Below are 46,626 nucleotides of genomic sequence, written 5' to 3'. Positions count from 1 at the left end.
AACTCAACGGCGTCGACCCGTACGCCTACCTCACCGACGTCATCACCCGCATCGTCGCCGGCCATCCGCAAAGCCAACTCGACGACCTGCTGCCCTGGGCCTACGCCCCCGCACCACTCAAGGCCGTGGCCTGAGAACAGCGGTTACGCGCGAAGCCTGCGGCAAAGGCGGCGAACGCACGCCCGAACGCCTCCGGGTCAAGCAATCGCAAGAGCCGTGAGAAGGTGTCGTGACTGGGTGCCTCTTCATATTCGATCAAGCGCGACAACGCTTGCTTGCGCTCTTGCGCGAACAACGAGAACTCCGTGGCGTTGGTCGCGCCACACAGGCTCGCCGCGATCATCATCACGATCAAATCACCAAGCCGATGCGTGGCGTTGCCAGCGCGCGGATCAGGTAGCGCGCCGAAATAGCTCTCTAGGCTGGAAATGGCAGTCTCTCCTCATTTCGACTGCCTCTCCAAAGAATCCCTTCTCACCACAAATTCAAGCCCCAAAAAGCCATATGCGATTCCCCTGCCCGGGGCGGGGAGCGACGACGCTAAAGTCGAACCCCGCATTAGCGGCAACTAAAGGCGGATTGGGCCGACTAAATTGACCTTTTCCATCATGGAACATATTCTGAAGTTCTTTAAGGTCCCTTCCTGAAATAATTGTCGCGTAAGCTATTTCACTTAGATCTTTTTGCTGGATACCCGGCTCAGGCCTGTGTTAATGAAATCTCCGAAAGCGGTCGCGTCTAACGCCACCTCGGTTTTGCGACTGAGCGGAAAGTGACATCTGTAGCTATGCCCGGCGTCATCGGGGTTTGCTGAAGGCTTGGGGAAGGCCCGGCAGCATATGTCTTGCGCGTACTGGCACCGGGTGTGGAACTCGCAACCGGTTGGCCGTCTCAGAATGCTCGGCACCTCGCCCTTGATTTCGATGCGGTTGAGAACGGCATCCGGGTCGGGCACGGGATTGGCCGAGAGCAAGGCCTGCGTATAAGGATGGCAGGGATGATCGAAGATGTCTTGAGTTGACCCAGTCTCGACAATGCGACCGAGATACATGATCGCCATACGATCGGCCATGTGGCGCACCACGTTGAGGTTGTGCGTGATGATCACGATGGCGATCCCGAGTTCATCCTGGAGGCGAGCAAGCAGATTAAGCACCTCACCCTGGACCGACACGTCGAGCCCAGCTGTGGGTTCGTCGGCGATGATCACGTCCGGGTTAAGTGCGAGCGCACGAGCGACGCCGACACGTCGGGCCTGTCCGCCAGAGAGCTGGTGGGGATAGCGGCGCCCAAAGTCAGCCGGTAAACCTACCGTGCGCAATAGTCGCTCAGTCTCGGCTCCGGGATCGCGATTGCCCACGCCGTGTATGCGGAATGGCTCGGTGAGGAGCGACTGCACGGTCATCCGCGGCGAGAGTGAGCCCACGGGATCCTGGAACATCATCGTCATGCGGCGAAGGTAGAACTTTCGTTCGGCCGCTTTGAGACCGATAAGTTCCTGCCCGTTGAAACGAATGCTGCCGCTAATAGGCGCCTGAAGGCCTATGATCGTGCGCGCGATGGTGGATTTGCCAGATCCGCTTTCGCCGACGAGGGCAAGCGTCTCGCCCTTTCGGATTTCAAATGAGACGCCGCATACAGCGTCAATGAAAGGGTCCGGCGTGCCCGTGGCGAGCGCCTTCAGTGACCCCATGCTGCGGAAGCGGACACGAAGGTCCTGGATGCTCAGCAGCGCACTCATGCCGCAACCATCCCAGCTTGATCGAGCAAATGGCATCGCGCGACTTGGTCGGTTCCGATACGGTATTCCCGAGGGGTGTCGTTCTCGCAGCGCTCAAACGCGTGAGGACAGCGCTGTCGGAAGATACAGCCGTTCTTAATTCCAAGTAGACTCGGTACGTCTCCGGGAATAGTCGGCAAAGTGCGGGTTGGTGTTTTGATCCGTCCTGGGTCGCATTCAAGCAGAGCCCTTGTGTAAGGGTGCCCGGGATTGTGGAAGATGTCGCGAACGGCACCCTGCTCCACCAACTCGCCCGCATACATGACGGCAACGCGGTCGCATAGTTCGGCCACCACACCGAGATGATGAGAGACAAACAGGATAGAGCAACCGATCTCCCTTTGCAGCTCCTTGAGCAAATGTATGATTTGAACCTCCAACGTTGCATCAAGCGCCGTCGTCGGCTCGTCGGCGATAAGCAGCGCCGGTCTCACCAGAAGTGCCATGGCAATGCAGATGCGCTGGCGCATGCCACCAGAGAATTGATGCGGATAATTCCCGATGCGGCTTTGCGGATCGGGAATCCCGACGCGCTTGAGCATATCGATCGCACGAGTGCGCTTTTCACCACGCGCTCGTTGTTCGTGGTGTTGGATATCGATCATCTGGCTTTCGATTGTCCGCACCGGATTGAGTGCAGTCATCGGATCCTGGAAGATCATGGAGAGGCGATCGCCCATCAGACTACGTCGCGCCTGGGCAGTCAGTGTGAGCAGGTCGCGTCGCTCAAAGACAATGCTGCCGGCAGTAACCTGAGCGTTTTCTGGAAGTAGACCCATCACAGTATAGGCAAGCGTGGACTTGCCGGATCCACTCTCCCCTACGATGCCGACAACCTGTCCGGCCGGCACGTCCAATGAAACGTTGCGCAGAGCGTGGACGCGTCCGCGTGGCGAGCCGAAGTCAAGGCTGAGGTTCCTAACCTCGAGAAGCGTCTCGTTGGATATTGGAGGTACCGAGTTCCAAAAAGTCATAAGTCTTTCCGCAGCTTAGGATCGAATATGTCACGCAATGCCTCGCCTAGAAATGTAAATCCCAGTGTCGCGATCACAATTGGAATACCGCCCGCAAAAACCAGCCAAGGGGTCTGATTAATATAGCTGTAGCCATCATTAAGGATAGCTCCCCAATCGGGCGTAGGAGGCGGCACGCCCATGCCAAGAAAGCTCAGACCCGCTTGTACGGCGATGACCGCAGGCACATCCATGCTCACAAGGATAAGAAGCGGGCCGATCACGTTTGGCAGCATGTGAACTGCCAGGATGCGCGTTGTACCGGCGCCCATGCTCCGCTCCGCGTCGATGTAATCGGAGTTGCGCAAGGCTTGCGTTTGGGTGCGCACGACTCGCGCGTAGATCGGCATCGAAGTTATTGCGATGACCAGGATCACACTGAACATGCTGGGGCCAAGAAGTGCGATGACCGCCAACGCAAAGATTATTCCAGGGAAGGAGCGGATCGTGTCGAAAAATAGTAGCAGAACGTTGTCGAGCCAGCGCGGCCCGAACCCTGCTATCAGACCGAGCACGAGGCCCACCATAATCGAGCTACCCAACGACGCAAAAGCGACGAGAAGCGGGATGCGGCCGCCCATGATGGTGCGCGAAAAGGTGTCGCGACCGAGTTGATCCGTGCCAAGAAGAAAATTTGCTGAAGGTCCTGACAAACGCGGCCCTATCAATATGCCTATGGGGTCATGGGTGATGATCAGCGGACCAAAAATCGCGGTCGCCACTACCAGCAATACAAGCACTGCCCCAAACATTCCCAGACGGTTGCTACGCATCTGCCGTAGAAAGGAACTCAAGGCACCCGGGTTGTATCTTATGGGGTTTTCTTCAGCAATCGTGTCAACGCTCGTCATAGTCAGAGCTTCTCCCGGGCTCGAGGGTCAAGTATTGCGTTGACCAAATCGGAGGCCGTTGTTGAAATGACGATAAGGAAGGTGGTGACCACGACCACACCCATAACAATTGGATAATTGCGTGTATTCACCGCTTGCACGATTAGCGCGCCAATCCCCGGTCTTGCGAACACGACCTCGACAAACACCGAAGCCGACAGCAGCCATGCGATCCCTACGCCCAAGATTGTTACCGTTGGCAAGATCGCAAGCGGCAGAGCGTAGCGGAAGACAATGCGCCATTCCGAAATCCCGAAAGAGCGAGCCATTCGGATATGGTTCTCGCCCAGCGTTTCGAGCATGGATGCCCTCACCAGTCGAGAGATGTAGCCCACCCAACCGATCCCCATTGCAAAGCTTGGAAGGACCAGATGGACAAGTCCATCTACCAAGCCTTGGCCTGGCCCGATCGCAGGCAGCCAGCGGAGGGCTACGGCGAATATTAGCAGTGCGTAGACTGCCATGACAAAGGAAGGGATAGCGATTGTTGCCACGGCGATTACCCCAACCGCTTGGTCGAGGAAGGAATTGCGCCGCATGGCAGAATAGCACCCTAGCGGCACGGCAATAGCGGCAGCCCAAAAGATGGAGACGAGGATTAGCTCAATCGTGTAGGGCAGTTGCTCAAACACGATATCGGCGACAGGTCTCTGGCTGAACACATCATACCCTAGATCGCCATGGAGCAGTCCGTTGAAGAACTTAACGATCTGCACGAGGAGCGGCTTGTCGAGCCCCATCTGTTGATGCAGGAGCGCTTTTGCCTCAGGTGTCGCCCGGGGGCCGAGCAGAGTTGCTGCGGGGTCCCCAGGTACGGCATGGATCATCAGAAAGAGAAGCGTCGCCGCGATCACGATAATCGTGACCGCGAGGACCAACCTCTTACAAAAGTAAAATAACATTCTTCAGTCCGCCGCCGCCACTCAAGCCGGGGTGAAGCCGAGATACAATGGGACACCATCCGGGCGAGTGGCAGCTTTCACTTTAGTCGTCCGGTAGATAATTGGAGTAGCTCCATGCGTTATGAAACGGTAAGCGCCCGAATCTTCCATCAGATCCTGCATCTCTTGGTAGAGCTTTGACCGTTCGGTCGGGTCTTCAACCGCTTCTGCCTTGCCATTAAGTTCGTCAAACCGATCACTGCGGAAGCGCTCCCAATTCCAGACCCCAACTTGCGCTTTAGTGAACCAGGCGGTGTAATAAAGCGGATCAGGTTGGCTGCTGAAGCTATTGATAATTAGTTGCACGTCCTTCCAGCGCTGGCCGTCTGATTCCATGCCGATCGTCCAGAACGAACCTGAGTCTTGAACATTGACCTGGACGGTAATCCCGATCTGCGCCAACTGCGCCTGAATAGTCTGGGCAATTGTTGTGTCCGGGTTTGAGTTTAGACAGACGAGAGTTAGATTCAGATCAGCACCACTGGCCTTGTCCAAGAATTCCTTGGCCTTTGCCAGATCGCCTTCTGGGGGGACGAGCGCTTTGTCGCGGTGCCCAACAATGCCTGGAGGAATGAGGCCTGTCGCGACCTCGCCCTGCCCCGCATAGGCAGTGCCCAAAATCTGCGGCACATTTATTGCCCATTGGATTGCTTTGCGGACATTGATATCTTGCAGTTTCGGATTGTCGACGTTCATGCCAACCCAAGTGTAACCGAGAGAAGGATGCTCCTCAACCTTCGTATCTGCCGGCGGATTGCTCTTAAACGTCGCCAGTGAATCAAGACTGATCGTAGTGAAATCGACATCACCGGCCTGATATGCTCGTTCCGCAGTCTTGATATCAGTGATCGGCACGATGCGGATCTCATCGAATCCGGGCTTTGGGCCAGTCCAATCGGGATTACGGGTCAACAGCGTGTATTGATTTTGCTTCCACTCTGCGAGCACGTACGGTCCGGAAAAGGCCGGAGGCTTCATGCCGAAGTTTCCACCGTCTTTGGTCGCTTTCATCACGGCTTCTTCAGAAACGATATGACCGCCCCAAGGGAACGTGATGTTCCATACCGGCACAAAGGGCGACTTGAACACGATAACGCCCGTATGATCGTCCTCGACCTCGATATGGTCGAATGAGCCCATGTTCGGTTTCACGGGTGAATCGTGCTTGATGATCCGCTCAAAGGAGAATTTCACATCCTTGGCAGTGAGTTCGCCGAAGCCGCCAGTAAACTTGATGCCTTTCTTGAGGATGAAGCGGATATGCGTCGGATCGATCTGCTCGATCTTATCCGCCGCTTCCAGTTCCCAGCCCCATTCGGAGCCTGGTTTGAAGTGCGTGAGTTTTGAATAAATGCAGCTGTTGACAGTACTCTCGGAATTATTGCCATAAAAACCGGGATCGAGGGTGGCAAGCTCGTAAGGAGCGGCAACCTTTAGTACCCGGCCTTCGGCCGCCCAGATGACCTGTGAGAGTGGCAGGCCAGAAGCCAAGACGCCACCGCCGAGCATGGCGCCGGTCTTAAGTAAGGTGCGACGGCTCACATTTGTTACGATACCAGTCATACTTTTCCCCTTTCGTTTTAGACGTCGCCCGCTAGCTGCGGGAACGATCGCCACTTTGGTTGTTCAGTTAGGGCAGGCGCGTACAACGCCGCTTTGCCGGACTAGTCCTGCTCGGTTCCTCTTCCTGAGGGCATTTGCAAGCCACTGCTAGTCATGCTTAATAAAGCGCCGCGCCAATACCTGTATTACCCGTATTCTCGATGGCAGAGCGCCGCTATTGTGACGGTTCCGAGTGCCTATCTGGCTCAAAATCGGATCCACCCGATGCCATCTTTAATGTCTATTACAGTCTGAAAAGGCGTCGAGAGCTCTTGTAAGCGTTTTAGAATGGAGTGCGCTTGCTGTGGAGCAGCTAGCCGAGGCACTCCTCGGTTGGCGAATCTTTCCGAGCGACGATGCTCGATCGGAACCAGCTGTATTTCGGCAAGCTCGTTCTGCTCAAAGCGGCTTACCGTGATGACGCTCTCGTAGTACACCGCATCGGAATACGAGCCTACGGGTCCTTCTGCCATCGGAAAGCCGTGTGACATCTCATAAGCAGTCACCTCAGCGTTTGTATCGATCCGCGGATCTTTGCCGTACACCTCATAAATGTCCGCCCCTACCGGCGCCCTGAGATCTTCACAAAGGAAATTACCCAAGCTGTAAAAAATGGGGCGCCGTTTGTAGATCTCGATGCCTCGCAGCAAATGCGGCCCGTGTACAAGGTATGCGTCCGCACCCGCATCAATCACGCTGTGAGCAAATGATTGTTCGTAATCAGGAGGCTCTTGACACCAGTTCCCCGGTTCATGACCGTGGTGGGTGGCAATGCAGAAGTCCGAGTACTGCTTGCCCTCACGAATATTCCGGAGAATATTGGCTACATCGTGCGAATTGGCTTCGAAGCTGTAGCTGGCCTTGTCGCCGGGTTTGTACAGCGTATCCCCAATTAATACGCGGCTTGAATCCCGGTCTGTTGGTTTGTCGCCTGGCAGTTCCTCACGTAACGCCGTAAGTAGTTCGAACTTCTCCCGAGGCACTATGATACTTTTAGTTAGGCGAAGGGCGTTTAGCCCTGGTCGTCCCGGAGCCCGGCCCGCGGGATCACACGCACGGGCCATTGGTGGGAATGTCGAGGCCGACGAAACCAGCGCCACGCGTCCACGACGCGTCTCTAAGAAGCGGGCAGCTCCCGCTTCTGCAAGGTTCTCGCCAGCGCCTGAGTGGACGATCCCAATGTTATCAAGTGCGCGGGTCGTCTCACGCATTCCTTCAACGCCCCAGTCGAGCGTTTGATTGTTCGCCCGGCTAACCATATTAAAGCCCATGGCTTTCAGGTCAGGGCCGACTTCGGGGTCACTGATGCAATAGGATCCGCCGTGCTCAGCCTGAGGACAACCTTTAGACGGTCTGTCTAAGATAATGGTCTCCAAATTTCCAAAAGTGACGTCGGCGCCCTCAAAGAGGCTCAGAACATCAGCCAACCCGGGGTGGTAGCCGTGAGCTACCGGACGCGCATACAGAATGTCGCCAACTGCTACCATCGTGAAGCCATCTTGAACATTCGTAGCAATCGAGCCGACTGCATCATAGTCATTTTCCCGAAGAGGATGATCACTCGGCGGCACATTTATTTCCATGCTCAGATTTCACCTATCACTCACAGGCATGCTCATTGATTAGAGTTTGCGCTTCAAAGCGAAGCTAACCTGCCCAAATTTCGGTGAATACACGCTGAAAATTCTGGCCCAGTACCTTTTCGATAACCCGGTCTGAATAACCCGCCTCCGACAGGTCCCAAGCGGCAACTTCCAACCGTCGGGGCGTATTCAGCCCCGGCACGGTGTATGGGCCAATACCGTCCAAGGGTGCGGAGACGCCGCGGTCATCGCGGCCAGCGATAAAGGCCTCTAGCGCTTTCCGATGCCCGTCATTGTACTGTATAGGCGTTATCGAATTATCGCTGCCGATACCAACGTGGTCCTCGCCGCAGACATTCAGAGCGTGCACCAGATGGCGATTGAAGAGCCTTCTAGACGCGTAAACCGGATCCTGCCCGAGATAGGGCATCATAAAAATGCCGAATACGCCACCTCCGTTGGCAACCGCCCGAAGAACTTCGTCAGGCTGGTTGCGAGGGTGGTCATATATCTCACGGCAGGCGCTGTGGGAAACGATGATGGGCGCGCTTGATGCACGCGCTGCTTCGAGGGCGGTCTGCGGATGCGAGTGGGAAAGATCGACTACTAGACGGCGGCGATTGATATGAGTGACCGCTTGACTTCCAACGGGCTTAAGGCCGGCGTCGGAGTTGGTGACTAGACAACCAGATCCTATCTTACTATCGCCATTGTAGGTCAGTTGCATGATCATGACTGACTCATCGGCAAAGAGATCAATCGACGGTAGATCGTCCTGCATGAATTCAAGTCCTTGGAAGCCAAAGATGATGCCGAGAAGCCCCTTCTCCTTCGCACGGTTGATGTCCTCGGGCCGCTGGATCAAAATGAGCGTATCGGGGTTGGCCGCAATGTCGTCCTTGACATCCTTGATCCAGCTCAGCATCTCCGCTACGCTTGTGCCGCCGGCTGCTCCACCAATGGTCAGGTTTAGTGCAGTAATACCCGAGCGCCGCACATTCTGGAGCTGTTCCACTGTGTATTGACGGCCGGCGGGAGGATAGTTGACGTTGAAAGTATTCGGCGAGGCAAGAGCATCGATGACGATGGCTTTGTCGTAAAGCTTCCTAAGCGCCACGGGCGGCCGCTCAGTTTCGGAGGTCCAGAGGTCTGCCGCTCCTAGAATGCCTTCAGCGGCGCATGTCGCGCATGATCCCGAACCGATATGCGCGGGATGATGCGCTGCAACCGCCTTGATGCCAATCGCGCTGCTATACCCATTGCTTTCAGACATAATCTACCTTTCAAAATTACTTGTGGGTTAGCAACTACATCCCAGCCCGCCGACAGGACCGCTATGAAAACTGCAGCGCGTTTTCGGCCACATCCGGGAAGGCATTGATCACTTCACGCTCCCGCCGCGATGATCGATATTGTTAGCAAGGATGATGGTCATTCGGCTAGGTCCCCACTTTCTGGCATGAACCGAAACTACCAGTTCTTGAAAGGTCAATCATGCCGAATTTGTAATTGAGGAGTCGCATTTGCGGCAGAAAGAACTTCGAAACGGAGCCCGAACAGAATAATATGTTGCCGAAATCGCTGGGCCAGCGTTAGCCTCTCCGACTGATCGTGGTCCCCAGCGTGGTGTAGCGGGCCGATCAGCGCGCAACGGCTGGGCAGGCTGAGCAGGGATCATCCTTCCAGATGGGTGGGGGTGGATGCCAGCCTTCTCCGACGGCATCGCAATGTGCCAAGTTTGTGGCGCTTAACGCCACAAAATGGAACGAGGCATCCATGGGAAAGGTTACCAAAATTGGGGTCGATCTGGCAAAGAACGTCTTTCAACTGCGTGGAGCAGACGGAACTGTCGTATCTCGCAAGACCCTGTCGCGCCTGCAGTTTTACAAGCCAGCCGGCATGTGTCGCCGCGATGGAGGCATGCGCCAGCTCCCATTATTGGGCTCGCGAGATGGTCCAGCTTGGCCATCTGCCGAAGCTGATTGCACACGCCGCCTGCGCCCACCGAGCTGCATACGACGCACTTTGAAGCTGAAGTCCGTCACCTCTCGCAGCAACACTGTTGGGGATAAGGTCCTTTCAGCCCCGCATGCGTGTTTGCGACAGATCCTCGCACCATACCCAGATAGTCGCCGTCTCAGCCGAAAATTGCGCAATGGAGCGGCCTCTCTCCTATCGACGCCTCCGAGTTGGCGGTAGGTCAGTGCATAGGCCCTCGGCCGCCTCCGCTGCCATGCCGACTGTCTCACCTAGTGTCGGGTGCGGATGGATGGTCTTGCCGATGTCGACCGCATCAGCCCCCATCTCGATCGCCAGGCAAATCTCGCCGATCATGTCGCCCGCAGCCGGGCCGACGATGGCGCCGCCGATGATGCGACGCGTTTCCTTGTCGAACACCAGCTTGGTCAAGCCGTAGTCGGCGCCGTTGGCGATGGCCCGTCCAGACGCTGCCCACGGGAACGTGCCGACCTCAACAGCACGGCCGGCCGCCTTGGCGGCATCCTCGCTGACGCCAACCCACGCAATTTCCGGATCGGTATAGGCAACCGATGGCACCACCTTGGCGTCCATGAAGCTCTTGAGCCCCGTTGCCGCTTCGGCCGCGACATGGCCCTGATGTACGGCCTTGTGCGCCAGCATCGGATTGCCAGTGACGTCGCCGACGGCGAAGATGTTCGCCGCACGCGTGCGCATCTGCGCGTCGACTTCGATGAAGCCGCGCGCATCAATTGTTACGGCAGCGGAAGACAATTGGAGCGCTTCGGCTGTGGGGCGCCGCCCGGCCGATTGCAGGATCAGGTCGTAGCGCCTGACGCCGGCGCCCTCGCCGCTGGTCGTCACGACAAGTGCATCTTCCTCGGCAACGACACTTTCGACGCGCGCGCCCAGAAGGATCGCGTCGAAGCGGTGGGCATTGCGCTTGCGCCAGACCTCGACCACGTCGCGGTCCACATCGGGCAGCAGCCTGTCGAGTTGCTCCACCACTTCGACTCGCGCGCCGAGCCCGCTGTAGACGGTGGCCATCTCAAGTCCGATGATGCCGCCGCCGATGACCAGCATACGCCGGGGAATAAAGGGCAGTTCGAGCGCGCCCGTGGAATCGACGATGCGCGGATCGTCAGGCAGGAACGGCAACTTGACCGGTACCGAGCCGGCGGCGACGATGGCCATGGCGAAAACGATGCCGCGCTTGCCGCCCTCAAATAGCTCGATGTCTACCGAGCCGCCATCAGCGAACTTTGCCGTGCCTCTGACAATCTCGACCTTCCGTAGGCGCGCCATGCCCTTTAGCCCGTCCGTGAGCTTGCTGACGACGCCGGCCTTGAAGCTCCGCAGCTTGTCGAGATCGACGGTCGCGGTGTCGAAGACAATACCGTGATCGCGAAGACGCTCGGCTTCTTCCTTGACGGCGGCGACATGCAGCAGCGCCTTGGACGGAATGCAGCCGACGTTAAGGCACACGCCGCCAAGGGTGGCGTCTCGCTCGACCAGGATCACGCGCTGGCCAAGATCGGCGGCACGAAAGGCCGCGGAATAGCCGCCAGGTCCGCCGCCGATCACCAGCACGTCGCAATCGGGCGCCGCACTCGACGCGGGAGATCGCGCTGTTGTCGCTGCCTGAGCCTCGGATGTCGCCACCGACGCTGCGGGCTTGATCGCTAGCTTGGCTTCTTTGGCGGCTGCTACCGCTTCCACGGTGGCGATCAGCGCCCCCTTTGAAACGCGCTGACCGATTGTGAGATCGACAGAAGCGATGCGCCCGGCAAATGGCGACGGCACGTCGATCGACGCCTTGTCGGATTCGAGCACGACAAGCGTCTGGTCGAGGACAACGTAGTCACCCGGCTTGATATGCAGCTCGATGACGGCGACTTCCTTGAAGTCGCCCATTTCGGACACCCTGATTTCGGTGGTGCTCATCTCGGCCTCAAACGATCGCGCGGCGGAAATCGCCCAGTAGAGCTGATATGTGGCCCAGGAACCTGGCTGCGGCGACGCCGTCGATGACGCGATGATCCCAGGACAATGAGACCGGCATGATCAGCCTCGGCTGGAAGGCCTTGCCGTCCCAGATGGCTTCCATCGCCGAGCGGCCTGCGCCGAGGATTGCCACCTCGGGCGCATTAATGATCGGCGTGAAGCCTGCTCCGCCAATGCCGCCGAGCGACGAAACCGAGAAGCAACCGCCTTGCATGTCGGCGGCCGACAGCCCACTCCCGCGCGCCTTGTCGGCGAGCGCGCGCATTTCGGTGGCGATTTCGATCACGCCCTTGCGGTCGCAATCTCGGATCACCGGCACCATCAGCCCCTTGGCCGTGTCGGCGGCAACACCGATATGGACGTAGTTCTTGAGCACCAGCTCTTCGCCGTCGAGCGAGGCGTTGAAGCGCGGATATGCCTTGAGAGCCAATGCCGACGCCTTGATCAGGAAGGCGACCATCGTCACCTTGGCGTCCTTGTTGGCCGCATTGAGCTCCTTGCGGAAATCCTCAAGGCTGGTGACGTCGGCGTTGTCGAAGTTGGTGACATGCGGAATGGTCAGCCAGTTGCGGGTGAGATTGCCTCCCGAGATCTTCTGGATGCGCGACAACGGCTGGCGTTCGACGGGTCCGAACTTCTCGTAGTCGACGGCAGGCCAGGCCGGCAGGCCGGCCCCGATGCCCGTACCCGACATCTGCACTGACGAGCCTCCTGCTAGACGCTCCTTGATATGCGCCAAAATGTCCTCGCGCAGTATCCTGCCCTTCGCGCCGGAAGGTTTCACAGTGGCGAGGGCGACGCCAAGCTCACGGGCAAAGGCACGTACCGATGGCGTGGCATGGGCGCCGGCTGACGTCTCTGACCTGACCGACGGCGTGTTGCTTGCCACCGGTGCTGCCGGTGCCACCTTCGCTGCCGGCGGTTCTGCCTCGACGGGCGCGGCCGCGGGAACGGCTTCGGCCTTTGCAGTTTCCGGCAAGGTTGCCGGCGCAGCTGCCTGGGCAGCAGTGGCATCGATCGTTAGCAACAGCGCGCCCTGGGACACACGCGTGCCGATCGACACCGCGAACTCCCTGACGGTTCCGGCGAAAGGTGCCGGGATCTCCATCGTCGCCTTGTCGGATTCCACCGTCATCAACGGGTCATCGACGGCAACGACGTCGCCTGGCTTCACCAGGAACTCGACGACCGGCACATCCTTGTAGTCGCCGATATCCGGCAACCTGACTTCCATTAGCTGGCTCATATCAACTCTTTCGGAACTGGAACTCAACCGGATCAACGCAACCAGGGCGCATCGATCGCATTGTCGAGGCCGTAGCGGGCGATGGCGTCCGCGACCGTCTGGCGCGGAACCGCTCCTTCGGCGGCGAGGGCCGCAAGGGCTGCCACCGTGACATGACGATTATCGACTTCGAAGAAATCGCGCAGCGCAGCGCGCGTATCGCTGCGGCCGAAGCCGTCGGTGCCGAGTGCCGTGAACGAAGCGTCGACATAAGACGCGACCAGTTGCGGATAGGCGCGCACATAGTCGGTGGCCGCAATGATCGGCGCCTTGCCGGGCAAGCAACTCTTGATATGGCTAACCATCGGCTCGGACAGCGGATTGAAGCGGTTGTGACGTTCCATTTCCCGCGCATCGCGCGACAGCTCGGAGAAGCTGGTCGCACTCCACACCTCCGAGGCAATACCCCAGTCGGCGGCAAGCATCTGTGCTGCCTCGATCACCTGCGGCAGGATAGTGCCGGAGCCGAGCAGGCGGACAAGGCCAGCACTCTTTTTGGGCTTATGGCTGGCGACACGGTAGAGCCCCTTGATGATATCGGCCTCGACACCCGCCGGCATCGACGGCTGGGCATAGTTCTCGTTCATCGCGGTGACGTAGTAGAACTCGTCCTTGCACTGTTCCATCATGGCGCGTGCGCCATGATCGAGAATGACCGCAAGCTCATAGGCGAATGCCGGGTCGTAGGCTCGGCAGTTCGGAACGGTCGAGGCAACGAGCAGGCTCGATCCATCCTGGTGCTGCAAGCCCTCGCCTGCTAGCGTCGTGCGCCCGGCGGTCGCCCCGATCAGGAACCCGCGCGAACGTTGGTCGGCAGCGGCCCAGATCAAGTCTCCCACACGCTGGAAGCCGAACATCGAGTAGTAGATGTAGAACGGCAGCATGGCGAGGTTGTGGACGCTGTAGGACGTCGCCGCCGCCACCCAGGACGAAATCGCACCGGCCTCGGTGATGCCCTCTTCGAGCAGCTGCCCGTTCTTGATTTCCTTGTAGTAGAGCATCGAGCCGGCATCCTCCGGCTCGTAGAGCTGGCCAATCGGAGAATAGATGCCGACCTGGCGGAACAGATTCGCCATGCCGAATGTGCGGGCTTCATCGGCCACGATTGGCACAATGCGCGGTCCCAGCTCCTTTTCCTTGATCAGGTTGCCGAGCAACCTGACCGCAGCCATGGTCGTCGACATCTCCTTGCCTTCGGCGTTAAGCGCGAAATCGGCATAGCTCTGAAGCGGTGGGATCGTAACTGGAGCGGCCGTGCGCCGGCGCGCCGGTAGATAGCCGCCCAGCGCCTCCCGGCGCGAACGGAGATAATTGAGCTCGGCGCTGTCTTGGGCGGGCCTATACAACTCGATCTTCTCGACCTGCTCGTTGCTTATTGGCAGCGAGAAACGGTCTCGGAAGGTCAGCAGGCCCTCGACATCGAGCTTCTTGGACTGGTGTGCCGTCATGCGGGATTCGCCGGCGCCGCCCATGCCAAAGCCCTTTTTGGTCTTAGCGAGGATTACCGTCGGTCGCCCTTTGGCGGCCTTGGCTGCCTCGAAAGCAGCGTATAGCTTGCGGAAGTCGTGGCCACCGCGCTTCAGCGCGTCAATATCGCGGTCCGACATGTGGGCGACCAACGCCTTGAGCTCAGGATCTTCCTCGAAGAAATGCGCCAGATTGTAAGCGCCGTCTTTAGCGCCAAGTGTTTGGTATTTGCCATCGACGGTGGCGGCGAAGCGGCGGAGCAAGGCGTGCTGGGTGTCACGGGCAAACAATGCATCCCATTCCGATCCCCACAGCACCTTGATGACGTTCCAGCCGGCACCGCGGAAGATGCTTTCCAGTTCCTGGATAATTTGGCCATTGCCGCGCACAGGACCGTCGAGGCGCTGTAGATTGCAATTGATGATGAAGGTAAGGTTGTCGAGGTTTTCGCGTGCCGCGATCGACAGGCCGGCGATCGATTCCGGCTCGTCCATCTCGCCGTCTCCGAACACGCCCCAGACGTGGCGGCCCTCGGTGTTGGTGAGCCCACGGTCGCTGAGATAGCGCATGAAGCGCGCCTGGTAGACGGCGGTGATGGGGCCTATGCCCATCGAACCCGTCGGCACCTGCCAGAAATCGGGCATCAGCCAGGGATGCGGATAAGAGCACAATCCGTTACCGCCAATCTCCTGGCGGTAATGCTTGAGATGCTCCTCCGAAAGTCGGCCCTCGAGATAGGCGCGGGCGTACACGCCCGGAGCCGAGTGCGGCTGGAAGAAGACCACGTCGCCGTCGCCCTCACCGGTGTCGGCGCGGAAGAAATGGTTGAACCCGATCTCGAAGATCTCCGCTGCCGAGGCGTAGCTCGCAATGTGGCCGCCAAGTTCGCCATAGGCCGTGTTGGCCCGAACCACCATGGCCAGCGCATTCCAGCGAATGATTGCAGTGATGCGCTCTTCCATGGCGAGATCGCCGGGAAAGGGCGCCTGCTTTTCGAGCGAAATGGTGTTGCGGTAGGGCGAGAACGGTAGCGCCTCGTGGACGATGCCGAGCTCCTTGGCCTTGCGGTCCAGCTCGCCAAGTATGAACTCAGCTCGCGTGCCCCCGGAGGCGAAGAACAGGGATTCCAGCGAGGCCAGCCAGTCGGCCGTTTCGTTTGGATCGGCGTCGTCACCGATAGGGGCGGAGGGGGTTTTAGTGAGCATGATGGCGCCTAGGCTCTAAGTTTCCACTTGCGCGATTTTATCGGCAACGCTCCGGCATTTCCTGCCGAAGATATCGCTAATTTTCCTTGTTACAGCAGATACCACCACGTTAACTTACTAATGAAGCAGGTGGTGCGGAAAATGAACCTTGATGCGATAGACAGAAATTCCTAACCAGCTCAAGGTGGCCTCGAGCCTAACCAATGTCGAATTGGCCTCCCCTTGCCTCGCCCCAGTGCGGGCGCTCGCCGAGGCCGGCGTGATCACTCGTTGCGTGACGTTTCCGAGCTCAGCGATGCTCGGCGCGTAGCTGAGTGTGTTCATCCAGGCCACGTTGGAAGCCAATCGAAACGTTCTTGAGGTATTCGAAACAGCTATGGCCCGTTTTCCCCAGGAGTGGTTTTCTGCGGGTCGTAGGACGCGACGGTTGCACTCCAGCACTTTATCGGACGACCTATCTAGGCCATGCCCACATCCCCAACATCTATTGGTACCTGACGGCAACGCCGGAGCTTTTGCAGCAAGGGTGAGATCGCTTCATTGCCGGATTGCTTTGCGCAGTTGCAGGAGAAGGTCAAATCCCGAACAGGGCAGAAGTTATCGTGGCAATCCAGGAAGCCGGGCTCGATGGCTTTTGGATTGACCGTGCGCTGAATACTGACGGGATAGAAAGCCGTCTTGTCGATCCCGCTTCGATTGCAACCTCACGTCGCCGGCGACGCGCAAACTTGAACAAACCGGATGGAAAGGCACTGGCCAGAGCGTTGCTTGCCTTAAAGCGTGGTAAACCACGTGTTTGTGCGATCGTCAACGTAACATCTCCCAACGGGCGGTGGCATCCCTTGCCATTGCACCTCAAGGCTCAGATCAACCGCGAGCTTGACCGGATTGAATTGCTGCTCGAGCTGCCTTAGCGTGCTCGGCGGCACCCTTATCGGCAAGTAATGCAGCGCATCGCCATCAGGAATTCATCCGCTTTCTCAACGCCATCGACGCCGAGGTACTGACCGGCCTCGCAACAACCCTCGAAGCGACGTCTCAAACGAGGCGTCTTTCACTCTATCATCGGCCTCTAGGCGGCAATAACCGGCCTCCTTCAAGAACACAACCAACGATCCAGACCCTTTTTGTGGGCCACCGACCCGACAAAATCATCGACGCTGTCGACACTGGCACCAAGTGTTACATCCCGTTCTATTAGGATCCGAAACGGGACTTACTGTTAATTACGAGGCTTGCGAAATCAGTTCTCGCCGACGATAGAATCGCAACTTAATTTAGCTTATGTATGCTAGCCTTGACCATTAAAAAATTTCAAGTTATAGTCGTTCTGACTAGTTATGTAATTCACAAACGGTTCCATTTTGCAATCTCGCGGATCGGATAAGCCGTCTTGTACTTAACTTGCTTCAGGGCGAAGCTTGAGCGAATGTTGGCAACTCCCTCAATCCGTGATAGACGCTCAACGATGAGTTCTTGCAGAACACCCAGATTCGGGACGATGACTCGTATCATGTAGTCCGCCTCGCCGGTCATGAGATAGCACTCCATGACCTCAGGTAAATTGGCCATTGCCGCCTCGAATAGTCCCAGTTCTCGCATCGCTTGGCGTTCCAAACGGACTTGGATAAATACGCTCATTAGTCCGCCGAGGGCGTCGGGGTCGAGAAGGGCAACGTAGTGCGATATCAATCTGCTTTCCTCAAGCGCACGAACGCGGGCGAGACACGGAGAGGGAGACAACCCGACGATCTTGGCAAGCTCGACGTTGGTAAGCTTGCCGTTGTTTTGCAGCGTGTCGAGAATTCGCAAATCAAGTGCATCAAGTTTCGGCACGTGTCGGATCCTCGGTGATAAAACGGGTGAATGTAATAGTGGCTTGGTCGACCAGCTTCTTTGGTGGTGCGTCCGTGACCATAAAGTCATGCTTGAGCGGCCATGCATAGCCCCTCAGCATAAGTTGTGGCACGGCGATTTGGGAGAGACGTGCGCGGTATATGTGGAACGTATACGGACCTCCCCCGATTGCAACGGGTCGGCTAGATCAAGATCGTCGGTCACAACTGCTGACGTATATCCGGGTTCTTGATGCGGCTCAACAACGTTGTCGGCACGCCGGGGTGAGACCTCCTTCTGTTGTTCCTTCGTTTGCCGCTTCGCCTGAAGCTGCTTTGTCCGACGGTACGCGCTCGTAGAATGTGCCGCCCGATAGCATGAGCCAATACCCTCGCATTCTGCAGGCGATCGCGACGGCCGTGACATTGGGATGCCGCCAGTGCCGCAGCTTACCTGGCCAGAGGCTTTGAGGATCCTGCTTACCGGCTGCTTTGCCGACCGCAGCGCGAGCGCCATGGACCATCAATGTGTGCAGATAGCGATCGCCGCGTTTGCTGATACCGAATAGCCGCCATGAATGGGCGCACCATCGAACCGATCGGGATCGGGAAACCAACTGTTGCCTCGCTGCTTTCAAGCACGCACATGAGATTTGATGCGCAGACCACCATAGCGGCCAGCGTCTTCGACAAGTGCCCCCTTCAAAAGACCTGACAGAAGACCGCACTCGATCAAATGTTCGGAAAGTCAGAAACTCCTTGCACAACGGACGTCAACCACAGAAGTCAACACGACAGTTGAACCTCAGGAACTTCCGCTCCTTCGGCCGCGCACGCTGCCCAGTCCCGTGAGGGCGAAGGCCGAATGGCTGAGCCACTCGACATGATCTCAGTGTCTGCTCCAAAAAGAAGTGAGTGATTTCAGCGGGTTGTGATTCTGTCGGATTGCTGAGATTCGACGGAGATCATGATGCCCTGGACCGAAACCACTCGCCCCCACTATGAACGGCGCTGCCCGCGCTACGCAAGCGACCTGACGGACGCGGAGTGGGCGCTGATCGAGCCTCTGATGCCATCGCCGAACCGCATTGGCCGGCCGCGCCAGACGAGCTTGCGCGAGGTTGTGAACGCGCTTTTGTATCTGGCTTCGGCCGGCTGCGCGTGGCGGCTTTTGCCGAAGGATTTCCCGCCGTTCTCGACGGTGCAGAAGTATTTCTGGCGCTGGCGCGACGAGGGTGTGCTGCGTGCGATCAGCAACGAACTCGTCATGGCCGCGCGCGAAGGGGAAGGCCGGGAGGCCAGCCCGACGGCCGGCGTCATCGACAGCCAGTCGGTCAAGACTACCGAGAGCGGCGGAATACGAGGCTTCGATGCTGGGAAGAAGATCATGGGCCGCAAGCGCCACATCGTCGTCGACACGTTGAGCCTGCTGGTCGGCGTGGTGGTCCACCCCGCCCACATCCAGGATCGCGACGGTGCGCCGGCCGTTCTGAAATCCATACTGAAGCGCTGGCCGTGGCTGCGCCATGTCTTCGCCGACGGCGGCTACGCAGGGCCGAAACTGCGAGGCGCCCTGCAAAGGATCGGCACGTTCACGATGGAGATCATCAAGCGGTCGGACAGCGCCAAAGGCTTCGACGTCCTGCCGCGCCGATGGGTCGTCGAGAGAACCTTCGCCTGGCTGGGCAGGTGCCGGAGGCTGGCAAAGGACTTCGAGCGATCCATCGAATCCGCACAGGCCTGGTGCTTATCGCAAACATCCGAATGCTCACCCGAAGGCTCGCAAGCGCATGAAAGCACGGCGGTCATTCCGATTCAGACACTCAGACGCAAAACTTTTCGCAGCCGTTGCCCAATCGTTGGAAGCCCGACAAAGTTGTGACAAAGCAAACAGGCAGAAACGGACGCGAAAGGCCGACGAATTGGATTGACACCGTTTTTTGAGCTGGCACACCTCTTGCGCTTTGAACTGCGACGTTCGCCCCCGGCAACGGAGCCGTTCGATGTCAGTATCGACGATTCCGCTGGAGAGTTATCCCTCGCCAGTTGCCTGCGACGGAACGGCACTATGCAGGGACACTATCGACGCGTTGCACGGTGAGGCGTAGCAGCACGTTCGCGAGCACATCTTTCGAGTTGCTATGATTGCACGGAACACGTTTCACGGTCGACGGGAGACTAAACGCGCTTGGTAGCAGCCACGCAAAATCATTTTCGAATATTACAGCGTCAAGATAAGTTGAGATAATCGCTGGACCACGTGGCAGGAGAATATAACATGTCTGATGAATTCAGTTATGGTGAGATCTACGCCCCCATCTACGAAGAATACACCACCGTGCAGGGTAAAATTGCTGAGGTAGACGAGACGGTCGCCTTTCTTGAGCGATATTGCAACGGAGGCAGTGCCCTCGAACTAGGTATAGGCGACGGGCGCGTGGCAGTGCCGTTGAGCGGGCGTGGCGTTAAGGTCGAAGGTATCGATAATTCTTGCAGTATGTTAAAACTTCTCGCCAAGCGTACTGATCTAGTTAAGGCGTGGCAGGGAGACATTGCCCATTTCAGCTCAGACCAACGCTACAATCTGGTGTATTGCATTTATTTCACGTTCCCACTGCTTTTCACGCGCGAAGCGCAAATAGCTTGTCTCCGATCTGCTGCGGAGGCGCTAGATGATGAGGGGGTTTTGGTGATAGAACTGTGGGTGCCAGGCTTGAATCCTCTCGTTGGCGGCCAGCAAACTACAAAGGCGCGGCTAGTGGATCATGAGAATACGATCGTCAACGTGTCTGTCCACGATCCGCTAAACCAGAGCCTGATTTCAACCCTCCTCTGGTTTTCTGGTACGTCGGTCAAACGTTTACCGCAACGCGTTCGTTACGTTTATCATCAGGAACTCGATACCATGGCCGAATGCGCGGGGCTTGAGTTGACGGAGCGGTGGGGAGATTGGTCGAGAGGCGCGTTCACCAAACGATCCGAACGTCATATCTCAGTCTACCGGCGGCGACGGTGTGGGTATCGTGGAGATGATGCAGCAAAGCGGCAAATCCAAACCTGAAGTATGGCGTTAGTAGGAGCGCTTCGCCACGGGAGGCTTCGAAGCCTGAAGTAGCCGACCGTGTGATGGCGCTGACGTTGCTGGACCCGCATCGCGAGACGATGCCCTGGAGCGCCGTCATGATGGCGGCTGCGGCCAGTATTTGCCCTAATGCGGTCCGTCGCATAAGGCGCGCGGGCTGTAGCCAACCGCTGGCGCCAGTTGAAACTCTCCGACGATCCGCAGTTGGTCGACAAGTAGGCTTCTATGTCGATCCGCCTGCTCACGCCATTGTCGACCGCTTCCTCCAAGAGCACAACCAGCAGCCCAAACCCTTCTAGTGGACCGGCGACCCCGCAAGATCATCGCCGCCGTTAAACGCGGACACCAAGTGCGTCCGCTCTCCGCTATTTTGTCAATATCCAAGCCAACAAATCGGTATCTTCCACGAGCCCCGTCTCCGATGCTTGAGGCCCTGTACCGGTCACCCCGCTTGCCCTTCTTCCGTTGCATAACGGATGACGGGCCGCCCTCAGGCCCACCAGTCATTGGGACTTCTATAGCTGGGCTTAATCCCTCGCCGAGTGCTAGCTTCTGTCCGCAGTCAGCACTTGAGCCCCTGCTTTGTGGGGTCTGCTGAGAATCGGCTGGCCGATCCAGCAACGCAGTTACCTGAGTGCTGCTTGCCCTATGGCGGCCTAACCCATCCATCGTCCCGGCGAAGGGACCTTGCTTCCAGGGGAGATGATGGGATTGCCCGTCCGAAACTTGTATTGTTGTCTTCTTCCGGATTAGGCGGCCATGGTTGGCATTGGCTTATGGGCAACGTCGGATGGCTTGCAATCAGCTCGCGGATCGGTGCCGCATCGGTGCGCCGCGTAGTCGGCCCTACCCTTTGAGGCCAAGCCGCGCACTAGCCCGCATGCTCATCTAGATGTCGTGAAGCGTTCCCTGTGAGCTTGCAGGCGGTCAGCAGCACGCGCACGTCCTGGGGCGAGAAGAGATTTGCAATGGACCGGCCCGAACCAGCCAAGCCGCATCAACTGCCGATGCCCCGCGCGTGTCTGTCTTCACCGGCATCGCCTTGAAGGCTGCGCGCACGTGGCGCGTGTCGATCAGTTCGACCGCCAGACCCGCCTTCGTCATCCACATGTAGCCATAGCGATAAGGGACCGGCCTCCAGACCAATGTGTTCCATGGCCACGCCAAGCTCGCCAAACCAGGCTATCAGCTGATCAGGGTCGCTGGGGACCTTTGCTTCCCGTACGATGCGGCCATCCGCATCTACCACGCGCACACTCGAGTATCCCAATATTACGTCAATCCCTGCATTTTGTTCATGGTCGTCTCCCTGATGCTATGGAGCACGCACTCCCGCGACACCATCATTGTGAGTGACGACCACCAGCCTTTCAACCTAGCTTGGCTGGGCTCCGCCCGTTACACTATCGAGCCGGCTTTCAACAAATTTGCTGACCTCTCGCTTGGAATGCAGCCCACCGAAATTTCTTCGCGGACCGCGGGCGTGCTGGCGGCAATTGTCTGGGGCACTTGACGCGCTTGGCCCGGTGCCGTCGGCGGCGAAGAACGGCACGAACCCGAGGAAGGCCTGGGTCTCTTCCTCAAATCCACCAGCCCTTCAAAGCTCTCCCATTCGCGATCGGGCCTTCATCTGTTGCTGAAGACTGCATTTCGCCATGGCTCTCGCCTGCTCGCCTGCTCGCCTGCTCGCCTACCAGCCACGACCGCGCTTGACGTCACCATGTAGGCACAGATCTTGCGGCTCATAGTCGATCTGAAAGAGCACGCTTGGAACGGCTGTCATGTTCATCACGCAAGATCTGAGTGTTGCGACCGAGACCTGCCAACGCGTGACTTTCTGTACGCAGACCGGGTCGTTGAGGAGGCGACCGCAATCGGTCTGTTCGCGCGCCCCAAGCATTCCTACACTCAGGACCTCACGCGATCGGTGCCGGATCCGCTGCGCGGCCTCCCAGCGCCGCCTTCCAGCAATTCGCGGCATCGTGCCAAACCTGCGCGAGTCGATCGTCGGGAGCAGCTTTGCGCCTCGCTGCCGTTCGCGATCGATATTTGCCGCGAGAAGACGCCCATACGTGAAGACACGGCGAGCCACGGCGTGCTGGCCCGCCGAAGAGGTTATGTGCGCGTGAACTGTCCTTTGCTTCAAGAAACAACCACTTCACGCTTGGCGCCCGATGCAGATGGTTTTTCGGATCCTTATTCATCGCTGAAACCGCGCCTCACTGTAGGGCGAATTATCAGTGAACCGGTCGAGAGCTTTGAACGTTTCAGTCCGAAGCGGCAGGTCCTTTTTCGACTGGTTTGGCATCAGAAGCACAGACGCTGTCACGGTAAACTATATTAACCGAAACGAGGAAATTATATGGAAAGACACTCGCACGAGAGCGATCGCGATCCAATCGAGCAGGATGGCTGCTTTGATACGGTTGGCTCGATTGCCACGAACGTTGCAAACGGCTTCACAATGGCGGCGGTTGGCGACCTTCTTTACGCGCGTCCCGTAACAAAAGGCTATCATCCAGGCCTCGCCGATGTTCTCAGGATCTTCAACGGGGCTGACGTGACGTTCGGCAACTTGGAAACCAACATCTTGGACTTTCAGTCAAAGGGATGCCCGCAGGCTGAGTACGGCGGTGCGTATTGCATAAGTGCCCCGGAGCTGGGAGCTGACTTGAAGACGATGGGCTTCAATATGGTGAGTCGCGCGAATAATCACACACTTGACTGGGGCGTCGAAGGTATGCGTGAGACCACCCGGGCCCTCGACGCGAACGGGATCGTACACGCGGGAGCTGGGGAAACTCTCGGCCAGGCCGGTGCAGCCCGCTTTCTCGAGACCCCCCGCGGCCGCGTGGGGATGATCTCGTTTGCGACGACGTTCAGCCCGATGGCTCGTGCGTGCGATCCTGCTGGAGAGGCGCCCGGAAGACCCGGACTCAACGCCCTGCGCTTGACGAAAAGCACTCTGCTTCCTGGAGAAATGCTTGAAGGATTGAAGCGTGTCCGCGAAGTGCTTCCGGGCTGCAATCTCCCCGACAAAGATCCCGACAAGGTCGTACTTGGCGGGACAATTTACAAGGCTAGCGAGAGGCCCGGCTATAGCTTCGAAGCTGACAGGCGCGACGTCGCAGATATTTTGCGGAACATTCGTCGGGGTAAGCAATTCTCCGACTTTTGCATTGTGACGAACCACGGGCATGAACCCGGGGAATGGAGTCAAGATCCACCTGATTACGAGCAGTCGTTTGCCCGGCAGGTCATCGATGCTGGTGCAGACGCATACATCGTACATGGACCTCATATCCTGCGAGGAATAGAAATCTATAAAGGACGCGCCATCTTTTATAGCCTGGGAAATTTTCTCTGCCAGGATATCCGAACGCCAGTCGGCGCGGATATGTTCGAAGCATACGGCAAGGACCCACGGTTCGATACAGACGCCGAAGTGACGGTCGATGAGATAGCAAAAGGATACCCGACGGTCGAAGGGTTAGTGGGCCCCCAGTCTGGCGTAGAATTCTATGAGAGCATTGTTGCCGTCAGCCGATTTGATGACAATCAGCTCACCCTTTTGTCGCTCTATCCAATCGAGCTGCGAAGGTCCGAGAGGTTTGCGAACCGGGGCGTGCCGCGTCTCGCCTCCGCCCCGCAAGCAACAGCCATTCTGGAACGGCTCCGGAAGCTCTCGGAGCCCTATGGCACCAAAATCGGGATCGAGAACGGCGTGGGATTGATCCAACTGCATACCCGGTATTTCCAGAGGCGGTTGGTGCGGGAATGAGTTGCGAACTGCCTGACGCGGCGGTGGCTAGATTGCCGTCGTTTTGTCTGATGCTGGTTGCCGATTTCCGCATCACCGCGACGTTTTCCCCCGCTCTCGCCGTCATGCGAACGCAGTTCGCCCCTGGTGCCAGCGAAGGAGATGGTAGGGCATCGTGCAGACAAACGGGCCCTCACCGCCAAGAATCCGCCCCAGCCGATCGTGTTCCAGGATCAGGTCGACGTCATCACCGATGACAGGCTCGGCTGGAGCGATTGGATGCCCAGCTAGCCGAGCTAGTGCCAAGCTGGTCGATGGCGCGGGTGGTGATGGCCTATCAGGCGCTGCATGGTGTGTCCTTCATCGTCGCCGTCACTTTTGTCAGCGAAGTCGGCGATGTCCGCCGCTTCTACAATCCGCGAGCTGATGGCCTTTCTCGGCCTGGTGCCCTCGGAGCGCTCGACCGGCGAGACGGTCAGCGCGGCGGCCGGACGTTGGCCGGCAATCGCCGTGTGCGCCGCGTGCTGATGAAGGCGCCTGGAGCTACCGCTATCCGGCCCGGGTGACGGAGCCCATTCGCGTCCTCGAGGTCTGCCGAAGGCGGTGCGCGAGATCGCCTGGAAGGCGCAGACCCGGCTTGCACCCGCTCCCGCAGCATGACGGCGGCCGGCAAGAACAAACCCATCGTCGTTGCGGCAATCGCGCACGGGATGGCGGCGTTCCTGTAGAGGCCATCGGCCTCCAGGTCGAACCGGTGCGTTGAGATGTAGTGCGCTTCTTCATCGAAGATCAGGATACCGAGAAGCGCGCCCCCTGGAAGAAAAACCGGGCAGCACGGTGACGGGATATAGCGGGTAGGGAACTCCCGTCGTAACTATGTGGCTGGGCATCAGCCCAACGCCCGATTAGATAGCCCAGGATGGATTACGGAAGTGCGGTAAGCAACCCGGGGATAAGAGCTGGATCAACCGTCGTCTCAAGGCCCTATCCCGTCGCCGTGCTGTCCTCATCAATTGCAAGCAAAACGTGACGTGTGGCAAAAGGCATAGGGCGAAGAAGGTCATCCATCATTTCTTGACCACGGAGTTATGTGGCCGAGCCGATGCGCCGACGCCCGCCTCGCGACCGAGGACAGCCCCCAAGCGAAGGATGAGTCTCTGATCAACCGTCGTCTCTGAGCTCCACCCAGTCCCTGTGCAGCTTCAGCCGATCCGACTGCTTGTCAAACCAGCCAAGCAGCCGAGCCTTCTTGCCTAATCTTCACAGGGAACATGGGAGACTAGCCTCCTACGGAACGTTGCCATTGCCGCCGGAGTGGTGCGCAGATCAATTTGCCGCCGCTGCGCGCAGGGTCGCGACATACTTCGGACGCCACCCCTCGCTCTTTATTTGAACGTGCTCTTATTGCGTATTTCAGACGATCGTGAGCAGCACCCAAGCTGTCATCGCTGACCGGCCGCACCCCGAACAGGGCTTTCGCACCTGTCTCGGCATTCTTTCTCTGACCAAGAGCTACGGCAGCGCGTGCGTCGACGCAGCCTGCCAACGCGGCATCCTCATCAAAGCACTCTCCGTCGCCTCGATCCGTTCGATCCTTGGGAACGGCCTTGATCGCTTTCCTCGACGAGACGCCTGACCATCAACCCTGCGCCACCGGCAGCATCCGCGGTCAGGGCTATTTCCACTGAACCATGGAGATCGCAATGCTCACCTATCCCAACCCTGAACGAGTGATCGCACTCGGCTTGACCGGAATGGCCAAAGCCTTCGAGGAGCAGCGATGATCACCGGATCTCGATGCCCGGTCGTTCGAGGGGCGCGTTGGGCTTCTTGTCGATCGCGAAGCCGCCGAGCGCGACACCAAACGGCTCACCACAGGCCTCAAATTCGCCGCGCGGCGCCGGAGCGTCTGTGTGGAAGATGTCGATTTGCGTACCCCGCGCGGGATCGACCGCGCCGTCTTCGCCAGGGCCGTCTGCGGTGACTGGATCGACCGCCAGGAGACGTGCTGGTCACCGTCGCAACCGACCTGGGGAAGAGTTGGATCGCCTGCGCCCTCGGCCACAACGCCGCGACATCCTGGAAATCCTCGATGATCGCCACGGCCGCGCGCCCACAATCGTCACCAGCCAAATCCCCGTGGAACACTGGCACCATGTTGTCGGCGATCCCACGCTGGGCGATGCGATTTTGGATCGCCTCGTTCACGACGCTCGCCGCCTTCAACTCATCGGAGAAAGCATGCGAAAACATAAAGCCCGCGCCCACGCTCTTGAAGCAGCCGCAAACACCTGAATCAATCAACAGGTCGGTCGAAGCGGCCGCTCATGATCGCGTGAAATGGCTGCTCACGATCAATCGCGATCGGCTTGCCAGCCGATCGCGATGCGAAGGAAATTGGTACCCAAGGCAATCAATGCGGCCCGCTGCCGATTGCCGGGCCCGTGAGCGCCTGCGGTGGGCTCGTAGAAATAAGCCGGGTAGCCAAGAGCTTGCAGCTTTGCAGCCATTTTGCGCGCGTGGCCTGGGTGAACGCCGTCGTTCCGCTGCGTCGTGGCAAGCAGGATCGGCGGATAGGGCTGTCCCGGCGTCGCGGCGCGATAGGCGGAGATTTCCTTCAGGAACGCCCAATCCTCCGGCTGGTCGGGGTCGCCATATTCGTCAATCCAGTTCGCGCCTGCCAAAGGTTTGGTGTAGCGGCGCATATCGATAAGCGGAATTGTGCAGAACAGAGCGCCGAAACGCTCAGGATAGCGCGTCAGCATATTGGCAACCAGGAGGCCGCCATTTGATCCGCTCTCGGCAGCAATCCGCCCCGGTCGCGTAATGCCCCTTCGCACGAGGTCGGTGGCAACTGCGGCGAAATCGTCATGAGCGAGACGCTTGCTCTCCATGCCCCAGCCTTCGTGCCAGCGGGTGTCGAATTCGACGCCTGAACCGCCCTCTCGCATGTTCGCCATCACACACGTGCCGCCGCGTTCGAGCCATAGCTTGCCGATAAGGGAGTTGTAGCATGGCAGGAGCGATATGCCGAACCCGCCATAGCCGGTAAGGTGAACCGGAGCATCCCCGTTGCTGCTCGCCGGGCCGACCTGCGTATAGGGGATCATCTTACCATCGGTCGAGACTGCCTCGTGGCGCGTGACCACCAGCCCGGATGCATCGAAATTCTCCGGGTTGCGCTTGAGGATCACTGGAGCGACGAGAGGCGGCGCGCCATTGAGTTCGAATAGGAGAAGCTGCGGCGGCGTGATCGGGTCCTGAGCCGACACGAGGACCTGTCCATTGGACTCGTGCCGTTCCGCATCGAGCGGCCAGAGATGAACAGTCCCTTCGGTAGGCATGGTCTCCAGGGCTTGGCGCGTCCATTCCTGACGGCCGGGTATCCACATCTCGAAAAGCGGAACGAGGTTGGCGAGATAGGAGATGATGAGCTTCCCGTCATTCCAGAAGAATGACTGTAGTGTGCGCCTGTCGACTGGTGCAAAGAGGGTGCTAAAATCGCGCTCGCCGGCGATAAAGGAGGAGAGTGAGATGCCGATCAGCGCGTCTGCGGCATAGGTCGTCCCGCCAGTCGTCCAGAGCTTGCGCGGCTTTACCGCCAGCCAATCGCTGAAAGCATCCCACCAGGCGTCCCGAGGAAGGCCGATCTGCGTTTTCGGCCCGCTCCTATTGCCGATACGGCAGATTTTTTCAAAGAAGGCCGGCCGCTCGATGAACCAAAGCCGCTCGCGCTCGGCGGTGCGATCCAGGTGGCCGGACACGCCGAGGGATTCGGAACCGGTTTCGAAGATTACCGGCGCGGTGAGCGGATCGGTGCCACGCTCCCATAGCCGCACGGTGCGCGCGGAGCCGCAGCGGGTAGCCATGCCCGCACCAAGTGCACTGGACAGCAGAAGCGTGTTAGGGTCGAGCCAATTAGTGCCGCCCTTGGCCTCCGGCAGATTGAAACCGTCGGCGACGAAGCTCAGAGTTGCCAGATCGAATTCGCGATGCAAGACAGCGTCACCGCCGCCGCGCGACAGGCGTACAACGGCTCTTTCCCCCTTCTCCGGCTCAAGCGATGCACCGCCCCAGATCCAGTCCTCTCCATCGCCGGCGGCGAGGACGTCCAGATCGAGCAATAGCTCCCAATGCGTGTCCACCTCCATGTAGGAGGCAAGGGTAGTCCGGCGCCACAGTCCGCGCGGATTTCCGGCATCTTGCCATAAATTATAGAGGTACTGGCCCCGGCGCGTGATCAGGGGGATTTTGTCGGGATGGTCGAAAATCGCTGTCACGGCGTCGTAGTCGCGCTCGAACTGGGTTCCATTGAAGTGCTCAAGGGTCCTGGCCGACTGACTGGCCGCCCAGGCAGGTGCCCGTTCGCCTTCTACATTTTCAAGCCAAAGATAGGGATCATCGTCGGGAGCATTCAGAGTTGGCAGCAAATCGAATGCGGTCATTTCCGGGCAACCTGAACACTGTTGGCTCGGGAACGCTCAGTGTCCGCGGCGCCGGCCGCAAGTTCGAAAAGCATTATCATGGGGTGAGTTCTTCTCAGTCGGCGCGGCGCGGCAGTGTGTTTGCGGGTGGCACTGCATGTGCCGTGCCAACCAGGAAAATCGTTTCAGAACAATGAAATCCTTTGATGGCGCTGTGTCGCATGTCCGACATAGTCGAAGATTCGACAATAACTAAAACCGTATCCTTGCGAGTGGCCAATTGGCATGAGCGGGGCGCTACTATTCATCCGCAGCCGGTGGGCGATTCCGCGCATCTTCCTGGTCGCGACCGGGCAGCCACAGGCCCGGCATGCAACGGTGCGACGCCTTCCGCAAGATCGTTCTAGTCACCTCCACGTTGCGCCAACGGCTTAGTGTTCAAGGGTGTTCCTCTCATGGTGTTTGGAACAGATTGCTCGGACTCCGTTTCCACACCACCACCTGAGGGACAGCGACACAACTTGGCTTTGCTCGCGAAAGCCGGTCAATTCCGGCATCTAGCCGGCCTGCGCGATTAGACGGCTGCGCGAATGGCTTTCGCCCAGCGCGTTTTCTCCATTTAGAGCCTTTCACGTTTTGACGGAAGCGTATCCGGCATTTACGAAGTAGTTCTTGCATTCGGCTGCCTCGATGGTTTCGACGAGGTGGCCGATGTGGCGCCAGGTGTCCTCGACGGTACGTTTCTGCGCTTGGCGCATCCAGTGTTTGATCTTGGCGAAGGCCTGCTCGATCGGATTGAGATCCGGGGGAGTAGGGCGGCAGGTACCAAAGCCTGGCGCCAGCAGCCTTGATCATCTGCCTGATGGCCGCCGACTTATGACTTCCTAGATTGATGGGGTTGTCTAATCGCAGCTTGGGCGTCAAGCATCTATCGCGTTGATACGGCGCTGCCGGGTGCATGGTTGTCTTCGCGGTCGACATCGGCCGCCGCATGATGGAGCTTCGCGGGACGAGCCTTCAATGTGGACGACGCACTTTGCTGAGACAGCGGTGCAACCCCATCAGCGGAATGGCTCGGCTCACGTCCCGGCAGGGACGCCTCAGGCGCTCAGATTCTGAACGCTATCTGGATTTACGCCGTGGCTCCTGCACTCGGATTGAAGAGCTCGCCGGTCTTGAGCATCGTGTGCATGATCACCGCCAATTTGCGCGCGACGGCCACGGCGGCTCGTTTGAAGCCGATCCTCTCCCGGAGCTTTAGACCCCATGCACGTAGGCTGCTTTCGGTCGAACAGCGTGTCAGGATGACCGCGGCGGCTTCGTAGAGAAGCCCTCGCAGATGTCGATCCCCGCGCCGGGATATATGGCCGTCATAATCGACTTCTCCCGATTGGTATCGGCGGGTTGTCAGGCCGATCCAAGCAGCGACAGAGCGGGACTTCTTGAAGTTGTTTGGATCCTCAATGGCGGTGACGAAAGAGGTCGCGGTGATCACGCCGATGCCGGGAATCGACATGAGGGTGCGGCAGGCTTGGCTTTGACGAGCATCCGTAACCAGTTGCCGCCCGAGCTCGGCGGCGCGAATGCGAATGCCGCGCCAGGCCTCCAACATTGGTATCACGATCGGAGCAAGCTCGCTCTGATCGATAAGGAGGCTCCGGACATTCTTTTCGAATGCAGTTCCCTTACCTGCTGGGACGAGCAGGCCGAACGTTTTCATGATCCCGCGGATCTGGTTGGAAAGCTCGACGGTGATCCGGACCAATCGGGTGCGTGCTGCCACGAGCGTGCGGGTCAACATACTGTCGAAGCCTTTTACTCGCACCTCGCGAAAGAACCCCGCTTCAGCAAGATGCGCCAAACCATCGGCGTCATTCGCATCCGTCTTGTTCGCCGCCATATCGAGAGCGGCTTTGGCATGGCGCGCATCGATGCAGATGGCTGGCAATCCCTCGGCGCGCAGCGCATGATAGAACCACACCGACAGCGGGCCGGTTTCGAACACGACACGCTTTGCGGCCGGCGCCCGCTTGCGGACAAGCTCGGCAATGATGTTGGGATCAGATGCGCACTTTCCGCGCCAGATCCGCTCGCCTCCACGGCGGATCGACACCGCCGTCTCTTTCATCGACACGTCGAGACCGATATATTCTGTCATGGCTGTTCTCCGTTGATGCTGGGCCCGGCATCCAGTCGTGAGCCCGTTTCCATCTTATCGGGGAACAGCCACCCTCCAACGCTATGATCGGCTCCAGGGCACGTCGCTCCCGCGATTACCCCATGTGGACGCCCCCTGGCGAAGAACCTGTTCCAGGCGCACGGCTCAGATGCGTTGGGAGCCGTCCTGTTTAGAAAGAAGCTTCGCCGCGATCACGTTCTTGAGTTCCTCGCTTCTCAGCCGGTCTGCACGGTTGCCATGGAAGCGTGCGCCGGCAGCCATTATTGGGCGCGGGAGATCGCGAAGCTGGGTCATGGCGTCCGGCTGATCGCTCCGGGCTACGTCAAGCCTTTCGTCAAGCGGCAAAAGAATGATGCAGCCGACGCGGAAGCGATCTGCGAAGCGGCCCAGAGGCCGACCATGCGTTTCGTGGCGGTGAAGAGCGAAGAGCAACAGGCCGCGGCCATTGTGTTCCGCGTCCGCGATCTTGTGGTTCGCCAGCGGACCCAGACGATCAATGCAATACGCGGTCATCTTGCGGAATTTGGACTTGTGGCTGCGCAAGGCCTCTTCCACGTCACTAAACTTGTTACGGCGATTGAGCAGATGGACCCCACTGTCCCCGAAGCCGCCCGCCCGATCCTGTCTTTACTCGTTGAGCAGTTGCGGTCGCTGGATGCGAGAGTGGCCGAGCTCGACCGAGAGATTGGCCGGCGCGCCAGAGAGGATGCGGAAGCCAAGCGCTTGATGACGATTCCCGGTATAGGACCGATCACCGCGACGGCGCTTGCCGCGTTGGCCCCGTCCGCTCAGACCTTCAAGAGAGGCCGGGACTTCGCGGCATGGCTCGGACTAACGCCGCTGCAACGTTCTTCGGGCGGCAAGCAAAAGCTCGGCGAGACATCCCGCATGGGCGAGCGAACCCTGCGACGGCTGCTGATCATTGGGGCCAGCGCCGCTGTGCGCTGGGCCATGCGGAAGGGGTCGACCGGGGATCCGTGGCTTTCGCGGATGCTTGAGCGCAAGCCACCCATGCTGGTCATCGTCGCCTTGGCCAACAAGACGGCGCGCATCGTGTGGGCATTAATGGCCAAAGGCGGAACCTATCGAACGCCGGCCATAGCAGGATAGTCCGCTCCTCGAGCGGGCTGCCATGGTGTGAGAAGGTCGAACGGAGAGTATGGCGCAACGGTCAACGAGACGGGATCGGGAAAACCAGATCATGGATACGCGCCTTGAGCGCGCCAGGTTGAATTGGACCCGATCCGCGAACTCCCATACGGGCCCGCGGCATGTGACAGCCGCAACAGAGGCCGGACACATGTCAGCACCCGGCCACGCTCCGCGCTCTTCGAAAAATTCTTCTTGCACCAACGGGGGCGTCCACACATATCCATGACGACGATGTCGCCGGGCTTCAGAACTGTGACGAGCTGCTGCTCGACATAGGCGCGGAAACATTGGCCGTTGATCGGGCCGTCGAAGACGCAAGGTGCCGCGAGCCGATCCCAGCGCAGCGCGCCGAGGAAGGTCAGCGTGCGCCAGTGGCCATGTGGAGCCAGGCCGCGCAGCCGCTTGCCTTTCGGCCCCCAGCCTCGCAGCGGAGCCATGTTGGTCTTGATCCAGGTCTCATCGATGAAGACCAGGCACCGCGGATCGAGACCGGTCTGCCAGGATCGCCATCGCTGGCGCCTGCGGGCAATATCAGCGCGCGCCTGCTCAAGGGCGAACAGCGTTTTTTTTGAAGCTCAGGCCCTCGCGGCGCAAGAACAGCCACACTGCGTTGTGCGAGACTTTAACCCCGCGCGCGGCCAACTCATCCTTCAGACCGTGCAGCGTCAAATGAGGTGTCTCACGCATACGCGCCTCGATGAAGGCACGGTGCGGCTCCAGTACTCTCTTGCGATGTCCACCCATCTTGCCCGGCGCCACCGCGCCGGTCGTCCCATGGCGCTGCAACAGCTTCACCGCGGCCGAAATCGAAATGCCAAACCGCTTGGCGGCCGATCGGCGGCTTTCACCACCCAAAACCGCCGCTACAACCCGCTCGCGAAGATCATTGGAAAGAGGTCGGGTCATCAGATGCTGGCCTCCATTCCCAGCCAGCATCTTGAATCACAAAACCGACAAATCGGGAATCCCCTTCGATTCCATCAAGCCGTGAACCGCTCTAGTCCGAGATTCAGATTGATAAAAAGAGTCTACCAGAAATGTTAGATGATATCATGATCAGTAATATAAACACAATATAATTGTAATATATAATGACTTGATTTTAACAATAATTGGGTGTTGATTAAATTTAACTGTGACCGTGTCATTGCGCTTACGAAAAATCAATCGAGACAGAGCTATGCAGGAGGGTCAGTGTCTACTGTAGTGGCTGAAGGAAGCGTGGTGCGCGCCGCCCATTTTCGCGGCCGCCAACAAATCGCATTCATTGGTACTGGCAGCATGGGGCGACTGATGATTGCCAAGCTCCTGCAAGGCATCTATCAGGTGGACGTCTTCGGCTTCGATCCTGCGGCGAAATACGTGCCGGAAAAGGGAGCCCGGTGGCATCACGCACCGCGCCACACGGCTCGCAGTCTGCTCATGCCACGAGACGTGGTTGACGACATGGCTGGCGAGCAACGCGCTTTGGCTGGAATGCCAGCGGGCGGCGTTTTGATCCACACATCCACGACAAATTACCACAATACGATCAAGATCGCCCGTCCGGCGGCAGCAATTGGCGTATATTCGCTAGAACGAGGCGGTGTTGCAACCCAAGAGAGCCGTCTCCTTTCATGGAGTAGACATCGGTCGGGGCAAAGCAGTCAAATTACTGGCGGACCTGCCCTCTTATCCAGCCGTTGCGAGCGGCCACGCGCTCTGCCGAAGCGTGCGCGAGGGTATTGCAGCGCAGCAGGCTCCCTGATCTACGACCTGATCACTTGGACCTCGGCGCCTCCGCTTGGGCAGTACCATAACGAACAGTTTGTAGGTCTAGCCGCGGCTGCTGCGCCGCCGACGGCTATACCGCATCTCACCTGCCGCCGTACGGAGAAACTGTCATGAACACCACCGATCAGCAGACGAAACTGGAGCAAGCTTCGCGAAAGCGTCTCAAGGATTTGCACGCCCTTGACAGCGACGCCCATCGCTTGGCCCACTACTATCGCGGATGGGCCGGTTCATACGAGTTGGATGTCGGGCGCGGCGGGTATTGCGGGCCGATGATCGTGGCGGAACTCGCGGGTGCCGTGCAAACAGCCTATTTGGACAGGCAGCGAGCAACCATAGCAACCCTGGATGCTGGCTGCGGAACGGGCCTCGTCGGCGTGGAACTGGAACGGCTCGGGTTCCGATTGATCGACGGGATCGACCTCTCCGAGGAGATGGCCGAACAGGCCAGGCAAACCCGCGTCTACCGCCATGTGAGAGGCGCGGTCGATCTTAACGGTCCGCTCTCTGACTACTCCAGCGCGAGCTATGACCTCACGGTCTGCTGTGGCGTCTTTACGCTCGGGCATGTCCGACCGACCGCGCTGGGCGAACTGGCTCGCGTCACGCGGCCAAATGGGTTCATTGTTGCAAGCACCCGCAAAAGCTACGTGGAGACCACATGCTTCGAAGACGAGGCGCGGCGTCTCCAGGATGCGGGCTTACTTGTAACGGCGCAGTGTCTAAACGACGCCAAATACATCAAGGAAGACGTCGCACACTATTGGGTTTTCCAGGTCACCCACAAAGCCAACGCCCCAACGGAGACGCGACTATAACTACGCCACCGCAAATGTCGCTGGTGAAACTGTCAGCCGATGCCACGCGGGCTAACCGATTTTGCATTATTGACCAACAACACGACGTCCCATAGAGCGCCGTCCGGCCACCGTTGTGACTTCGTGTAAGTAGGTAAACCGTTAACGCACGGCGGAAAAAGCAATTGCACTTACGCGGCACGCATTCCCGCCCGAGACAAGATCGGGCGGCTCGAAAACGCCCGTCAGAACTGGCATCAGACAACTTGCGGTCACTCTCAATCAGCAGATCGTGTACGGTAGTTCGCTGCGTCGGTCGTGGTCGATCGCAATCGTCCTATTGAGCGGCGGAACGGCGCGTTGGATGCAATCCGTACGCTCGCAAATGCGGCATGAAACGCCGATGGGCTCGAAGGCTGAACTGTTCGCAAAATCCAGCCGGTCCGCGTAGACGAAATCGCCCGCATCGGAGATCTCGCATCCGAGCGCGATCGCATAGCGTCGATGAGGAGAACCGAATCCACCGTCTGCCTTGGTGATTTCCGTCGCGATACTGAGATAGCGCACGCCGTCCGGTGTCTCGGCCAACTGGCAATCCATGCGGCCTGGGGTTTCGAATGCCTGATGAGCGTTCCACAACGGGCAAGCTGCACCGTAGCGCGCGAACTGCAACTTCGCGGCGCTGTGGCGCTTGGTGATGTTGCCAGCCCGGTCGATGCGCGCGAAGAAGACCGGCACGCCCTTCATCCGAGGCCTTTGCAAGGTCGAAAGGCGATGCGCCACCTGCTCAAGGCTGGCGCCGAAGCGCATTGCGAGCAGCTGGAGGTCGTGACGGAGGTCTTTTGCGGCGGCCAGGAAGGGACGGTATGGCAACATAAGCGCCCCGGCAAAATAATTCTGCAGGCCGATCCTGCATATCTCTGCCGCTTCGGAGGTCCGGAAGCGCGCTCGCTCGATGATGGCATCGAGTTCCGCCCGGTGCTCCAGGGCCCCGATCTGGAGTGCCATTTGAAAACTGCGCGTCGGCGCAGGTGAGTATGAGTTCAAGTACAGCACGCGCGCCGAAGCGTCGAAGCGCCTGATCACCCGCTCGCCGTTGCCAGCACGTGCAAGGCGAATGTGATGCTGCTGCTCCAGGTGATCTGCCAACGCCGTACCGACATCTCGATCCGGCACGCCCAGGGCTGTCGCCACATGCTCGGCCGCCCGGTCGAGCTCATCGATGTAGTTGTCAACAAAATGAAAGAAGTCCCGCACTTCCTCATAAGGTGTCGGCTCGGCAAAAGCATTGGTTCGGATCAGCTGGTCGTCGAAGCTCGCAAGCTGCTCGCTATTTCTGCGATACGCCTGATGACAAGTGATCAATGCATGAGCGAAAGCCGGTGCGTTTTGGGCAACGAGCTTGAGTTCCTGAAATCCGGCTGAAACACCGCCGAATACGGGGTCGGCAAGTGCCTCGCTCAGTGCCGAGAGCAATCGGTCGGCCTCGCTGCCGCCGATCGAAGCGATATCAACATGGAATTTTTCGGCGAGCGCCAGAAGCACCGCTGCTGACACCGGGCGCTGGTTGTTTTCAATCTGGTTCAGATAGCTGGTCGAGATCCCCAGCCGCTCGGCGAAAACCGCCTGGGTGGCCTTGCTGGCTCCCCGCAGTTCGCGCACGCGGCGTCCAATGAAGAGCTTACCGTTAGCCATTTGCAAATTCGCATATTGCTGTTTGCGATTTCATACAGTTCGCAATCGCACACGGTCAAGCCTTTCCCGAGCATTGCCGGCGAACTAATGCGGAGCGTTATTCCAGTGGAGGCGCTCATGCGATTGTCCAGCCAAGCTAACCCAAGTTCGAGGCAAAGCCGGCTCCCCGCGACGCCGTTGCCGATGGCTTTGAACTTTGAAGCAAAGGCTGGCCGCTGATGCGAGCCGTTCTCGAACAACTCGAGATCCGTCGTGCGCAGGCTCGTATGGGCGGAGGGCAGAAGCGTGTCGACGCCCAGCATGCCAAAGGCAAGCTGACGGCCCGAGAGCGCCTCGTGGTGCTTCTCGATGAAGGCTCCTTCGAAGAATACGATATGTATGTCACGCATCGTGCGACGGACTTCGGCATGGCTGAACAGAAGGTCGCGGGGGACGGAGTGGTCACAGGCTGGGGTACGATCAACGGCAGGCTGGTCTACGTCTTCTCACAGGACTTCACCGTGCTCGGCGGATCGCTGTCAGAGACACACGCCCAGAAGATCTGCAAGATCATGGACATGGCGGTGCGCAACGGGGCGCCGGTCATTGGCCTCAACGATTCCGGCGGCGCACGCATCCAGGAGGGTGTCGCCTCGCTTGCCGGCTACGCCGACGTCTTCAAGCGCAATGTCGATGCTTCCGGCGTCATTCCGCAGATTTCTGTGATCATGGGCCCGTGCGCCGGTGGCGCGGTCTATTCTCCAGCCATGACCGACTTCATCTTCATGGTTCGAGATTCCTCGTACATGTTCGTGACCGGTCCCGACGTGGTCAAGACGGTCACAAACGAGATCGTGACCGCGGAGGAACTGGGCGGTGCGGCAACGCACACGCAAAAATCCTCTGTTGCGGACGGGGCTTTCGAAAACGATATCGAGGCTTTGGAAGAGGTCCGGCGCCTGTTTGATTTCCTGCCGCTGAACAATCGGGAAAAGCCGCCCGTGCGCCCATTTTATGACGATCCCGAGCGGATCGAGTTGCGCCTCGACACGCTGGCGCCGGAGAGCGCCAACAAGCCCTACGACATGAAGGAACTGATCCTCGCGATCGCCGATGAAGGCGACTTCTTCGAGCTTCAGGCCGCCTTCGCCCGCAACATCATCACCGGATTGGTTCGCATCGAGGGCAGGACCGTCGGCGTTGTGGCCAACCAGCCCATGGTGCTGGCTGGATGCCTCGACATCGATTCCGCCCGCAAGGCGGCGCGTTTCGTTCGCTTCTGCGACGCCTTCGACATCCCGATCCTGACGCTCGTCGACGTGCCCGGTTTCCTGCCGGGCACCGCCCAGGAATATGGCGGCGTCATCAAGCACGGCGCCAAGCTGTTGTTTGCCTATTCCCAGGCGACCGTGCCGATGGTCACGTTGATCACCCGCAAGGCTTATGGCGGCGCCTACGACGTGATGGCTTCCAAACATATCGGCGCCGACATCAACTACGCCTGGCCAACCGCCGAAATCGCGGTGATGGGCGCAAAGGGCGCGGCCGAAATCCTCTATCGGTCCGAACTTGGCGATCCCGAGAGGCTGGCGGCTCGCACCAAAGAATACGAGCAGCGCTTCGCCAACCCATTTATTGCCGCCGAGCGGGGCTTCATCGACGAGGTGATCATGCCGCATTCCTCACGCAGGCGGATCGCGCGTGCCTTTGCCGCTCTGCGGGGAAAAAGCATCGAAACGCGTTGGAAGAAGCACGATACGATCCCGCTTTGAGTGCGCAAAAAATGTTCAAGAAGATCCTGATTGCCAATCGTGGCGAGATCGCGTGCCGGGTGATCAAGACGGCACAGAGGTTGGGCATAGCCACCGTCGCCGTCTACTCCGACGCTGACCGCGACGCCTTGCACGTCCGGCAAGCGGATGAAGCGGTGCATATCGGCCCCGCTGCCTCGGCCCAGTCCTATCTTCGCATTGCCAACATTCTCGATGCCGTCACCGCCACTGGCGCTGATGCGGTCCATCCGGGCTATGGGTTCCTGTCCGAGAACTCGAATTTTGCCGAGGCGCTCAAGGCCATTGGAGTGGCCTTCATCGGCCCCTCGCCCGTCGCCATCGAGGCGATGGGCGACAAGATCACCTCGAAGAAGATCGCGGCATCTGCCGGTGTCTCCACCGTGCCCGGCCATATGGGCCTGATCGAGGACGCAGAGGAAGCGGTGCGTATCGCCGGCGAGATTGGCTTTCCTGTCATGATCAAGGCATCCGCTGGCGGCGGCGGCAAGGGCATGCGCATTGCCTGGAACGACGTCAAGGCGCGCGAAGGATTTCAGTCCTCACGAAACGAAGCCAAGAACGCCTTTGGCGACGACCGCATCTTCATCGAGAAATTCATCACCGAACCACGTCATATCGAAATCCAGGTGCTCGGCGATCAGTACGGCAACATCGTCTACCTCGGCGAGCGGGAATGCTCGATCCAGCGCCGCAATCAGAAGATCATCGAGGAGGCCCCCTCCCCGTTCCTTGACGAAGCAACCCGGAAGGCGATGGGCAGGCAGGCCATCGCTCTTGCCAGGGCGGTCGGCTACCACTCGGCAGGTACGGTTGAATTCATCGTCGACCGCGACCGCAACTTCTACTTCCTCGAGATGAACACGCGGCTTCAGGTCGAGCATCCGGTCACCGAACTGGTAACCGGCATCGATCTGGTGGAGGAAATGATCCGCATCGCCGCCGGCCAAAAGCTGCGCTTTGCCCAAGAAGATGTGAAGCTGAACGGCTGGGCGATCGAAAGCCGACTCTACGCCGAAGACCCGTATCGCAATTTCCTGCCCTCGATCGGTCGTCTGACACGCTACCGGCCGCCCGCTGAGGGTGCACGTGCAGATGGTTCACTGATCCGCAACGATACTGGGGTGATCGAAGGCTCGGACATCTCGATGCACTATGATCCTATGATAGCGAAGCTCTGCACCTGGGCGCCCGATCGGCTGGGCGCAATCAACGCCATGGCTGCTGCACTGGATGATTTCGAAGTGGAAGGCATTGGCAACAACCTGCCGTTTCTCGCCGCTGTCATGGACCATCCTCGGTTTCGCGAGGGGCGGCTAAGCACGGCCTTCATCGCCGAGGAGTTTCCGGACGGATTCGCAGGTGTATCCCCAACCGATGCGGATGAGCGCAAGCTCGCGGCCGTTGCGGCGCACATCAACTGGAAGCTCCAGCACCGCAATGTCCAAATATCCGGAGCGATGGACAATCATCGTCGCAAAGTCCCCATTGACTGGATCGTGACGCTTGGCAGCCATGCCTTCGCAATCGCGGTGAGCGATGAGGAAGTCGCAACCGCGGTGTCATTCGATGACGGCCCGGTTCTGAGCGTGGTAAGCGACTGGCTGCCGGGACGGCATATAGCGCACTTCCAGATTGGCACCGAGACTACATCGATCAAAACATCGCGGTCAGGAACCGGCCACCGACTGCGCTGGCGCGGAATGGATGTTGTCGCCCATGTGCGCAGCCCGGCTATCGCCGAGCTCGCGCGATTGATGCCGAAGAAGCAGCCGCTGGACACCTCCAAGCTGCTGCTTTGCCCGATGCCCGGGGTGGTCACCTCGATTGCCGTGTCCGAAGGAGAGTCGGTTGAGACTGGCCAGATTCTTGCAACGGTGGAAGCGATGAAAATGGAGAACGTCCTGCGCGCCGAACGGCGCGCGGTCGTCAAACGGATCGCCGCCAAGGCTGGCGCAAGCCTCGCGGTCGACGAACCCATTCTGGAGTTCGAATGATGGTGGACGCCAAACTCGCCGACTGGCGCACTCTTGCCGAACGGGAGCTGAAGGCCTCCCCAGACGCCCTGGTCTGGCGCACGCCCGAAGGCATCGACGTCAAGCCGCTCTACACGGCAGATGATCTGGATGGGACCGTCCATCTCGCCACCCTGCCCGGCCTGAAGCCATTCGTGCGCGGACCACGAGCGACGATGTACGCCGGCAGGCCGTGGACGATCCGCCAATATGCCGGCTTCTCGACCGCGGAGGAATCGAACGCCTTCTACCGCAAGGCACTCGCCGCCGGCCAGCAGGGCGTGTCGGTTGCCTTCGATCTCGCCACGCATCGCGGCTATGACAGCGACCATCCGCGCGTCGTCGGCGATGTCGGCAAGGCCGGTGTCGCTATCGATTCCGTCGAGGACATGAAGATCCTGTTCGACGGCATCCCGCTGAAGGACGTTTCCGTCTCCATGACCATGAACGGTGCGGTCATCCCGATCCTTGCCTGCTTCATCGTTGCCGGCGAGGAGCAGGGTTGCCCGACCGCCCAGCTCTCCGGGACCATACAGAACGACATCCTCAAGGAGTTCATGGTCCGCAACACCTACATCTACCCGCCCGAACCCTCGATGCGGATCGTCGCCGACATCATCGAGTACACGGCAAAGGAGATGCCGAAGTTCAACTCGATCTCCATCTCCGGCTATCACATGCAGGAGGCCGGTGCGACGCTGGTGCAGGAACTCGCCTTCACGCTGGCCGATGGACGCGAATATGTCCGCGCGGCGTTGAAGAAGGGCCTCGACGTCGACGACTTTGCCGGGCGGCTGTCGTTTTTCTTTGCGATTGGAATGAATTTCTTCATGGAGGCCGCCAAGTTGCGGGCAGCGCGACTTCTGTGGTCGCGTATCATGGAAGAGTTCGAACCGAAGAAGCCTGCATCGCTGATGCTGCGCACGCATTGCCAGACATCGGGCGTCTCGCTGCAGGAGCAGGACCCCTACAACAACATCGTGCGCACGGCCTATGAGGCGCTCGCCGCGGTGCTTGGCGGCACGCAGTCACTCCACACCAACTCCTTCGATGAGGCGATCGCCCTGCCGACGGAGTTTTCGGCGCGCATCGCGCGAAACACCCAGCTCATCCTCCAGCACGAGACCGGTGTGACCAAGGTCGTCGACCCGCTGGCCGGCTCCTATTATGTCGAAAGCCTGACCAAGGAAATCGCCGACGCGGCGTGGGCGCTGATCGAGGAGGTCGAGGCAAGAGGCGGCATGACCAAGGCCGTCATTGAGGGGCTGCCAAAACGCCTGATCGAGACGGCGGCGACCCGCCGCCAGGCCGCGATCGACCTCGGTGACGAAGTGATCGTCGGGGTCAACAAGTACCGGCTGGAAAATGAGGCCCCGATCGAAAGTCTTGAGATCGACAATGCGGCGGTCCGGGAGGCGCAGATCCGTCGTCTCGAACAGACAAAGCGTCAGCGCGACCCCAAGCGCGTCGACGCAGCCCTTGCCGTGCTTGGCAAGACCGCGGCCAGCGGCAAGGGCAACATTCTTCAAGCAGCAGTTGAAGCGGTGCGCGCTCGCGCGACGGTGGGGGAGATTTCCGATGCTCTGCGCCGCGCCTTCGGCGATCACGTGGCCGTTCCCGAGGTGACTTCGGAGGTTTACGGCGCCGCCTTCCAGAATGAGCCGGAATACCAGACCCTGACGTCCCGCATCAGGGACGTTTCCGTGTCGCTTGGCGGCCGGCCGAAGCTGATGGTGGCCAAGCTCGGCCAGGATGGCCATGACCGTGGCGCCAAAGTGATCGCATCGGCGTTCGGCGATCTCGGCTTCGACGTGGTCGCGGGTCCACTCTTCCAAACCCCGCAAGAGGCAGCAAGCATGGCGGTTGCGTCTGCAGTTCATGTCATCGGAGCGTCTTCGCTCGCGGCCGGACACAAGACTCTGTTGCCGCAGCTCGTCGCGGCGTTGAAAGCAAAGGGTGCCGAAAACATCATCGTTGTGTGCGGTGGCGTCGTGCCGCGTCAGGATTATCAGTTCCTGATGGACCATGGGGTGGCCGCTGTATTCGGCCCTGGAACCCACATCTTGGATGCCGCGCGCGCGGTCGTCGATCTCATTGAAGGTAGGCGTCGCAATCAATGAAGACGCTTGTGGTCAAGCCTTCGGCAAGCCATTGAGATGACCCTCTGCAGGTATAGCAGCGGTGTAGTCGCAAGGGTTGTCGAATTTGCCTCAGGGACCAGGCTCTCAGTCTGGCTGCCGAACACGGGCCAGTGCAGGCTGGTCCTTTGATTCCACAATCAAGTAATCTTGAGAGTCGAACAAATCGCTCCAATACACTGCGCCCTGCCGCGTCGATGCGTGGAACAGCTGCATGCTTGCCAGCGCGGTCGCGGCGCATCTGGGCTGACGGGCGACCTCCCTTTCCACGAAAGCGAATTCATCGCAAGCAACGGAAGAACGCGCGTTTCGTGCGCCTGTCGTATTTCTCGCGCGCGGCAGGCAGAATGTTATGCCGGGCACGGCAAAGACGGCGCAGATCGTCACGCTCTCAAGAAGACGTTACTTCCAGAGGGAACCTTCATCAGGGTCCGGCAATCGGGAGCTTCGGCCGGGTGAATGGACGACGGCATGACGCGCTCAGGAAATACATCGCACGATCCGGGCCACGCACCGGCACGCATCGCGTCCCAAAAATGGCGGGCCGGTCCTGGTATCGAGGCGCCATCGCGAGATTTTCGAGGTGGCGGTGGCTTTGGTATCTATTGTCCGCAGGGCGAAGTGCGTAGCAGATGAGTGCGCCTCTGCCCGCAAGGCGTCGTAAGAAGAAAAAGCGCAATGGAGCGTATTTCGCGATGACCACCGTCCTGTCCTTCAGCGTGATTTTTCGGAACGCCCCCACTTACCGCTCGTCCCGCGCCTCAGACTGCGTGTCGGTATGTCCAGAGCTGTGCCGGCGGGATGTTGCGGACGACGAAATCATAGTGAGGTGCGCCAGGCCAAGGTGGCGTGTTCCAGCCGGTGCGAGTCCGGCCCGGGTAAGGGGTTGCGCCCGCCCGGTAGCGAGTGTTGCGGCGTGGGAGGTGACGACCACGGCGAAGCGTACACAGCAATCATGCGGGGTGTGGGAGTGAGCCACGATAATGATAATATTGCAGGGGCCGAGACGTTCTCACTTGTCGAAGGCAACATGTGCGGAGCCGATAAGCGAGGCACCGTCGCCCTGCCGGGGTCTAGGGCCACATCAAGCATGAAAGGAACACGTCCGAACCTGGGGAGATCTCTTGCCCGGCCGGGCGGCTCCAACCGCACCGGTCCGCATCGGGAAGGCGAGGAGCCGTAGCCGATGATGAACGGACAAGAGAAGTCTGACTGCGCCATAGTAGCTGTGAAGTCGCCGAACAAAGCCGGATCTCCGGTGAGTCCAGAACTATCTGTCGTGGCTTCGGAGAGGCCCATCATGAAACGATCACTGACCAATGTGGCGGGTCGCCACCGGGGTCTCGAAAAATTACCTGTCGCTGTCCGAAATTAACTCACGACGACGCAGCCGTTGCGCACGTGCCCACGTTGAGATGATGACGCCATCTATCAGTGTTGATTATACGATTGAAAACGACGGTCATTTTTAAATTGGAATTAAGTGATTGATTCCGCTTACTATCACCCACCAAAAATCCAAAAAAGGTAGAGCTTGTAAACACGGTGAAATGCAAAATATTTTCCGACATTCCACCATTTTCCATATTGCCCTTTATGCGACTTTTAAAGCACAAAAGGCGAACGTCGATGGTGAGCTGATATCTATGTTATATCCACGGCTCTGTTTCGTGCTGTGACCCCGATCCTACGAGCGAGCGGCGCGATGGCCGAAGCTGTTCTTATCGGATCTTGGCCGACGCATTAAATCAACGTTTAGCTCCGGGTTTACCGTGCACTTGAGCCAAACCCAATTTTCATATGAGGTCCAGCTGCTGCTCCGTGGCGACGCCCGCCGCCGGGATGGCATACAGCGCAGAAAGACCGACCGGCCGACCGGCTTAGCTCGGATGCCGGACGCCACCGCCTCGAATTCGAGGTCCGCCAGTGCAGTCCGGGCGTCGCGACCGATGGCACCAGTTGGCAGCCCGATAGTCGGCAACCAGTCGCTCGCTTGGTTAACGGCAGCAGAATAATTCTCGGCGTTCGACGGGTGTCCATTGAACGCGGTAGACCCTTCAGTAAAGCGTCCATAAGCCAGGATCGACGGCACGAGCCCAGAAAATCAGGCCCAGCACGTGATTGTTCGTGGCGGCAAAGAATTGAAGGGCGGCCTCGATACGACCGCCGTTCGCTTTTAAGGGATCATAACCGGGCAGGAAAAGAGCCCTCCTCTTGCCTAAGTAAACGCTAATGTATTCGGTAGATCCGGCAATGGATACCAGCCTAGGCGAGATCTTCCAGAAAAAATACGCCGGCAAACCGGTTCTCCTGTGGCGCCGATGCTTGTATGGTTTGGGTTGCGGGAGGGACTATGAGCTATTGGAACACAAAGCCGGCGGCAGCCGGCAGTATCCGTCTTTATGTCCGCGGCGAAGGCTGGCGTTCGCATGACGATGTGAAGAACGACAAGGGCGAGGTTGTGGAGCGCGGTAGCGCTCGCGCTGTAGAGGACTTGTTGACCTCCGCCCTAAACGCATCAAACCTTCTGCTGCTCACCGGCGCGGGATCGTCTTTTTGCGCAAAGAACGCAGGCCAAGGCACGAAACAGGCCCCCAGTATGCTAAAGCTTTGGGATTCGGTGGTCGCGGCTGCGACGCAAGAAACGATCAATAAGATTGCCGCTCTTATGCCGAATTCCAAGACGGTTATCGACGCGAAGAATATCGAGAAGTTTCTGACCCATTGTAAAATCTATCTGGAGCTCTTTGGACCTGAAAAAACGAAAGACGTCGCTGAATTCATCGATCTTGCTGAAAAAACGATCGCCCGAAGCGTGGACTTCGTCGACGAAACCACGGACTTAAGCGCCCATCAGGCGATCATCCGAAAGATCGCCAGGCGAGGCGCACGCAAGCCGCGCACCCGGCTATTCACAACCAATTACGATCTCGCCTTCGAATATGCCGCTCGAGCGCTCCGCTTTACGATGATCGACGGCTTTTCTCATTCACTGCCGCAGATCTATGATCGCGGTCATTTCGCGCACGACATCGTCAGGCGCGATGGAGGCAGGGATGGTCCTGATTACATCGAAAACGTCTTTCATCTCCACAAGCTGCACGGTTCCGTAGACTGGCGCCGCAAAGGGGCAGAGCTTATCCGTTCCAGGGCCGAAAAAGACGGGCCGGCGGCCCTGATCTACCCGCGCGACAGCAAATACCAGGAGGCGTTCGAAACGCCCTACCTTGACATGATGGCCGCCCTGCAGGGCGCTTTGCGGGAGCCCGACACCGCCGTCATCATCTCTGGTTTCGGCTTCAATGACGATCACATAACCAAGCCGATACTCGCCGCAATCGAAGCAAATATGAGCTTACGCGTCATCATCTGCGACCTCGCTTACATCACCGACGCTGAACTCGAAACAAATGCCCACATTCTCTCCCCCGATACCCCGACCCGCGCCGGGGCGAGCGCGTTTTTTGGAACATTCAAACGGCTCATTGATATCGGCGACCAGAGACTTTCCCTCCTAAGCGGGCGCTTTGACGATCTTGCGCAGGCGCTCCCCGATCTCGTCGCTCAGACCGAGCGGGAACGGCATGTGGAACGCCTCAAGATTCTGAATGAGCTGCCCTCGGGATCGTGACCATGCAAAGCCTTGTCGATCCCGACCGCTATGTCGGAACCATTACCGTTGTCAGTGCCTCGATCGCACAGGCAAACCTGCCGCAGGCAACAGCCCGTCCCGAGCGTCGTTCGCTCGCACGGGGCGCGGTCGGCGACTTCGTTTTCATCGACTGCGAAAGCGTCAAGCTTCTAGGGCGCATCATCGAGGTTAAGCTCCCCGACAACGAGCGGCTGAGTGTGGAACCCGCGATGGGCCGCCCGCCAGAACCTCATCCGGTTGGCCGAATTCAGCTGCTCGCATCCGTCGACCAGAAAAACCAAAAGCTTGTCCGCGGTTTGCGGGCGCACCCGCGCATCGGCGACGCGGTTTATCTCGCGCAGCCGGAACTTTTCGGTGACCTCGCCGCGAACTCGCTTTCCGGGAGTGATCAACTGTCGATCGATCTTGGCCTCTTAAGCGCGGGCGACGGCATCCATCTGAAATTGCCGCCCGAGAAACTGTTCGGACGGCATTGCGGTGTGTTCGGCGCCACGGGCGGCGGCAAGAGCTGGACTATTGCCGCCATCCTCAATCAGATCAAGGCGAACGGTGGAAAGTGCATTCTTTTCGATCCGACTGGTGAATTCGCAAATCTTCCATCGGTTACG

At 59.0% G+C, this 46,626-nt stretch carries 30 protein-coding genes and 8 pseudogenes (1 of these 38 cut by a window edge); 20 read left to right on the top strand and 18 right to left on the bottom strand.

The window, feature by feature from the left end:
* On the top strand, window positions 1-134 hold a 134-nt coding region (locus tag AC04SF_RS30100), incomplete at its 5' end, for a transposase domain-containing protein (RefSeq protein ID WP_488480748.1).
* Here the strand turns inward: AC04SF_RS30100 and AC04SF_RS30095 are convergent.
* The 8 genes from AC04SF_RS30095 to AC04SF_RS30060 all read right to left on the bottom strand — a co-directional run bounded on the left by AC04SF_RS30095 (window position 101) and on the right by AC04SF_RS30060 (window position 9,082).
* The gene (locus AC04SF_RS30095; protein WP_488480747.1) at window positions 101-430 is read right to left on the bottom strand and encodes a transposase family protein; all 330 of its coding nucleotides are present in this window, start codon (window positions 428-430) and stop codon (window positions 101-103) included. The genes AC04SF_RS30100 and AC04SF_RS30095 overlap by 34 nt on opposite strands.
* A 243-nt stretch (window positions 431-673) precedes the next feature.
* Window positions 674-1,741 (bottom strand): ABC transporter ATP-binding protein, encoded by a 1,068-nt coding sequence (locus AC04SF_RS30090; protein ID WP_488480732.1) that lies wholly within the window; start codon window positions 1,739-1,741, stop codon window positions 674-676.
* Window positions 1,738-2,754, bottom strand: a complete 1,017-nt coding sequence (locus AC04SF_RS30085; protein WP_488480731.1) for an ABC transporter ATP-binding protein — start codon at window positions 2,752-2,754, stop codon at window positions 1,738-1,740. Before AC04SF_RS30085 ends, AC04SF_RS30090 begins: the two co-directional genes overlap by 4 nt.
* Window positions 2,751-3,644, bottom strand: coding sequence for an ABC transporter permease (locus tag AC04SF_RS30080; RefSeq protein ID WP_488480730.1), 894 nt, complete (start codon window positions 3,642-3,644; stop codon window positions 2,751-2,753). Before AC04SF_RS30080 ends, AC04SF_RS30085 begins: the two co-directional genes overlap by 4 nt.
* Before the next feature lie 2 nt (window positions 3,645-3,646).
* The gene (locus AC04SF_RS30075) at window positions 3,647-4,585 is read right to left on the bottom strand and encodes an ABC transporter permease (protein WP_488480729.1); all 939 of its coding nucleotides are present in this window, start codon (window positions 4,583-4,585) and stop codon (window positions 3,647-3,649) included.
* Between the two features lie 21 nt (window positions 4,586-4,606).
* Window positions 4,607-6,187 carry an ABC transporter substrate-binding protein gene (locus AC04SF_RS30070; protein WP_488480728.1) on the bottom strand — a complete coding sequence of 527 codons (1,581 nt, stop codon included), beginning with the start codon at window positions 6,185-6,187 and terminating at the stop codon, window positions 4,607-4,609.
* A 245-nt stretch (window positions 6,188-6,432) separates the two neighbouring features.
* Window positions 6,433-7,809 carry a CapA family protein gene (locus tag AC04SF_RS30065; RefSeq protein ID WP_488480727.1) on the bottom strand — a complete coding sequence of 459 codons (1,377 nt, stop codon included), beginning with the start codon at window positions 7,807-7,809 and terminating at the stop codon, window positions 6,433-6,435.
* Between the two features lie 64 nt (window positions 7,810-7,873).
* Window positions 7,874-9,082: a dipeptidase gene (locus AC04SF_RS30060; RefSeq protein WP_488480726.1), complete on the bottom strand. Its 1,209-nt coding sequence runs from the start codon at window positions 9,080-9,082 to the stop codon at window positions 7,874-7,876.
* 503 nt (window positions 9,083-9,585) lie between these two features.
* Here AC04SF_RS30060 and AC04SF_RS30055 point away from each other — a divergent pair.
* Window positions 9,586-9,802 (top strand): annotated as a pseudogene (locus AC04SF_RS30055) (IS110 family transposase); the annotation flags it as partial.
* 179 nt (window positions 9,803-9,981) lie between these two features.
* On the opposite strand, the gene lpdA reads toward AC04SF_RS30055, so the two are convergent.
* From lpdA to mdeB, 3 genes are read right to left on the bottom strand one after another with little or no spacing between them, the layout of a single operon-like run.
* Complete coding sequence (gene lpdA / locus AC04SF_RS30050; protein WP_488480725.1) at window positions 9,982-11,730, bottom strand: dihydrolipoyl dehydrogenase; 1,749 nt, start codon at window positions 11,728-11,730, stop codon at window positions 9,982-9,984.
* 7 nt (window positions 11,731-11,737) lie between these two features.
* Window positions 11,738-13,036, bottom strand: a complete 1,299-nt coding sequence (locus AC04SF_RS30045; RefSeq protein WP_488480724.1) for a 2-oxo acid dehydrogenase subunit E2 — start codon at window positions 13,034-13,036, stop codon at window positions 11,738-11,740.
* A 32-nt stretch (window positions 13,037-13,068) separates the two neighbouring features.
* Window positions 13,069-15,747, bottom strand: coding sequence for an alpha-ketoglutarate dehydrogenase (mdeB, locus tag AC04SF_RS30040; protein WP_488480723.1), 2,679 nt, complete (start codon window positions 15,745-15,747; stop codon window positions 13,069-13,071).
* Between the two features lie 525 nt (window positions 15,748-16,272).
* On the opposite strand from mdeB, the pseudogene AC04SF_RS30035 reads away from it, so the two are divergent.
* Window positions 16,273-16,652, top strand: a pseudogene (locus tag AC04SF_RS30035) (IS110 family transposase); the annotation flags it as partial.
* A gap of 442 nt (window positions 16,653-17,094) precedes the next feature.
* On the opposite strand, the gene AC04SF_RS30030 reads toward AC04SF_RS30035, so the two are convergent.
* Window positions 17,095-17,583 (bottom strand): Lrp/AsnC family transcriptional regulator, encoded by a 489-nt coding sequence (locus tag AC04SF_RS30030; RefSeq protein WP_488480722.1) that lies wholly within the window; start codon window positions 17,581-17,583, stop codon window positions 17,095-17,097.
* Window positions 17,584-18,552: 969 nt separating this feature from the next.
* Between AC04SF_RS30030 and AC04SF_RS30025 the strand changes: the two genes are divergently transcribed.
* From AC04SF_RS30025 to AC04SF_RS29985, 9 genes and pseudogenes are all read left to right on the top strand, one after another.
* A protein-coding gene (locus AC04SF_RS30025; RefSeq protein ID WP_488480721.1) for an IS5 family transposase occupies window positions 18,553-19,376 on the top strand; the annotation gives its coding sequence in 2 pieces (ribosomal slippage) (window positions 18,553-19,327 and window positions 19,327-19,376; 825 coding nt in all).
* 484 nt (window positions 19,377-19,860) lie between these two features.
* Window positions 19,861-20,643, top strand: coding sequence for a methyltransferase domain-containing protein (locus AC04SF_RS30020; protein ID WP_488480720.1), 783 nt, complete (start codon window positions 19,861-19,863; stop codon window positions 20,641-20,643).
* Between the two features lie 266 nt (window positions 20,644-20,909).
* Window positions 20,910-21,016 (top strand): annotated as a pseudogene (locus tag AC04SF_RS30015) (IS630 family transposase); the annotation flags it as partial.
* A 795-nt stretch (window positions 21,017-21,811) separates the two neighbouring features.
* On the top strand, window positions 21,812-22,177 hold the full coding sequence (locus tag AC04SF_RS30010; protein ID WP_488480719.1) for a hypothetical protein: 366 nt from the start codon (window positions 21,812-21,814) through the stop codon (window positions 22,175-22,177).
* 222 nt (window positions 22,178-22,399) lie between these two features.
* The gene (locus AC04SF_RS30005) at window positions 22,400-23,008 is read left to right on the top strand and encodes a hypothetical protein (RefSeq protein ID WP_488480718.1); all 609 of its coding nucleotides are present in this window, start codon (window positions 22,400-22,402) and stop codon (window positions 23,006-23,008) included.
* An 18-nt stretch (window positions 23,009-23,026) separates the two neighbouring features.
* Window positions 23,027-24,445 carry a CapA family protein gene (locus AC04SF_RS30000; RefSeq protein ID WP_488480717.1) on the top strand — a complete coding sequence of 473 codons (1,419 nt, stop codon included), beginning with the start codon at window positions 23,027-23,029 and terminating at the stop codon, window positions 24,443-24,445.
* 236 nt (window positions 24,446-24,681) lie between these two features.
* A pseudogene (locus tag AC04SF_RS29995) lies at window positions 24,682-25,187 on the top strand (transposase); the annotation flags it as partial.
* Between the two features lie 672 nt (window positions 25,188-25,859).
* A pseudogene (locus AC04SF_RS29990) lies at window positions 25,860-26,112 on the top strand (IS21 family transposase); the annotation flags it as partial.
* Between the two features lie 15 nt (window positions 26,113-26,127).
* Window positions 26,128-26,719 (top strand): annotated as a pseudogene (locus tag AC04SF_RS29985) (ATP-binding protein).
* A 59-nt stretch (window positions 26,720-26,778) separates the two neighbouring features.
* Here the strand turns inward: AC04SF_RS29985 and AC04SF_RS29980 are convergent.
* From AC04SF_RS29980 to AC04SF_RS29970, 3 genes and pseudogenes are all read right to left on the bottom strand, one after another.
* Window positions 26,779-28,869: a prolyl oligopeptidase family serine peptidase gene (locus tag AC04SF_RS29980; RefSeq protein ID WP_488480716.1), complete on the bottom strand. Its 2,091-nt coding sequence runs from the start codon at window positions 28,867-28,869 to the stop codon at window positions 26,779-26,781.
* Between the two features lie 608 nt (window positions 28,870-29,477).
* Window positions 29,478-29,739, bottom strand: a pseudogene (locus AC04SF_RS29975) (transposase); the annotation flags it as partial.
* A gap of 241 nt (window positions 29,740-29,980) precedes the next feature.
* On the bottom strand, window positions 29,981-31,006 hold the full coding sequence (locus AC04SF_RS29970) for an IS110 family RNA-guided transposase (RefSeq protein WP_488480715.1): 1,026 nt from the start codon (window positions 31,004-31,006) through the stop codon (window positions 29,981-29,983).
* A 114-nt stretch (window positions 31,007-31,120) separates the two neighbouring features.
* On the opposite strand from AC04SF_RS29970, the gene AC04SF_RS29965 reads away from it, so the two are divergent.
* Entirely contained in the window at window positions 31,121-32,137 is a 1,017-nt protein-coding gene (locus tag AC04SF_RS29965; RefSeq protein WP_488480746.1) for an IS110 family RNA-guided transposase, read from the top strand.
* Window positions 32,138-32,388: 251 nt separating this feature from the next.
* On the opposite strand, the pseudogene AC04SF_RS29960 reads toward AC04SF_RS29965, so the two are convergent.
* A pseudogene (locus AC04SF_RS29960) lies at window positions 32,389-33,085 on the bottom strand (IS630 family transposase); the annotation flags it as partial.
* Between the two features lie 288 nt (window positions 33,086-33,373).
* Between AC04SF_RS29960 and AC04SF_RS29955 the strand changes: the two are divergent.
* Together AC04SF_RS29955 and AC04SF_RS29950 are read left to right on the top strand one after the other, a co-directional pair.
* A complete protein-coding gene (locus AC04SF_RS29955; RefSeq protein ID WP_488480714.1) occupies window positions 33,374-34,066 on the top strand; it encodes an NAD(P)-binding domain-containing protein in 693 nt (230 codons plus the stop codon).
* Window positions 34,063-34,770 (top strand): class I SAM-dependent DNA methyltransferase, encoded by a 708-nt coding sequence (locus tag AC04SF_RS29950; protein WP_488480713.1) that lies wholly within the window; start codon window positions 34,063-34,065, stop codon window positions 34,768-34,770. Before AC04SF_RS29955 ends, AC04SF_RS29950 begins: the two co-directional genes overlap by 4 nt.
* Window positions 34,771-35,031: 261 nt before the next feature.
* On the opposite strand, the gene AC04SF_RS29945 is transcribed toward AC04SF_RS29950, so the two are convergent.
* On the bottom strand, window positions 35,032-36,444 hold the full coding sequence (locus AC04SF_RS29945; protein ID WP_488480712.1) for a helix-turn-helix domain-containing protein: 1,413 nt from the start codon (window positions 36,442-36,444) through the stop codon (window positions 35,032-35,034).
* Between the two features lie 218 nt (window positions 36,445-36,662).
* Between AC04SF_RS29945 and AC04SF_RS29940 the strand changes: the two genes are divergently transcribed.
* Genes AC04SF_RS29940 through scpA form a run of 3 tightly spaced genes read left to right on the top strand, consistent with a single transcriptional unit; the run spans window position 36,663 to window position 42,348 of the window.
* Window positions 36,663-38,195, top strand: coding sequence for an acyl-CoA carboxylase subunit beta (locus AC04SF_RS29940; protein WP_488480711.1), 1,533 nt, complete (start codon window positions 36,663-36,665; stop codon window positions 38,193-38,195).
* A gap of 11 nt (window positions 38,196-38,206) precedes the next feature.
* Complete coding sequence (locus AC04SF_RS29935) at window positions 38,207-40,210, top strand: acetyl-CoA carboxylase biotin carboxylase subunit (protein WP_488480710.1); 2,004 nt, start codon at window positions 38,207-38,209, stop codon at window positions 40,208-40,210.
* Entirely contained in the window at window positions 40,210-42,348 is a 2,139-nt protein-coding gene (scpA, locus tag AC04SF_RS29930; protein WP_488480745.1) for a methylmalonyl-CoA mutase, read from the top strand. Before AC04SF_RS29935 ends, scpA begins: the two co-directional genes overlap by 1 nt.
* A gap of 2,075 nt (window positions 42,349-44,423) precedes the next feature.
* Here the strand turns inward: scpA and AC04SF_RS29925 are convergent.
* The gene (locus AC04SF_RS29925; protein WP_488480709.1) at window positions 44,424-44,666 is read right to left on the bottom strand and encodes a hypothetical protein; all 243 of its coding nucleotides are present in this window, start codon (window positions 44,664-44,666) and stop codon (window positions 44,424-44,426) included.
* Between the two features lie 53 nt (window positions 44,667-44,719).
* On the opposite strand from AC04SF_RS29925, the gene AC04SF_RS29920 reads away from it, so the two are divergent.
* Together AC04SF_RS29920 and AC04SF_RS29915 are read left to right on the top strand one after the other, a co-directional pair.
* The gene (locus AC04SF_RS29920) at window positions 44,720-45,997 is read left to right on the top strand and encodes an SIR2 family protein (RefSeq protein ID WP_488480708.1); all 1,278 of its coding nucleotides are present in this window, start codon (window positions 44,720-44,722) and stop codon (window positions 45,995-45,997) included.
* 2 nt (window positions 45,998-45,999) lie between these two features.
* A protein-coding gene (locus AC04SF_RS29915) for an ATP-binding protein (protein ID WP_488480707.1) crosses the window boundary here: on the top strand, window positions 46,000-46,626 show its 5' end (the start). 1,095 nt of this gene lie beyond the right edge of the window; 627 of the gene's 1,722 nt are visible here — the first part of the coding sequence; its start codon is at window positions 46,000-46,002; its stop codon lies beyond the right edge, outside the window.

Source organism: Mesorhizobium sp. CNPSo 4671, from assembly GCF_057784245.1.
Note: the sequence above shows the minus strand (reverse complement) of the source record. Positions and strands in the feature narration are given on the sequence as shown.

What these genes read in the sequence shown, in the direction of transcription:
- AC04SF_RS30090 (WP_488480732.1), bottom strand. Translation starts at nt 1,741, where the DNA reads ATGAGTGCGCTGCTGAGCATCCAGGACCTTCGTGTCCGCTTCCGCAGC.
- AC04SF_RS30085 (WP_488480731.1), bottom strand. Translation starts at nt 2,754, where the DNA reads ATGACTTTTTGGAACTCGGTACCTCCAATATCCAACGAGACGCTTCTC.
- AC04SF_RS30080 (WP_488480730.1), bottom strand. Translation starts at nt 3,644, where the DNA reads ATGACGAGCGTTGACACGATTGCTGAAGAAAACCCCATAAGATACAAC.
- AC04SF_RS30075 (WP_488480729.1), bottom strand. Translation starts at nt 4,585, where the DNA reads ATGTTATTTTACTTTTGTAAGAGGTTGGTCCTCGCGGTCACGATTATC.
- AC04SF_RS30070 (WP_488480728.1), bottom strand. Translation starts at nt 6,187, where the DNA reads ATGACTGGTATCGTAACAAATGTGAGCCGTCGCACCTTACTTAAGACC.
- AC04SF_RS30065 (WP_488480727.1), bottom strand. Translation starts at nt 7,809, where the DNA reads ATGGAAATAAATGTGCCGCCGAGTGATCATCCTCTTCGGGAAAATGAC.
- AC04SF_RS30060 (WP_488480726.1), bottom strand. Translation starts at nt 9,082, where the DNA reads ATGTCTGAAAGCAATGGGTATAGCAGCGCGATTGGCATCAAGGCGGTT.
- lpdA (WP_488480725.1), bottom strand. Translation starts at nt 11,730, where the DNA reads ATGAGCACCACCGAAATCAGGGTGTCCGAAATGGGCGACTTCAAGGAA.
- AC04SF_RS30045 (WP_488480724.1), bottom strand. Translation starts at nt 13,036, where the DNA reads ATGAGCCAGCTAATGGAAGTCAGGTTGCCGGATATCGGCGACTACAAG.
- mdeB (WP_488480723.1), bottom strand. Translation starts at nt 15,747, where the DNA reads ATGCTCACTAAAACCCCCTCCGCCCCTATCGGTGACGACGCCGATCCA.
- AC04SF_RS30020 (WP_488480720.1), top strand. Translation starts at nt 19,861, where the DNA reads ATGTCTGATGAATTCAGTTATGGTGAGATCTACGCCCCCATCTACGAA.
- AC04SF_RS30000 (WP_488480717.1), top strand. Translation starts at nt 23,027, where the DNA reads ATGGAAAGACACTCGCACGAGAGCGATCGCGATCCAATCGAGCAGGAT.
- AC04SF_RS29980 (WP_488480716.1), bottom strand. Translation starts at nt 28,869, where the DNA reads ATGACCGCATTCGATTTGCTGCCAACTCTGAATGCTCCCGACGATGAT.
- AC04SF_RS29970 (WP_488480715.1), bottom strand. Translation starts at nt 31,006, where the DNA reads ATGACAGAATATATCGGTCTCGACGTGTCGATGAAAGAGACGGCGGTG.
- AC04SF_RS29950 (WP_488480713.1), top strand. Translation starts at nt 34,063, where the DNA reads ATGAACACCACCGATCAGCAGACGAAACTGGAGCAAGCTTCGCGAAAG.
- AC04SF_RS29945 (WP_488480712.1), bottom strand. Translation starts at nt 36,444, where the DNA reads ATGGCTAACGGTAAGCTCTTCATTGGACGCCGCGTGCGCGAACTGCGG.
- AC04SF_RS29940 (WP_488480711.1), top strand. Translation starts at nt 36,663, where the DNA reads ATGCGAGCCGTTCTCGAACAACTCGAGATCCGTCGTGCGCAGGCTCGT.
- AC04SF_RS29935 (WP_488480710.1), top strand. Translation starts at nt 38,207, where the DNA reads ATGTTCAAGAAGATCCTGATTGCCAATCGTGGCGAGATCGCGTGCCGG.
- scpA (WP_488480745.1), top strand. Translation starts at nt 40,210, where the DNA reads ATGGTGGACGCCAAACTCGCCGACTGGCGCACTCTTGCCGAACGGGAG.
- AC04SF_RS29920 (WP_488480708.1), top strand. Translation starts at nt 44,720, where the DNA reads ATGAGCTATTGGAACACAAAGCCGGCGGCAGCCGGCAGTATCCGTCTT.